The organism is Longimicrobium sp., from assembly GCA_036389795.1.
Classification (GTDB): domain Bacteria; phylum Gemmatimonadota; class Gemmatimonadetes; order Longimicrobiales; family Longimicrobiaceae; genus Longimicrobium.
Genome location: DASVWD010000206.1, coordinates 1 through 54,640 on the forward strand (window position 1 = coordinate 1; position 54,640 = coordinate 54,640).

The 54,640-nt window shown below is 72.5% G+C and carries 56 protein-coding genes; 19 read left to right on the plus strand and 37 right to left on the minus strand.

What is annotated here, in order from left to right; genetic code table 11:
- Window positions 1–167: 167 nt before the first annotated feature.
- On the minus strand, window positions 168–554 hold the full coding sequence (locus VF746_24450) for a hypothetical protein (GenBank protein ID HEX8695587.1): 387 nt from the start codon (window positions 552–554) through the stop codon (window positions 168–170).
- A gap of 273 nt (window positions 555–827) precedes the next feature.
- On the opposite strand from VF746_24450, the gene gcvP reads away from it, so the two are divergent.
- The 3 genes from gcvP (at window position 828) to VF746_24465 (ending at window position 5,001) form a co-directional block, all read left to right on the plus strand.
- Entirely contained in the window at window positions 828–3,701 is a 2,874-nt protein-coding gene (gene gcvP, locus VF746_24455) for an aminomethyl-transferring glycine dehydrogenase (protein ID HEX8695588.1), read from the plus strand.
- A gap of 405 nt (window positions 3,702–4,106) precedes the next feature.
- The gene (locus VF746_24460; protein ID HEX8695589.1) at window positions 4,107–4,532 is read left to right on the plus strand and encodes a type II TA system antitoxin MqsA family protein; all 426 of its coding nucleotides are present in this window, start codon (window positions 4,107–4,109) and stop codon (window positions 4,530–4,532) included.
- Between the two features lie 124 nt (window positions 4,533–4,656).
- Window positions 4,657–5,001: a hypothetical protein gene (locus VF746_24465; protein HEX8695590.1), complete on the plus strand. Its 345-nt coding sequence runs from the start codon at window positions 4,657–4,659 to the stop codon at window positions 4,999–5,001.
- A 77-nt stretch (window positions 5,002–5,078) separates the two neighbouring features.
- On the opposite strand, the gene VF746_24470 is transcribed toward VF746_24465, so the two are convergent.
- The 7 genes from VF746_24470 to VF746_24500 all read right to left on the minus strand — a co-directional run bounded on the left by VF746_24470 (window position 5,079) and on the right by VF746_24500 (window position 11,576).
- Window positions 5,079–5,357 (minus strand): hypothetical protein, encoded by a 279-nt coding sequence (locus tag VF746_24470; protein HEX8695591.1) that lies wholly within the window; start codon window positions 5,355–5,357, stop codon window positions 5,079–5,081.
- 25 nt (window positions 5,358–5,382) lie between these two features.
- Window positions 5,383–6,012 (minus strand): hypothetical protein, encoded by a 630-nt coding sequence (locus VF746_24475; protein ID HEX8695592.1) that lies wholly within the window; start codon window positions 6,010–6,012, stop codon window positions 5,383–5,385.
- Window positions 6,009–7,868: a polymer-forming cytoskeletal protein gene (locus VF746_24480; GenBank protein HEX8695593.1), complete on the minus strand. Its 1,860-nt coding sequence runs from the start codon at window positions 7,866–7,868 to the stop codon at window positions 6,009–6,011. Before VF746_24480 ends, VF746_24475 begins: the two co-directional genes overlap by 4 nt.
- Window positions 7,869–8,047: 179 nt before the next feature.
- Window positions 8,048–9,412 (minus strand): sigma-54 dependent transcriptional regulator, encoded by a 1,365-nt coding sequence (locus tag VF746_24485; GenBank protein ID HEX8695594.1) that lies wholly within the window; start codon window positions 9,410–9,412, stop codon window positions 8,048–8,050.
- Window positions 9,413–9,457: 45 nt separating this feature from the next.
- The gene (locus tag VF746_24490) at window positions 9,458–10,675 is read right to left on the minus strand and encodes a HAMP domain-containing sensor histidine kinase (GenBank protein ID HEX8695595.1); all 1,218 of its coding nucleotides are present in this window, start codon (window positions 10,673–10,675) and stop codon (window positions 9,458–9,460) included.
- A gap of 172 nt (window positions 10,676–10,847) precedes the next feature.
- On the minus strand, window positions 10,848–11,237 hold the full coding sequence (locus tag VF746_24495; GenBank protein HEX8695596.1) for a DUF2335 domain-containing protein: 390 nt from the start codon (window positions 11,235–11,237) through the stop codon (window positions 10,848–10,850).
- Between the two features lie 114 nt (window positions 11,238–11,351).
- On the minus strand, window positions 11,352–11,576 hold the full coding sequence (locus tag VF746_24500; protein ID HEX8695597.1) for a hypothetical protein: 225 nt from the start codon (window positions 11,574–11,576) through the stop codon (window positions 11,352–11,354).
- A gap of 115 nt (window positions 11,577–11,691) precedes the next feature.
- Here VF746_24500 and VF746_24505 point away from each other — a divergent pair, with 115 nt between their 5' ends.
- Window positions 11,692–12,384 carry a methyltransferase domain-containing protein gene (locus VF746_24505; protein HEX8695598.1) on the plus strand — a complete coding sequence of 231 codons (693 nt, stop codon included), beginning with the start codon at window positions 11,692–11,694 and terminating at the stop codon, window positions 12,382–12,384.
- 165 nt (window positions 12,385–12,549) lie between these two features.
- Here VF746_24505 and VF746_24510 read toward each other — a convergent pair whose 3' ends face one another.
- The 17 genes from VF746_24510 to VF746_24590 all read right to left on the minus strand — a co-directional run bounded on the left by VF746_24510 (window position 12,550) and on the right by VF746_24590 (window position 22,858).
- A complete protein-coding gene (locus tag VF746_24510) occupies window positions 12,550–13,920 on the minus strand; it encodes a S8 family serine peptidase (GenBank protein ID HEX8695599.1) in 1,371 nt (456 codons plus the stop codon).
- On the minus strand, window positions 13,917–15,194 hold the full coding sequence (locus tag VF746_24515; protein ID HEX8695600.1) for an HlyD family efflux transporter periplasmic adaptor subunit: 1,278 nt from the start codon (window positions 15,192–15,194) through the stop codon (window positions 13,917–13,919). Before VF746_24515 ends, VF746_24510 begins: the two co-directional genes overlap by 4 nt.
- Before the next feature lie 29 nt (window positions 15,195–15,223).
- Window positions 15,224–17,035 carry a peptidase domain-containing ABC transporter gene (locus tag VF746_24520; protein HEX8695601.1) on the minus strand — a complete coding sequence of 604 codons (1,812 nt, stop codon included), beginning with the start codon at window positions 17,033–17,035 and terminating at the stop codon, window positions 15,224–15,226.
- Between the two features lie 265 nt (window positions 17,036–17,300).
- Entirely contained in the window at window positions 17,301–17,483 is a 183-nt protein-coding gene (locus tag VF746_24525; GenBank protein HEX8695602.1) for a hypothetical protein, read from the minus strand.
- A gap of 126 nt (window positions 17,484–17,609) precedes the next feature.
- Window positions 17,610–17,747: a hypothetical protein gene (locus VF746_24530; protein ID HEX8695603.1), complete on the minus strand. Its 138-nt coding sequence runs from the start codon at window positions 17,745–17,747 to the stop codon at window positions 17,610–17,612.
- Window positions 17,748–17,879: 132 nt separating this feature from the next.
- Window positions 17,880–18,047 carry a hypothetical protein gene (locus tag VF746_24535; GenBank protein HEX8695604.1) on the minus strand — a complete coding sequence of 56 codons (168 nt, stop codon included), beginning with the start codon at window positions 18,045–18,047 and terminating at the stop codon, window positions 17,880–17,882.
- 70 nt (window positions 18,048–18,117) lie between these two features.
- On the minus strand, window positions 18,118–18,294 hold the full coding sequence (locus VF746_24540) for a hypothetical protein (GenBank protein HEX8695605.1): 177 nt from the start codon (window positions 18,292–18,294) through the stop codon (window positions 18,118–18,120).
- Between the two features lie 76 nt (window positions 18,295–18,370).
- Window positions 18,371–18,709 (minus strand): hypothetical protein, encoded by a 339-nt coding sequence (locus VF746_24545; protein HEX8695606.1) that lies wholly within the window; start codon window positions 18,707–18,709, stop codon window positions 18,371–18,373.
- 22 nt (window positions 18,710–18,731) lie between these two features.
- Complete coding sequence (locus VF746_24550; GenBank protein ID HEX8695607.1) at window positions 18,732–18,893, minus strand: hypothetical protein; 162 nt, start codon at window positions 18,891–18,893, stop codon at window positions 18,732–18,734.
- Window positions 18,894–18,949: 56 nt separating this feature from the next.
- Window positions 18,950–19,204 (minus strand): pinensin family lanthipeptide, encoded by a 255-nt coding sequence (locus tag VF746_24555; protein ID HEX8695608.1) that lies wholly within the window; start codon window positions 19,202–19,204, stop codon window positions 18,950–18,952.
- 24 nt (window positions 19,205–19,228) lie between these two features.
- Window positions 19,229–19,555 carry a hypothetical protein gene (locus tag VF746_24560; GenBank protein ID HEX8695609.1) on the minus strand — a complete coding sequence of 109 codons (327 nt, stop codon included), beginning with the start codon at window positions 19,553–19,555 and terminating at the stop codon, window positions 19,229–19,231.
- Between the two features lie 15 nt (window positions 19,556–19,570).
- Window positions 19,571–19,870, minus strand: coding sequence for a hypothetical protein (locus VF746_24565; protein HEX8695610.1), 300 nt, complete (start codon window positions 19,868–19,870; stop codon window positions 19,571–19,573).
- Between the two features lie 100 nt (window positions 19,871–19,970).
- Window positions 19,971–20,345, minus strand: a complete 375-nt coding sequence (locus VF746_24570; GenBank protein HEX8695611.1) for a hypothetical protein — start codon at window positions 20,343–20,345, stop codon at window positions 19,971–19,973.
- A gap of 118 nt (window positions 20,346–20,463) precedes the next feature.
- Window positions 20,464–20,862, minus strand: coding sequence for a hypothetical protein (locus VF746_24575; GenBank protein ID HEX8695612.1), 399 nt, complete (start codon window positions 20,860–20,862; stop codon window positions 20,464–20,466).
- Window positions 20,863–21,008: 146 nt separating this feature from the next.
- Entirely contained in the window at window positions 21,009–21,356 is a 348-nt protein-coding gene (locus tag VF746_24580) for a pinensin family lanthipeptide (GenBank protein ID HEX8695613.1), read from the minus strand.
- A gap of 164 nt (window positions 21,357–21,520) precedes the next feature.
- Entirely contained in the window at window positions 21,521–21,889 is a 369-nt protein-coding gene (locus VF746_24585) for a pinensin family lanthipeptide (GenBank protein ID HEX8695614.1), read from the minus strand.
- Window positions 21,890–22,693: 804 nt separating this feature from the next.
- Window positions 22,694–22,858: a hypothetical protein gene (locus tag VF746_24590; GenBank protein HEX8695615.1), complete on the minus strand. Its 165-nt coding sequence runs from the start codon at window positions 22,856–22,858 to the stop codon at window positions 22,694–22,696.
- 224 nt (window positions 22,859–23,082) lie between these two features.
- Between VF746_24590 and VF746_24595 the strand changes: the two genes are divergently transcribed.
- Window positions 23,083–23,469 carry a hypothetical protein gene (locus VF746_24595; protein ID HEX8695616.1) on the plus strand — a complete coding sequence of 129 codons (387 nt, stop codon included), beginning with the start codon at window positions 23,083–23,085 and terminating at the stop codon, window positions 23,467–23,469.
- 175 nt (window positions 23,470–23,644) lie between these two features.
- Here VF746_24595 and VF746_24600 read toward each other — a convergent pair whose 3' ends face one another.
- On the minus strand, window positions 23,645–25,345 hold the full coding sequence (locus VF746_24600; GenBank protein ID HEX8695617.1) for an alkaline phosphatase family protein: 1,701 nt from the start codon (window positions 25,343–25,345) through the stop codon (window positions 23,645–23,647).
- Between the two features lie 403 nt (window positions 25,346–25,748).
- On the opposite strand from VF746_24600, the gene VF746_24605 reads away from it, so the two are divergent.
- The 6 genes from VF746_24605 to VF746_24630 all read left to right on the plus strand — a co-directional run bounded on the left by VF746_24605 (window position 25,749) and on the right by VF746_24630 (window position 35,081).
- Window positions 25,749–27,041 carry a serine hydrolase domain-containing protein gene (locus VF746_24605; GenBank protein HEX8695618.1) on the plus strand — a complete coding sequence of 431 codons (1,293 nt, stop codon included), beginning with the start codon at window positions 25,749–25,751 and terminating at the stop codon, window positions 27,039–27,041.
- Window positions 27,042–27,561: 520 nt separating this feature from the next.
- Complete coding sequence (locus VF746_24610) at window positions 27,562–28,614, plus strand: hypothetical protein (GenBank protein HEX8695619.1); 1,053 nt, start codon at window positions 27,562–27,564, stop codon at window positions 28,612–28,614.
- Between the two features lie 142 nt (window positions 28,615–28,756).
- The gene (locus tag VF746_24615) at window positions 28,757–29,731 is read left to right on the plus strand and encodes an acetoacetate decarboxylase family protein (protein HEX8695620.1); all 975 of its coding nucleotides are present in this window, start codon (window positions 28,757–28,759) and stop codon (window positions 29,729–29,731) included.
- A complete protein-coding gene (locus tag VF746_24620; protein HEX8695621.1) occupies window positions 29,728–31,326 on the plus strand; it encodes a patatin-like phospholipase family protein in 1,599 nt (532 codons plus the stop codon). The genes VF746_24615 and VF746_24620 overlap by 4 nt, the downstream gene beginning before the upstream one ends.
- A 40-nt stretch (window positions 31,327–31,366) precedes the next feature.
- Window positions 31,367–33,253 (plus strand): hypothetical protein, encoded by a 1,887-nt coding sequence (locus VF746_24625; protein HEX8695622.1) that lies wholly within the window; start codon window positions 31,367–31,369, stop codon window positions 33,251–33,253.
- Between the two features lie 22 nt (window positions 33,254–33,275).
- Window positions 33,276–35,081 carry a GMC family oxidoreductase gene (locus tag VF746_24630; GenBank protein HEX8695623.1) on the plus strand — a complete coding sequence of 602 codons (1,806 nt, stop codon included), beginning with the start codon at window positions 33,276–33,278 and terminating at the stop codon, window positions 35,079–35,081.
- Between the two features lie 143 nt (window positions 35,082–35,224).
- Here the strand turns inward: VF746_24630 and VF746_24635 are convergent, their stop codons facing one another.
- The 7 genes from VF746_24635 to VF746_24665 all read right to left on the minus strand — a co-directional run bounded on the left by VF746_24635 (window position 35,225) and on the right by VF746_24665 (window position 44,260).
- The gene (locus VF746_24635; protein HEX8695624.1) at window positions 35,225–36,298 is read right to left on the minus strand and encodes a hypothetical protein; all 1,074 of its coding nucleotides are present in this window, start codon (window positions 36,296–36,298) and stop codon (window positions 35,225–35,227) included.
- Window positions 36,299–36,468: 170 nt separating this feature from the next.
- Window positions 36,469–37,275: a hydroxyethylthiazole kinase gene (gene thiM, locus VF746_24640; GenBank protein ID HEX8695625.1), complete on the minus strand. Its 807-nt coding sequence runs from the start codon at window positions 37,273–37,275 to the stop codon at window positions 36,469–36,471.
- A 258-nt stretch (window positions 37,276–37,533) separates the two neighbouring features.
- Window positions 37,534–38,139, minus strand: coding sequence for a pentapeptide repeat-containing protein (locus tag VF746_24645; GenBank protein ID HEX8695626.1), 606 nt, complete (start codon window positions 38,137–38,139; stop codon window positions 37,534–37,536).
- 85 nt (window positions 38,140–38,224) lie between these two features.
- Window positions 38,225–40,087, minus strand: coding sequence for an SEC-C domain-containing protein (locus VF746_24650; protein HEX8695627.1), 1,863 nt, complete (start codon window positions 40,085–40,087; stop codon window positions 38,225–38,227).
- Between the two features lie 102 nt (window positions 40,088–40,189).
- Window positions 40,190–41,299, minus strand: a complete 1,110-nt coding sequence (dnaN, locus tag VF746_24655; protein HEX8695628.1) for a DNA polymerase III subunit beta — start codon at window positions 41,297–41,299, stop codon at window positions 40,190–40,192.
- A 590-nt stretch (window positions 41,300–41,889) separates the two neighbouring features.
- On the minus strand, window positions 41,890–43,317 hold the full coding sequence (gene dnaA / locus VF746_24660) for a chromosomal replication initiator protein DnaA (protein ID HEX8695629.1): 1,428 nt from the start codon (window positions 43,315–43,317) through the stop codon (window positions 41,890–41,892).
- A 364-nt stretch (window positions 43,318–43,681) separates the two neighbouring features.
- The gene (locus VF746_24665) at window positions 43,682–44,260 is read right to left on the minus strand and encodes a PadR family transcriptional regulator (GenBank protein ID HEX8695630.1); all 579 of its coding nucleotides are present in this window, start codon (window positions 44,258–44,260) and stop codon (window positions 43,682–43,684) included.
- A 206-nt stretch (window positions 44,261–44,466) separates the two neighbouring features.
- Here VF746_24665 and VF746_24670 point away from each other — a divergent pair, with 206 nt between their 5' ends.
- The 6 genes from VF746_24670 (at window position 44,467) to mnmE (ending at window position 49,577) form a co-directional block, all read left to right on the plus strand.
- Window positions 44,467–44,946, plus strand: a complete 480-nt coding sequence (locus VF746_24670; GenBank protein ID HEX8695631.1) for a VOC family protein — start codon at window positions 44,467–44,469, stop codon at window positions 44,944–44,946.
- Window positions 44,947–45,439: 493 nt separating this feature from the next.
- Window positions 45,440–45,589 (plus strand): 50S ribosomal protein L34, encoded by a 150-nt coding sequence (gene rpmH / locus VF746_24675; protein ID HEX8695632.1) that lies wholly within the window; start codon window positions 45,440–45,442, stop codon window positions 45,587–45,589.
- Window positions 45,590–45,616: 27 nt separating this feature from the next.
- The gene (rnpA, locus tag VF746_24680) at window positions 45,617–46,003 is read left to right on the plus strand and encodes a ribonuclease P protein component (GenBank protein ID HEX8695633.1); all 387 of its coding nucleotides are present in this window, start codon (window positions 45,617–45,619) and stop codon (window positions 46,001–46,003) included.
- Window positions 45,985–46,197 (plus strand): membrane protein insertion efficiency factor YidD, encoded by a 213-nt coding sequence (gene yidD, locus VF746_24685; GenBank protein ID HEX8695634.1) that lies wholly within the window; start codon window positions 45,985–45,987, stop codon window positions 46,195–46,197. Before rnpA ends, yidD begins: the two co-directional genes overlap by 19 nt.
- A gap of 43 nt (window positions 46,198–46,240) precedes the next feature.
- Window positions 46,241–47,974: a membrane protein insertase YidC gene (yidC, locus tag VF746_24690; GenBank protein ID HEX8695635.1), complete on the plus strand. Its 1,734-nt coding sequence runs from the start codon at window positions 46,241–46,243 to the stop codon at window positions 47,972–47,974.
- A gap of 205 nt (window positions 47,975–48,179) precedes the next feature.
- The gene (gene mnmE / locus VF746_24695; GenBank protein ID HEX8695636.1) at window positions 48,180–49,577 is read left to right on the plus strand and encodes a tRNA uridine-5-carboxymethylaminomethyl(34) synthesis GTPase MnmE; all 1,398 of its coding nucleotides are present in this window, start codon (window positions 48,180–48,182) and stop codon (window positions 49,575–49,577) included.
- A 206-nt stretch (window positions 49,578–49,783) separates the two neighbouring features.
- On the opposite strand, the gene VF746_24700 is transcribed toward mnmE, so the two are convergent.
- Genes VF746_24700 through VF746_24715 form a run of 4 tightly spaced genes read right to left on the minus strand, consistent with a single transcriptional unit; the run spans window position 49,784 to window position 52,125 of the window.
- Window positions 49,784–50,056 (minus strand): acylphosphatase, encoded by a 273-nt coding sequence (locus VF746_24700; protein HEX8695637.1) that lies wholly within the window; start codon window positions 50,054–50,056, stop codon window positions 49,784–49,786.
- A gap of 4 nt (window positions 50,057–50,060) precedes the next feature.
- On the minus strand, window positions 50,061–50,843 hold the full coding sequence (locus VF746_24705; GenBank protein HEX8695638.1) for a hypothetical protein: 783 nt from the start codon (window positions 50,841–50,843) through the stop codon (window positions 50,061–50,063).
- The gene (locus VF746_24710) at window positions 50,798–51,268 is read right to left on the minus strand and encodes a phage holin family protein (protein ID HEX8695639.1); all 471 of its coding nucleotides are present in this window, start codon (window positions 51,266–51,268) and stop codon (window positions 50,798–50,800) included. Before VF746_24710 ends, VF746_24705 begins: the two co-directional genes overlap by 46 nt.
- Before the next feature lie 11 nt (window positions 51,269–51,279).
- The gene (locus VF746_24715; GenBank protein ID HEX8695640.1) at window positions 51,280–52,125 is read right to left on the minus strand and encodes a hypothetical protein; all 846 of its coding nucleotides are present in this window, start codon (window positions 52,123–52,125) and stop codon (window positions 51,280–51,282) included.
- Window positions 52,126–52,397: 272 nt separating this feature from the next.
- Between VF746_24715 and mnmG the strand changes: the two genes are divergently transcribed.
- Window positions 52,398–54,305, plus strand: a complete 1,908-nt coding sequence (mnmG, locus tag VF746_24720) for a tRNA uridine-5-carboxymethylaminomethyl(34) synthesis enzyme MnmG (protein HEX8695641.1) — start codon at window positions 52,398–52,400, stop codon at window positions 54,303–54,305.
- A gap of 219 nt (window positions 54,306–54,524) precedes the next feature.
- The coding region (locus tag VF746_24725; protein HEX8695642.1) for an AAA family ATPase at window positions 54,525–54,640 on the plus strand (116 nt) is incomplete at its 3' end.

A 54,640-nucleotide genomic window follows, 5' to 3' on the forward strand; every position in this document is an offset into this window, starting at 1 on the left:
TCGGCTCGACGGGTTCGCTACCCCGCTTCTTTCAGCGCTCCCCTCGCGGTCGGCGCCTTGCGGCTCGCTTCGGTCCCTACGACCAAGTTCCGGGAGGACTTTCACCTCCTGACCACTGTCCATGCTGGGCACACACGAGAGCGGGCGCCAGGCCGACCTGGCGCCCGCTATCCGTCTGCGTCCTCGTCCGCGTCTCCCGACGTCTCCAGGCGTCTCGCGAGCCACTCGGGGAGCGGAACTCCGTCGTCGCGCAGGACCGCGGCCCATTCGCCGAGCATCCGCATCCGTCCCTTCGCCTTCCGGTGCCTGGGAACGCGGGCGAGCGCCAGGTCGAGCATCGCGTCCATCGTGGCTTCCGAGACGTTGTGATACCAGGCTTCCAGCTTTTGCCGTGTCGCCTCCTGGGGCTCGCCTCCCCCCAGGAAGTAATCCAGCCCTCCGTGCGTGATCCCGATCTCGCCCGCCGCCGCGCGCAGCGAGCGGACCTCCGCCACGCGCCGCGCCGCCTCGCGGAGCTCCGGCACGGGGACGCGCGACGGCTCAGGCGTCGGCACGCGCCTCCGCCCCGCGCCGGTCCCGCCGGCGTATAAAACGTATAAAAGCTAAATGATTACACCGGGATAGATAGCCGGCTCCCCCGCGCCGCGCAAGGACGAGGCCTCACGACCCTTCGTGCACTTTTCCGGGAATCTGGACGGCGCGCCGCCGCGGCGGACGATTCCTTCGCGGCCCTTCGTCTCCCGGCCGCCCCGGTTTGCCATCCCTTGACCGACTATCTAGATTCCCGCCGGCTTCTCCCGAATCCCCCGAAAGCAGGACGTAACGCAGTGAATAGATCGGCACTTACGCACACCGACACCTTCGTCCGCCGGCACGTGGGGCCGGACGAGGCGGAGGTGCGGCGCATGCTCGACGTGCTGGGCTACGGCTCGCTCGACGAGCTGATCGACGCCACCGTCCCCGCCACCATCCGGCTGGACCGGCCGCTGGCGCTGGGCCCCGAGCGCAGCGAGTACGAGCTGCTGGCCGAGCTGCGCGAGATGGCCCGCAGGAACAAGGTGTTCCGCTCCTTCATCGGGATGGGCTACCACGACTGCATCGTGCCGCCCGTCGTCCAGCGCAACGTGCTGGAGAACCCCGGCTGGTACACGCAGTACACGCCCTACCAGGCCGAGATCGCCCAGGGCCGCCTGGAGGCGCTGCTCAACTTCCAGACGACGGTGATCGACCTCACCGCCCTGCCGATCGCCAACGCGTCGCTCCTGGACGAGGGGACCGCCGCGGCCGAGGCCATGGCGATGAGCTACCACGTGGCCGGCGGCGCCGAGCGCAACGCCTTCTTCGTGGCCGCCGACTGCCACCCGCAGACGATCGAGGTGGTGAAGACCCGCGCCCGCGCCCGCGGCATCGACGTGATCGTGGGCGACCCCGAGGTGTTCGACTTCTCCACCCCCGTCTTCGGCGTGCTGCTGCAGTACCCGGCCACCGACGGCGCGGTGGTGGACTACCGCGGCTTCGCGGCGCGCGCCCGCGAGGAGGGCGCCGTGGTCACCGCGGCGGCCGACCTGCTCTCTCTCTGCCTCCTCACCCCGCCGGGCGAGTGGGGGGCCGACATCGCGGTGGGGAACACGCAGCGCTTCGGGGTGCCGCTGGGCTTCGGGGGCCCGCACGCGGCGTACTTCGCCTGCCGCGACGAGTACCGGCGCCAGATCCCGGGGCGCATCATCGGCGTCTCCACCGACGCCAACGGCCAGCCGGCGCTGCGCATGGCGCTGCAGACGCGCGAGCAGCACATCCGCCGCGAGAAGGCCACCAGCAACATCTGCACGGCGCAGGTGCTGCTGGCGGTGATGGCCTCGATGTACGCCGTCTACCACGGGCCGCGGGGGCTGCGCGACATCGCCGCGCGCGTGCACCTCTTCGCGAAGATGCTGGCCGAGGGGGCGCGGCGGCTGGGGTACACGGTGGTCCACGAGGCGTTCTTCGACACCGTGCGCATCGACGTGGGCGACCGGGTGCAGAGCGTGGCGGCCGCCGCGCGCGAGCGGGGCTACAACCTGCGCGCGTTCGACGAGACGTCGGTGTGCGTGGCGCTGGACGAGACGGTGGGGGTGGAGGACCTGGACGCCGTGCTGGTGTCGCTCCACCGCGGCTCGCCGCTCCCCTTCGAGATCGCCGAGCTGGCCGACGCGGTGGACGCCGATCCGCCGGCGGCGTTCGCGCGCACCAGCGAGTACCTGGCGCACCCCGTCTTCAACACGCACCACTCCGAGACGGAGATGCTGCGCTACATCCGCCGGCTGGAGTCGCGCGACCTGTCGCTGGCGCACTCGATGATCCCGCTGGGCTCGTGCACCATGAAGCTGAACGCCACGGTGGAGATGTTCCCCGTGTCGTGGCCCGAGTTCAGCCGCATCCACCCCTTCGCCCCGCCCGAGCAGACGCGCGGCTACCAGGAGCTCTTCCGCCAGCTCGAGGCCGACCTGGCCGAGATCACCGGCTTCGCGGCCACCTCGCTGCAGCCCAACGCCGGCTCGCAGGGCGAGTACGCGGGGCTGCTCTGCATCCGCGACTACCACGAGGCCCGGGGCGAGGGGCACCGCGACGTGTGCCTGATCCCGCAGTCGGCGCACGGCACCAACCCCGCCAGCGCGGTGATGGCGGGGCTCAGGGTCGTCGTCGTCGGCACCGACGCCAACGGCAACATCGACGTGGCCGACCTGCGCCGGAAGGCCGACGAGCACGCCGACCGGCTGGCGGCCATCATGATCACCTACCCGTCCACGCACGGCGTCTTCGAGGAGGCGATCCGCGAGATCTGCGACGTGGTCCACGAGCGCGGCGGGCAGGTGTACCTGGACGGCGCCAACATGAACGCGCAGGTGGGCCTCTGCCGCCCCGGCGACTTCGGGGCGGACGTCTGCCACCTGAACCTGCACAAGACGTTCTGCATCCCCCACGGCGGCGGGGGCCCGGGGATGGGGCCGATCTGCGTGGCGGAGCACCTGGCGCCCTTCCTCCCCGGGCACCCGGTGGTGCCGGTGGGGCAGGGCGAGCACGGCGCGGTCTCGGCCGGCCCGTGGGGGAGCCCCAGCATCCTCCCCATCAGCTGGGTCTACATCAGGCTGATGGGCGCCGCGGGACTCACGCACGCCACCAGGGTGGCCATCCTGAACGCGAACTACGTGGCGAAGCGGCTGGAGGAGCACTACCCGGTGCTCTACCGGGGGTCGAACGGCACCGTGGCGCACGAGTGCATCGTGGACGTGCGCCAGCTCAAGGCGTCGGCGGGGATCGAGGTGGAGGACGTGGCCAAGCGGCTGATCGACTACGGCTTCCACGCGCCCACGGTGAGCTTCCCGGTGGCGGGGACGCTGATGATCGAGCCCACCGAGAGCGAGCCGCTCCCCGAGCTGGACCGCTTCTGCGAGGCGATGATCGCCATCCGCGAGGAGGTGCGCGAGATCGAGCTGGGGATCCTGGACCGGCACGACAACCCGCTCAAGAACGCGCCGCACACCATGGGCGCCGTGACGGCCGACGAGTGGAGCCACGCGTACGGCCGCGAGCGGGCGGCCTTCCCCGCCCCGTGGGTGCGCGAGCGCAAGTTCTGGCCGCACGTGGGCCGCGTGAATAACGCCGCCGGCGACCGCAACCTGATCTGCGCCTGCGTCCCCATCGAGGAGTACGCGAACGTGTGACGGCCGGCCGCTTCTCCACACGCAACGGGGCCGCCTCTCGCGAGGCGGCCCTTGCATTTGTCATCGGGAAAATCGGTTAGCCTCACGCAGAGTCATACCACGTTGCAGAGCATTGTTCTGATTCCGAACAGATCGAAATCACACAGAGACACAGAGGAACAGAGAACCGAAGGGCTTCGTTTTTCTCTGTGCCTCTGTGTCTCTGTGTCTCTGTGTCTCTGTGTGAGATTTTTCAGGACCTATACCCGAACGATCCTCTGCAAACTGGTATCAGCAGAGTCAGCAGAGGTGTTTCTCTGTTGACTCTGCGTGAGAAAAGTCTTTTTGCTGGCGTGACGGGAGAGCGGTGATTATGATGCATCGTCCACTTAGTCCACTTCACACGAGTCGGGCGAGGTACCGCAAATGAAGCTGGTGGAAGTGTGCTACCTGTGCGAAGGCGAAGCGCCGCTGGTAACAGAGCCGCGCAGGGCCTCGATCGCGGATCGCACGGTGACGATCGAGGACGAGTTCTACCGGTGCGGCACGTGCGGCGAGACGTTCTACACCGGCGACATGGGCGACGAGGCGCTGCGCCGCGCATCCGCCGCGGTTCGCCGGGAGGACGGGCTGCTCATGCCGGAGGAGATCCGGGAGATCCGCCGCAAGTACGGCCTGTCGCAGGCCGGGCTGGAGCGCCTGATCGGCGCGGGCGCCAAGACGGTGGTCCGCTGGGAGCGAGGCACCATCTTCCAGAACAAGACCGCCGACACCCTGCTGCGCGTGCTCCGCGACCATCCCGAGGTCGTCGCGGAGCTCGCCCGGGAGCGCGGGTGCCGGATCGCGGCGTGAGGCGCAGCGTGCGAAACGTCACATAGCGACTGGGACACGGCGTCGTTATTTTCCTGTCCGCCGGGCGTGGTCCGTTCATCTCCTCCCTCGGCCCTCCTCCCAGCCTCACGCGAGAACCTCTCCGATGGCCCTGATGTATTGCCGCGAGTGCGGCAAGCAGGTGAGCAGCGAAGCCTCGAACTGCCCGCACTGCGGTGTCCCGCGGCCCGTGCTCCCGGCGCCCGCCGAGTACCAGGCCCAGCCGGTCTACTACGCGCCGCCGAAGCGCCACGACCCGGCCGTCGCCGCGCTGCTCAGCTTCTTCCTCCCCGGCGTGGGGCAGATGTACAAGGGCGAGGTGGGGATCGGGATCGCCCTGCTGATCGGCACCATCATCGGCTACATGGCATGCATTGTCCCCGGCATCGTCCTGCACATCGTCGCCATCGTCCACGCGGCACAGGACCCGCTGGTGAGGCACGGCGGCTGATCATCGCGGAAAACGGAACCGCCGGGCCAGCACGAGGCACCCGGCGGTTGCCACTGATAGAGGATTTCTCGAATCGATCAATCTTCCCACGGATCGAGTAGCGGAATGCCGTTCAGCCAGACCCGGGCAGCCTCGATGTCGGCGGCGAATGCCTCCGCCTCCTCCGTGTCCAACCGCGGCAACGAATCGAAAAGCGCCGGCAACTCGCCGAACGTCACATCGCGAGAGACCGGCCGCAGCTCCGCGACCGGTTGCCCGCCTCTCGTCAGCACGATGCTCTCGCCGCTGTCCATCACCTGATTCACGTACGCGGTGAAATCACACGCAACCTCTTCAACGGGTACTTCCCTCGGCATCTCTTCAGCTCCATCAGAACTCTCTTCACCGCACCGTGAACGAGCGGCTGCGCACCTCGTAGCGCCTGGCGGGCAGGCCCAGCAGGCGCACGACGAAGCGGCGCAGGCCCCGCTCCACGGCGCGGCCCACCGGCTTCTCGCCCGCCACGGCGGGGCGCGCCTCGCCGCGCAGCCAGCGGCGCAGCTCCTCCAGGTCGGAGAGCGAGAGCGTCTCCACGTCCAGCCGCGCCAGGTAGTAGTACCTCCCTGTGCGCTCCGGCCGCACCGGGGGCTGGAACGCCTCCTCCAGCGCGGCCTCGGTGGCCGCCAGCGTGGGGTACGCGCGCTCGGTGCGCCCGTCCTCCAGCGTGTACCCCTCGCCCAGCGGCGAGCGCAGCATGGCGCGGGAGATCTCGCGCGCGTCCACCTGCTCGTCGATCACGTCCTTGCGCCACAGCTCCACCCGGAAGTGGAAGCGCAGCGGCAGCCCCGACCTGAGCGCCTCCTGCAGCGAGCGGTCGCGCAGCACCCCGTCCATGCGCACCACCGGGCGCCAGCGCTCGGCCGGGCCGCCCACCTCCAGGGTGAGCGGCCGCCGCTGCTGGGCCGGTGCGGGCCCCGCCAGCGCCGCCAGCAGCAGCAGCGCGAGCGGGGCCCGGAGCGCGCGCGGGGTCAAAAGCGCGGGTCGAGCCGGATGAAGAAGTTCACGCCCTCGCCCCCGCGGTCGACGTCGACCACGGGGACGGCCAGGTACACGCCGAGCCGGCCGAACAGGAGCCCGAAGCCGACGTCGGCCACCGTCTCGGTGTCCTCGAACTCGTCGTGGTGGGTCCAGCCGCGGCCCAGGTCGGCGAAGAGCACCCAGGCGAAGTCGGCGTCGAAGCGGCGCCAGTCGTCGTCGCCGCCGTCCCACTCGTCGTCGTCGCCCCAGTGGCCCACGTCCATGCGGAAGCTCAGGGTCCCGCGGTACTCCACCTGCCCCAGCACGAAGCCGTCGCAGCCGTACGCGGGGAAGAAGAGGGCGCTGTTCGGGTCGGCCGGCCGCGGGTCCACCCGCCGCTCGCGGGCGCCGCAGTCCTGCGAGAAGAGGCCGTAGCCGGGGAGCGACCCCTCGCCGCCCAGCGCGTGCTGCCGCTGCGGCGGGAGCGCGGCGCCGCCCAGCGCGCCGCCCGCCAGGAGCCGCAGGTTGAGCCGCGACGACGCGCTGATGCGGTTGTAGCGCCGCAGGTCGATCATCCCATGGGTGAAGAGGCCGTAGTCGCGCTGGATGAAGGGGATCTCCACGGGCTCGTCGCCGATCCCCGGCACGATCTCCACCCCCGTCAGCCCGCCCAGCTCGGCCTCGAGCGCGCGCTCCACCTCGGCGCGCACGAGCCACCCGTCGGAGGGGTCGCGCTCGTCGTTGCGGGTGTCGATGCGGGTGGTGAGCGCCAGCGAGTTGAGCGTGCCGCCGGCGGCGAGCGGCTGCAGGCGCCACGGGTCGTCGTTGTTGAAGAGCGACCAGGGGCTCCCCGCCTCCACCGGGCGGTGCTTCTCCAGCCTGAGCTCCAGGGTAGAGGAGAGCGGCGAGCCGGCCGGGTCCACCCGCGCGTAGACGCTGCCGCCCTCGCGGCGGTAGTGGTCGCGGTAGTCGCGGTGCAGGAAGAAGGTGGAGAGCGCGTTCTCCAGGTCGCTCAGGTGCCAGTCCTCGATCGGGTCGATCCGGCGGAAGAAGGTGCCGCCCAGGCGCGCCGCCCGGCGGCCGCCCAGGAACTGCTCGGCGCGCGCCTCGAACCCCCAGCGCTCGGGCCCCAGCTCCGGCCCCGTCTCGGTGCGGAAGATCCCCATGATCCGCAGCCGGAAGGGGTTGGAGCCGGCCGTCTCGAACACCGGCCCGAAGGTGATCGGCAGCCCCTCCACGCGGTTGTACGCGTTCCCCGTGGCCACGATGAAGTCGGCGCGCCCGCGGCGGCTGCGCCGCTCGATCGTCCACCCGTCGTCGTCGGCCTCCTCCCAGTCCCCCCCGCGGCGCGCCTCGTCCTCGCGCGCCTCCTCGTCGCGGCCGGCATTTCGCCCCGCGTCGCGACCGGCGTCCCGGCCGTCGGGGCGGTCGACGTCGGCGTAGATGCGCTCGCCGCGGCGCACGTAGTCCAGCCGCTCGGCGTAGGCCAGCAGCTCGCCACCCACGCGGGCGCGCTCGAACCCGGTGGCGGCGCCGCCCACCACGGTGACGTCGCCGGTGACCTCGGCGCCGTCCCGCAGCTCCAGGTCGCCGTTGATCACCACCACGTCGCCCCGCACGCGGCCGGCGACCACCAGCGAACCGTCCAGCACGGCCACGTCGCCCGTGACCGTGCTCCCCGCCGCAATGCGCGCGGGGCCGGTGAGGCGCACGGTGCCGGGATCGTTGTACAGGCCAACCACCCGCTCGGCGATCCCGGGCGGGAGCCGCCGGAGCGCCTCGGCGCGCGGGATGGTGTCCTGCGCCCGCGCGGCGGCGGGGAGGGCGGGAAGGAGAAGCGTGAGCAGGAGCGGGAGCGCGTGCCTGCGCATGGATACCTCCGGGTAGGGAAAGAACGTCCGCCAGCGGTTCGCGGGCCCGCCCTGGGGCAGGGGGCATGCCCGGCGCGGCGAAACGCGCATCATCTTATCGGCGAAAGACTTGGACGGGAAGGCGCCCGCGCCGGGCGCCGCCGCGCGTGTCGAAACGACGCGCGGGAGCGACGCAGGTGTCACCGCACGATGCCGAGGCGCCGCATCCGCCGGTAGAGGTTGGCGCGGTCGGTCCGCAGCCGGCGCGCGGCCTCGGCCATGCTCCCGTCCGCGGCGTCGAGGGCGCCGGTGAGCAGCTCTCTCTCGTAGTCGTCCAGCCGGTCGGCGAGGGTGCGCTCGTCGTCCTCGCGGTACGCGGCGGCCCGCCCCGCCGCCTGGCCGCCGCCGGGGAGGAGCGCGCGGATCTCGGCGGGGCCCACCTCGGCGCCGGCGTGCAGGATGGAGAGCCGCTCCAGGATGTTCGCCAGCTCGCGCACGTTCCCCGGCCACGAGTGGCGGGCCAGCGCGTCCAGCGCGGCGGGCGCGAGCCGCGGCGGGCGCAGCCCCGTGCGCCTGCGGCTGCGCTCGAGGAAGTGCTCCACCAGGAGGGGGATGTCTTCCTTCCGCTCCCGGAGCGGCGGCAGGTGCAGGGGGATCACGTGCAGGCGGAAGAACAGGTCCTCGCGGAAGCGCCCGGCGGCCGCCTCGGCGCGGAGGTCGCGGTGGGTGGCGGCCAGGATGCGCACGTCCACGGGGATCGGCTCGGAGCCGCCCACGCGCTCCACCTCGCCGGCCTCCAGCGCGCGCAGCAGCTTGGCCTGGGCCTCGGGACTGAGGTCGCCGATCTCGTCCAGGAAGAGCGTCCCCCCGCTGGCCAGCTCGAAGCGCCCCCGTCGCCGCTCGGTGGCCCCGGTGAAGGCGCCCTTCTCGTGGCCGAACAGCTCCGACTCCACCAGGTCGCGGGGGATGGCGGCGCAGTTGAGGCGCACGTACGGCCCTTGCGCGCGCTGCGACCGCCCGTGGATCAGGCTGGCGGCGATCTCCTTTCCCGTCCCCGACTCGCCGGTGATCAGCACGCGCGCGTCGGTGGGAGCCACGCGGGCGATCAGCTCGCGCACCTTCTGGACCGAGGGGGCGCGCCCCACCATCTCGTCGGCGCCGGCCAGCTCGGCGCGGAGCGCGCGGTTGACTTCGCGCGTCTTCCTCAGCTCCAGCGCGGAGCGCAGGGTGAGGAGGACGGCCTCGGGGGTGAGCGGCTTCTCGATGAAGTGGAAGGCGCCGAGCTGGGTGGCGTGCACGGCGTCGGAGAGGGTGGCGCGGCCGCTCATCATCACCACCGGCAGGTCGGGCGCCGCGTCCAGCAGCCTGGGCAGCGCGTCGAGCCCGCCGTCGTCGTCCATGTAGAGGTCCATCAGCACCGCGTCGGGCTCGTCGGCCAGCACCTCGGCCAGGGCGCCCCTGCCGCTCCCCGCCTCGCGCGTGCGGAACCCCTCGGCGCGCAGCAGGGCGCCCAGCATGCGGCGGATGTTGGGCTCGTCGTCGACGATCAGGATGGAGGCGGACATCGCGCGCGGGGCTCGGGGGAAGGGGCGCTTGCGAGGCGGCGCCTTCTACGCCCGGCCGGCCAGGGATGTTTCCGGGGTGACGGGAAGGAGCACGCGGAACTCGGCGCCGCCCTCGGGGCGGTTGCGCGCGGCGACGCGGCCGCCGTGCGCCTGCACCGTCTGGCGGACGAGGGCCAGGCCCAGCCCCGTCCCGCGCGACTTGGTGGTGAAGTCGGGCTCCCAGATGCGCTCCAGGTGCTCGGGCGCGATCCCCGGGCCGCTGTCGAGCACGCGCACCTCCACGAAGCCGTTCGCCGCGCGGGCCACCACGTCCACCGCGCCCCGGCCGCCCACCGCGTCGGCTGCGTTCAGCAGCAGGTTGGCGAAGACGCGCGCGAGGGCGTCGGGGTGGCCCTGCACCGTGGGGAGGTCGACCGGCACCCTGAGGCGAGGCTGCACCTCGGGCGGGAGATGGGTGCGCAGCAGGTACTCCAGCAGCTCGCGCAGGTCCACCTCGGCGGGCGGCCCCTCGGGGAGGCGGCCGAGCTGCGCGAACGAGCGCGCCAGCTCCTCCAGCCGCCCGCTCTCGGCCGCGATCACCTCCAGCGCCTCGCGCCCCGGCTCCGTGGCCGTCCCCGCGCGCTGGAGCGTGCGCACGGCCAGGCGCATGGGCGTGAGCGGGTTCTTCAGCTCGTGGGCGACGCTCCGCGCCATGGCCACCCAGGTGCGCGCGCGCTCGGCCTCCAGCTCCCGCGCCCGCGAGGCGTCCAGCTCGGCCTGCATCCCGCGGAAGGCGGCGCGCAGCACGCCGAACTCGCCCTGCTCGGCCTCGCCCGGCGCCGGCTCGGGGAGCGGCTCGCCGCGCGCCACCATCCCGGCCCACCCGGCCAGCTCGTCCACCGGCCGCGAGAGGCGCCGCCCCATCCGCCGCGCGGCCCGGTGCGCCAGGAGCGCCAGCACCCCGCCCAGCAGCAGCGTCAGCAGGGGGAGGAGGAGGAGCGCGCGGCGCAGCAGGTACTCCCAGCGCCGGGCGTGGGTGACGGAGTCGGAGAGCTCGTCGCGGTGCGCGCGCGCGGCCGCCGCCAGCGCGGGGTCGCCCGAGGCTTCGGCGCGCTCGATCAGGCGGCCGCCGCTCCGGGCCACCCGATCCCACGCCGCCACGGGGTCGGAGAGCGTGAAGGTGCGGGAGACGGCGTACGTGCCCACGCCCAGCAGCAGGAGCGTGGGGACGATGGAGAACAGCAGCAGGGCGCGCCGGAGCCGGCGCTCGAACGATCTGCGCACGTGCAGGGTGCGGAAGCCGCGGGGGTCGCCCGGGGCCGAACGGCCGGGCGAGCGAGGGTGGGAGAGGTCACCCTCGCGGATGGAAACTACCCTCCGGCGCTCCGAAGTGGCAAGAAGATACGGCGGAACGAAGGCGGAACGGATGAACGGACGACGGGGACCGGATCCTCGATCACGACGTCACGGGCGACGGCTCGTCTTCCTCCTTCGCGGCGGTGGCGTCGGCGGGCGGCCGGGTGCTCCGGCCCAGGTACGCCGCCACCAGTGCGACGAGGGCGGCGGTCAGCGCGGCCAGCCCGCCGATGTTCCTCCCCGCGTACAGGAGCAGGATCCCCCCGACCAGGGTGACCAGGACCACCAGGGTCCCGCTCGCGAGTCCGGCGTACGACAGCCGCAGCAGTCCGCTCTCGATGGAGCGCCGGTGCCGGGCCTCTCTTTCGGCGTTGCCGACGATCCGCTCGGCGAGCCCGGGGAGCACCACGTCGTACTCGCGGAGGAGGCGGGGATGGGGGAGCGGCCCGCTGAACGCTGCGGCGCGGACCTGGACCTGGGCCGGGAACAGCTCCTCCTGGCGCTCGACAGCCTCCGCCCGCGCCGGCTGGGCGAGCGGAGGCTGCTTGTGAGCGGACGTATCGGGGAGCCCGGCTGTTCCCTTCTCCTGACGGCGGTGTCGCCCCTACGACGCCTGCTCATCGGCGAGCCCCGCGGCACCGCCGAGCGCGCGCTCCCAGTCGCCGCGGATCGCCCTGGCGTCGGCGGCGAAGCCCCCGGAGAAGCGCCCCCGGTCGCGGGCGAACGCCCCGCCGAAGTCCAGGACGTGCGCGAAGCCGTAGAGGAGCGCGGACAGCCGCGCGGCCTCCGGCCGGGGCCTCCGGGCAGAACGGCGGGAGATCGGCATCATCGCAGGCAAACCGGGACAGGAGTGGACACACCGTACAGCTCCGGCCCAACGGTACGCGCTTCGCGGCTCCCTGTCAACGGGGAAGATTCGGATCAATGGCGAGGAGGCGGCGCGGATGGAGACGGAGCGGGGGACGGAGGGCGCGCTGGAGCGCGAGCTGCGCGCGGAGGTCGAGGTGCGCGAGGAGCGGTTCGAGCACGGCGGCTTCGCGGCCGACGTGCTCCTTCCCCGCGCGCCCGACCTGCTGATCGACCCCGCCGAGTTCGAGGCGGACGAGCGGCTCCCTTACTGGGCCGAGCTGTGGCCCTCGGCGCGCGGCCTCGCCCGGCACCTGCTGGACCACCCGCCCGCCGGGGAGCCGATTATCGAGCTGGGGTGCGGCGTCGCCCTCCCGTCGCTGGCGCTCCGGTGGCTGGGGCGCGACCCCCTGGCCACCGACTACTACGCCGACGCGCTGCGCTTCGCCCGCGCCAACGCCGAGCGCAACGGCGTGGCCCCCTTGAGCACCGCGCTCTTCGACTGGCGGCAGGCGCCGCCGGGGCGCTTCGGGCTGGTGCTCGCGGCGGACGTGCTCTACGAGCTGCGCAACGGCCTGGCGCTGGTGGAGCTGCTGCCGCGGCTGGTCGCCCCCGGCGGGCGCGTGCTGCTGGCCGACCCGGGGCGCATCCACGCCGGCGAGTTCCACAGCCGCATGCACCTGGCCGGCTGGCGCGTCCGCGAGGTCGACGCCCGCGTGGAGACGAGCGACCCGGCGACGGGCGCCACGAGCACGGTGCGTATCTTCGAAATCGGGCTGCGGCAGGATTGAGCGCCGGGACCACGAGGCGGTCATACCACCTCGCGGACGCCGGTCCCGAAAAGCCTCACACGGAGAAACAGAGGAACAGAGAACCGAAGTCCTCCGTTCCTCTGTTTCTCCGCGTGATCCCGATCTGTTTGGAATCAGAAGAATGCTCGACGGCGTGGGATCATATCACTTCGCCGGCGCGGGCCCGCGCGGCTGGTTCTGCCTGGCGAACTCCCACAGCGCGCGGTCCAGGTCGCGCATCGACACCCCGGCGCGCGACGCCAGCTGGCGACAGGTGAGCGTGTACCTCCACCAGAGCGGGAAGCTGCAGGCCGGCGGCGTGTCGAAGCCGAGGGACCAGAGCGCCCGGAAGTCGAAGATCGGGTACCGGTCGCGGGCGCCGAAGTGGAGGAGCACGGACGCGGTCGCCCACTCCACGCCCTCCAGCAGCCGCAGGATCCCGATCCGGAGCCGCTCGTCGCGGGCGGCGAACGCCAGCCGGGTGGTCTCCTCGACGTACGACTCGGCGTTCGTCTCGCAGCGCTTCTTCGAGCGCGGGCTCTTCCAGTGCGTGAGCACGAGGAAGTCCGGCCTGGTCACGAAGCCCGCACCCCGGATCCGCGGCGCGATCTCCGCCTCGATCCGCCGCTCGATCTCGCGCTCCCGCGGGCTGCTGCGCTCCAGGTAGCCCTCGGCGAGCCGCGGCACCTGGTCGAGGGAGAAGCCCGCCCGCGGCACGAGCAGATCCTGGGACGACACGTCCGCGGGGATCACGCTCAGGGCGTGCTTCCGCAGCAGCTCGCGGACCTGCTCCAGCGTGGCCCCCGGGTACCGCTCCAGGAAGAGCGCCACGATCCCGGCGATGTTCGGCGCGGCGAAGCTGGTGCCGTGCTTCACCACCTGCTCGCCGCGCAGCCACACCACGGGCTGCTCCACCCCCCAGGCCTGGCACTCCATCGCCTCGTCAGGGAGGTAGCGGTACTCGTAGGGGCTCTCGAAGCGCTCGGCCGAGACGCCGATCACGTTCTCGAAGATCGCCGGGTAGCTCCAGGAGCGCGAGTTGTGGCCGGCGGCCACCACGACGATCCCCTGGCGCCGGGCGCGCTCGCACGCGGCGTACAGCGGGTGCAGCGTCCCCTCGAGCGTGGTGCCCAGGCTCAGGTTGATGACCTGCACCCCCTGCTCGATGGCCCAGAGGATGCCGGCCTGCAGCGTCCCCGGCGAGGTCTCCAGGTCGCCGCCGAACACGCGCACCGGGTGCACCCGCGCGTCGGGGGCGATGCGCAGGATCTGGTTGATGCAGGCGGTGCCGTGGCCCACGCGGTCGTGGTCGTCGTCGGTCCGCAGCATCGCCAGGTCGTCGGCGGGGTCCACCAGGCCCACGCCAGGGAGCACGCGCGGGTCGGGACAGGTGCGGTCCCACCCGCTGTCGATCACCGCGATGCGGATCCCCTTCCCCGTCGCGCCGCCCAGCTCGTCGCGCACCCACGCCGGCGGCTCGAACGGGGCCGGGGGTGCGGGCGCCTCCGCCGGCGCCTCCACGCTCGTATCCGTCAACTCTCCAGCTTCTCGGTCAGGTAGTTCCAAAGCAGCGTGAGGATGCGCCCGCTCCTGGTGATGATGTGGCCGCGCACCGAGTAGCCGCGGCGGAACTTCTCCAGCCCCATCCGCTCGATCTCGGCCTCGTTGAGCGCGGCGATCACCCGGTACGTCCCCGGCCCCGCCGCGGGCGCCGCCTGGGCCGCGGCCGCGCCCCCCGAGCCGCCCTGCCCCTGCGCGCTCGCCGGCTCGGGCGAGACGTACACCACCCGGCCGCCCAGCATCTCGCGCTCGGCCTGGTTGAAGGCCTGGACCTCCACCTTCACCGAGTCGCCCACCTCGATCTTGTGCACGTCGCGCTCGCTGACGGTGAGCTGCACCCGCCAGTCGTGCAGGTTGGCCACCTCCAGGATCTGGTCGCCCTCGCGCACGAACGCGCCCGGGAGCCGCTCGATGCGCTCGGTGAGCACCACCCCGTCGATCGGCGAGGTGAGCACCAGGCGCCCCATCCGCTCGCGCGCCGCGGCGATCTGCGCGGAGAGCTGGTCCATCTGCGCGCCCAGCTTGGCCCGGTCGAAGCTGGTGAGGTCCTGCAGGGCGGCCTCGGAGCCGGAGAGGCGCATCTCGGCCTCGGCGGCGCGCACCTCGCCCACCGCCTGGTCCAGGGCCACGTGGCTCCCGGGGCGGTAGAACTGCAGGAGCGAGTCGAGGTTGGTGCCCAGGTCGTACTCCACCATCCGCTGCCTGAGCGTGGCCCGCGCGGTGGAGAGCCGGGCCGCCGACTGCTCGCCGCGCTGCGAGAGCCGGCGCCGCTCCAGCGGGTCGGCGCTGGCCGAGCGGCGCCGGTCGATGTCGGTGGAGCGGTACTGCGCCTCGAGCTGCGCCAGCGAGGCGGCCAGCTGCAGCGTGTCGAGCCGCGCCAGCACCTGCCCCGCCGCCACGGTGTCGCCGGTCTGCACCAGCACCTCGCGCACCGGCCCCGACTCCATGGCGCGCACGGGGTAGATCTTCACCGGCTCCAGCACGCCGGTGGACTTCACGGTCACGTCCATGCTCACCAGCGACGCCACCAGGAGCCCCGCCGCGACCAGCCCGAACAGGGTGGACAGGGTGAGCCCCACGGCGCGCTTGACGAAGCGGGCGCCCGGCTGCCCCTCGTCCCCGATGTGGGGGAGGCGCAGCGGGATGACGTTCTTGTCGGCCTTCTCGGCGGCGGCAGCCATGAAAGTGCCCAGGTTCCAGTGCCCAGTGCCCAGGAGAGCCAGCGCGGAGGTGCCGTCGTTCCTGGGCACCGGGCACTGCGCACTGGGCACTGCCGTTGTCAGTTCTGCGGGATCGCGCGCAAGGGGCGGCGGCTGTCGTCGACGACGACGCCGCCCTGCAGCTGGCGGTAGACCTCGTTGTCCTTCATCAGCTCGGCGTGGGTGCCCACGCCCACCACGCGGCCCGCCTCGATCACGCAGATCTGGTCGGCCAGCGCGGCGGTCTGCACGCGGTGGGTCACGAAGAGCACCGTCTTGTTCTCCAGCCGCGTGAACAGGTCGCGCAGGATCTCCGTCTCGGTCTGCATGTCGATGTTGGAGGTGGCCTCGTCCAGCAGGAGCACCGGCGCGTCGCGGATCAGCGCCCGGGCGATGGCCATCCGCTGGCGCTGCCCGCCCGAGAGGGTGGCGCCCCACTCGGCCACGCTGGTCTGGTACCCCTCGGGGAGGTCGCGGACCAGCGAGTCGAGCCGGCAGAGCCGCACCGCGTCCTCCACCCGCGCCAGCGAGGGCTCGGGAGCGCCCAGCGTCAGGTTCTCCCAGATGGTGCCCTGCATCAGGCTGAACTCCTGCCACACCACCGACACCTGGCGGCGCAGGTCGGCCAGCGGCATGGCGGTGACCGGCATCCCGTCCACGAACACCTGCCCCGAGTCGGGCTCCTCCATGCGCGTCACCAGCCTCAGCAGGCTGCTCTTCCCGGCGCCGCTCGGGCCCACCACCGCGGTGATGGCGCCCCGGGGGAAGTGCAGGTTCACGTCGTGCAGCACCCGCTTCTCGGCCGAGTAGCCGAAGCAGACGTCCCTCAGCCGGATGTCGCCCTCGATCGGGTGCGCGATCGGGGCGGGGGGCGCGTAGGAGATGGCGGGGTCCTGCTCGACGGGGCTGTCCAGGTACTCGAACATGCGCCCCAGGTTCACCGCCGTCTGCTGGAAGTCGGAGAAGAGCCCGGTGATCGACTGCAGCGGGTTGTACAGGTACCCCATGTAGGCGGTGAAGGCGATGTAGTCGCCCAGGCTCATCTCGCCGCCGATGATGAGCGTCCACCCGTACCAGGTGAAGAGCGCCGTGCCCCCCGAGCGGATGACGGCGTTCAGGGTGCCGAACACCTGGCCGTAGCCGCCCGCCTTGAGCTGCACCTGCAGCGCGTTCTGGATCTGCCCGCTCACCCGGCTGTAGATGTGGTGCTCCATCGCCATCGCCTTGAGCGTGCGGATGTGCGAGAGCACCTCCACCTGGTAGGCGCCCAGGTCGGCGTAGGCCTCGGCGCTCTTCTTCCAGAAGCGCCTGAGCACCCGCGCCGACAGCGTGGTGAGCGCCACCGTGAGCGGGATGGTGATGAGCGCCACGATCGCCAGCTTCCACTGCAGCAGGAAGAGGAAGGGCGGCACGATGAACAGGTAGACGCCGTTGACGAAGAGGGTCTCGAAGACGCGCGAGACGCTGTTCAGCGAGTTCCTCACGTCGCCGAAGCGGCTCATGATCTCGCCCACCCGGTGCTCGTCGAAGAAGCGCACCTTCAGGTGCTGCAGGTGGTTGAAGAAGAGGAGGCTGGTGGCGTTGGCCAGGTGGCTGGTGGTGAAGGTGGTGAAATAGCCGCGGATGGCCCCCATGACGGCCTGCGCGATGGAGACCGACAGGATCCCCAGCACCAGCACGTGCATCAGCGTGAGGTTGCGCGAGGGGTACACCTCGTCGATCAGCAGCTTGGAGAGGTAGGGGGTCACCATCCCGAAGACGCCCAGCACCAGCCCCAGGGCCATCCCCTTGAGCAGCGGCGTCCAGTACGGGCGGATCACCCGCAGCAGCCGCAGGAACTGCTGGAAGGCCTCTCTGAGCGGCGGGATGTCCGCCGGCTGAGTGGGGGGCATCGCTTCAGGTCTCCAGAGCCAGGCCGCCGCGGACGTGCGGCGGCGGGGACGAGGCCGGGGCGGGCACGGTCCCGCGGACGCTTCCCGCGCGCGGGTCCCCGTTTCCGGCCAGGACGTTAAAGATAACCCGTTCTTCGCTTTCCCGCACCTGGCGGCCGTGCTCCGGACCGCGACGGCGACGATGCGCCGGCCCGCGCCCCGGCGGGCGCGGGCCGGGCGGTGCAGTCCCCCCTGCTCCCGTGCCGATCCGGGTCCGGACCGCGCGTCAGGCGCAGTCGGCCGGGCAGGCGGTGTAAACGCAGCTCCGGTAGCAGGTGCAGGCGGCGTAGAGCGTGTAGTTCGTGGGGGCCAGGTCGTGCGCGCGGACGGTCCCCCCGGGCTCCACGCCGTCCGCGGCGGCGAACGACTCCACCGCCAGCTCGTCGAAGTCCAGCTTCAGCTTCTCCATGACGGTCCTCCGGTGCGGGGACGGGAGGCGCCGGGAGGGGGCGTCCCCCGCCCGGCCGGCCCGAGGGTCTCGCGCGGAGAACGCGGAGGGCCTCGCTTCTCCCTCCGCGCTTCCGCGCCGGGGCGCTCAGCAGGTCTGGTAGCAGGTCATGCAGTTGCCGGTGATGCGCAGCGTATGGCTCATGTCCTCGACCACGACCTCGGCGGGCGCCGCGTCGAAGGATTCCACCCGCAGCGAGTCCAGGTCCAGCGTCAGCTTGCTCATGGTCTCCTCCCATCGAAGGGGGGTGAAGGGAGGGCGGCGGCGCCCTCCCCGAACCGGGCCGCGCGACGGGCGGTCGTCCCACCCGGCCCCCCGCCACCTGTGCCGGCCCGGCGGCGAAGTGGGAGCGGCGGATCAGCAGGTGACGTCGGCCGTCTCGGGACAGCACCCCGTCCGCCGGCACGAATGGCCGTGGTCGATCGTGTTCTGGTGGGCGAGCACGGTGCCCCCGGCCGCCTCCACGGCGTCGATGGCGAACGACTCCACCGCCAGCTCGTCGAGATCCAGCTTCAGCTTCTCCATGGCGTCCTCCGCTGCGGGGGGAAAAGGAGCGCCGGGCGAGGCGCGTCCCTCGCCCGGCGCGGCCGCCCTCTCAGGCGCAGGTGCAGGTGACCTGGAAGGTGTCCGGGCAGCACGGCGTGCGCTGGCACGAGTGCCCGTGGTTGATCGTGTTCTGGTGGGCGAGCACGGTCCCCTCGCCGGCGTCCGCCCGTTCCGTGGCGAACGACTCCACCGCCAGCTCGTCGAGGTCCAGCCTCAGCTTCTCCATGGGTCCCTCCGGTGGGAAAGTGGTGGTTCGCCCGCGCGGGCCCGCCGCGCGGGAAGTGGGGCCGGGTCCGGCGCCGTCAGTACCCGTAGGCCACGTCCTCGGCGGCGCAGCCGGCGCCCGGCGAGGTGCAGTCGACCTGGCAGGTGCGCAGGCAGTTGGTGGCGCAGGTGATCTCCTGGCAGAGCGTGCACGAGTCGCACGAACCCTGGCAGCTGGCGGCGCAGGTCTGCCAGCAGGTGTCCTGGAGCTCGCACGTCCGGCAGCTCGCGTCGCAGGTCGGGCAGCGGCTGCAGTCGATCTCGTCCGCGGGCACGGCCTCGGCGTGGCCGCGCACCGTCCCCGCGCCGCCTGCCGCGGGCGCGGTGTCGAACGACTCCACCGCGAGCGCCTCCAGCTCCAGCCTCAGCTTGGGCATGGCGTCCTCCGTGGCCCGGTGGTCAGCAGCGGCTGGTGTCGCAGAGCCGGGTGGGGCAGGCGTCGATCGCCGAGCACAGGGGCGTCCTCAGCAGCAGGCGTTCCGGCTCGGCGCCGTCCGGCTCGTCCGCGGTCTCGAACGAGGCGACCTCCAGCTGCTCGAGCGCCAGCTTCAGCTTCTTCATCGCGTCCTCCGGTAGAGAGGCGCCCCGGCCGTGCTCCGGCCGGGGCGCGTTGCGGGTCAGGCGATGCAGCAGATCGGGACGCCGGTGGGGCAGACGGTCGGCGAGGCCGTGCACTCCTCGCAGGTGTCGGGCTGGCACGAGCCGTAGCCGCTGAGCGGGCAGCCGTCGCCCTCGCAGGTGAGGTCGCAGGTCTGCTGCTGCCGCGTGGGGCGGGCGTGCCCGTGCACGGTCCCGGCCTCCCGCGGCGCCGCGGCGGCGGTCTCGAAGCTCTCCACCCGCAGCGCGTCCAGCTTCAGCCTCAGCTTGCGCATGGAATTCCTCCTCCGTGGGGGCCGTCAGCCGATCGCGCAGCAGACCGGGAAGCCGGTGGGGCAGACCGTGTAGTTCTTCGTGCAGTTGCTCTCGCAGGTGTGCACGCACGAGCCGTAGCAGCTGATCTCGCACGTCCCCCAGCAGCTGTCTTCGTTGGTGTCGCACCCCGGGGTGCAGCACGTCTCGCCCCCCTCGCACGTCCCCCAGCAGGTCTCCCAGTCGGTTTCGGCCACGGGCTCGCCCGCCGCCGCGTCGTAGTGGCCGCGCACGGTGCCGGCGCGCCGCGGCATGAGCGTGGTGTCGAACGACTCCACCTCCAGGGCGTTCAGGTCGAGCTTGAGCTTGGGCATGGCGTCCTCCCTCGGTCAGGCGTACGCGCAGCAGTTCGGGACACCGGTGGGGCAGATCGTCCAGTTGCGCGTGCAGTTGCTCTCGCAGGTGTGCACGCACGAGCCGTAGCAGCTGATCGGGCAGGTGTCGTAGCAGGTGCCGTTGCAGCTCCGGTACTCGCTGGGCGGGGTGGTGATCGCCTCCTCTTCCCCGATCTCGCCGTTCCAGGCGTCCGGGTCGCCGTGCCCGCGCACGGTCCCGGGCTCGGCGGGGAGCGACGACGTGTCGAACGACTCCACCTCCAGCGCCTCGAGGCTCAGCTTCAGCTTCCGCATGGCGTCCTCCCGTCTCGCGTCTGCCGCCGGCCGGGCGGCGCGGCTGCTCCCGGCGTGCGGAGGCGGCGCGGGGAAGGCTCTCCCGCGCCGCCCGCGCGCGTCACTTCGGGTAGCAGTACTCGGGCTGCTCGGTGGTGCAGCCGCCGCAGGTGTAGAACAGGCAGGTGTCGCACGACCCGTAGCCGCACGTGTCGCCGCAGGTGCGCCCGCAGGTGTCGGGGCAGGTGTGGCAGCTGCCCTCGCAGCTCCCGCCGCAGCTCACCGGGTCGCCGGCGCAGGTCCAGGGGCAGCTCCGGGCGCAGGCGGAGTCCCACGAGCACCCGCCCGCGCAGGTGTCCGCCTCCACGGTGTCGGCGGCCACCGTATCGGCGGCTATGGCGTTGCCCCGCACGGTGCCGCGCCGCGCCTCTTCGGCCGCCGTGGTGTCGAACGACTCCACGCGCAGCCCGTCGACGTCCAGCCTGAGCTTCCGCATCGCCGCCTCCGGATCAGGGGTCCAGGCCGCGCGTCCGCGGCCGCCTCGCACTTCGCACCCCGCACTTCGCACCTCGCACTTCACCGACCGGGGACCGCGCCCGGGGGGCGGCGGCGGGTCAGAGACAGGCGTAGTACGGGCCGGTGTTGCAGTACTTGAGGCAGGTGTCGCACGTGTAGTCGCAGGTGTACTCGCCGCAGGTGCCGTAGCAGCTGGCGTCGCCGCAGGTGTACTGGCCCGCGCACGAGTTGCAGGTGCCGTTGCAGCTCGCCTGGCAGGTGTTCTCGCCGCACGTGCCGTTCATGCAGCTGGCGTCGCAGCTGCCGAAGCAGCTGTCGAAGTCGGTGCATCCGCCGCAGTCGCTCTCGAAGCAGGAGCCGTAGTCGGTGCCGCAGTACCGGTAGTACGTCTCGGGGGCCATGTTGCCCTGCACGGTGCCGCGCGCGCGCTTCTCGCCGCCCGTGGTGTCGAACGATTCCACCTGCAGCGCGTCGAGGTCGAGCCGGATCTTGCTCATGGGTGTCTCCGTCGGGTCGGGTGGGTTGCGGGGGCGCGGTCCCCGGTCGTGACTGGCCGATGCGTCGTCGAGCCGTCCCCGGCGCCGCGTGCGCGCCGGGGACGGCCTCCTTCGGCGTGCGTGGCAATCCCCGGAGGTCGGGTGCTTCACATGCAGTACATCCGGGTGCAGGGGTAGAAGGTGCAGTCCCAGGCACACTCGGTGAAATCGCAGCTCTCCCAGCAGGTGTCGACGCACGACGCCTGGCCGTCGCAGGTGTTGCAGGTGGCCGGACACGTGTTCCGGCAGGTGGCCGGACAGGTGTTGGCGCAGGTGTCCGGGCACGTGTTGAAGCACGTGTCGCAGGTCCCCTCGCACGAGGCGCAGGTGTCTTCCGTGCAGTTGCACCCGAGCGTGCCGGTGATGTAGCCGCGGACCGTGCCGCGCTCCGGCTCGCCCGCCACCGTCTCGAACGACTCCACCTGGAGCTCCTCGAGGTTCAGCTTCATCTTCATGAGCACCTCCATGCAGATGTGCCGATCCGGGCTCGTCGCCCGCCGCAGCCTCTTCCTGCCGATCCCCGGCGGACCGGGCCCGTCCACGCGCGCCGGGGACCGCTCCCTTCGGCGTGGGATGGCGCGCCCGGGCCGGGTGCCGGGCGCGCGGATGGGTCAGCGGCTCAGTACGGCTGCGGGTAGTACGGGCCGCACAGCTTGATCGGGTACGAGCAGTCGTACCCGCAGTCGGTGTAGTAGCAGCTCCCGCCGCAGGTGTCGTCGCAGGTGTACTGGCCCGCGCACGTCTGGCAGGTGGCCGGACAGGTGTTCTGGCAGGTGGCCGGACAGGTGGCGGCGCAGGTGTAGACGCACGAGTCCACGCACGAGTCGCAGCTCTGCTCGCACGTGTCGCAGGTGTACTCGCCGTTGTAGGTGCAGTCGTAGCAGCGCGTGCCGGTGATGTGGCCGTGGACGGTGCCGCGCTCCTGCTCGCCGGAAACGGTCTCGAACGACTCGACCTGGAGCTCGTCCAGGTTCAGCTTCATCTTCATGCGGGTCTCCCTTGGGTTGGGCGGTCTGCCAGGCGCGGTCCCCGGCCGTCTCCCGCTCTGCTGCACCCCCGCCGGCCGCGCGGCCGGCGGAGACGAGAAAGCCGCGCACCCCCGGACGAGGGATGCGCGGCTCGAATGGCTAGGACGCTGGGCGGGGTCCCGCAGATACACGCCGCCCGGCACGCGCGGCTGCGACAGCACGCGGCGGGCACGCGGACCTGGGCGCTGCGAGGCGGGACCATGCCGATTCGACTCCACGGGTCGGGGCGCGGCGTCCGGCCCCGGCCGCTGGCTGCGGCGGGTCCGGCTCGCGCCTCCTGTGAACGGCTCACCCGGCGGGCGGCGCCGGGGCGCACGCTCCGCATCGGGCATCAACGGCCACAACTGCTCTGCGGGCGGCTGCTCGAGAGCGAGCCACGCGACAGTTCCGCGTGTCGGGGGAGACTGACCCTCTCCTGGGAGTCGGGCCCGGACCTGCCGGGCGCCTGGGAGAGGGAGCGCCAATTTTACGCCACCGAGCGAAAAAAGGAAAGACTCTTGTTGATTGTCACGATGCGGACTGGAACGTTTCCGCGCTCACCCTGTTCCCTTTCCTGAAACGGCGCGCTGGAGCGAGGATTGTCGACAGTATGCAGGAGGTTGTCGGGCCGGAGCGGCGCCGCCTGGCAAACAGATGGAGTGCGTTCACCCTGGCCGAGAAGGAACGGGGCCGCCGTTGCGCAACGGCGGCCCCGACCTTTAGCGGACGCTTCGACCACAGAGGAATGTCCGGCCCGGCGCTCTCCGCCGACGGGCCGGGCCCCCTCACCGCTTGCGGTACTTCTCGCGCAGGTGGTCGATCCAGTACGGCACGTCGACGCCGTGCTCCACGTGCAGGCGCTCCAGCTCGTCCAGCAGGCGGCGGAGCGTGCGCTCCCGCTCTCCCTCGGGGAGGCCGGCCACCAGGTTGCGCAGCGCGGTCTCCTGCACTTCACCCTCTCGGTCGCGCCGTGACATCGTCCCCTCGCTCGGCGTCGTCGCGTCCACCTCGGCCACCTTGCCGGTGTAAGAAGTGTACGAAATGAACGCGCCGCGCGACAGGTGCGCGGGAGACCTTGTCGCCGGGACGGGACGGCCCTAATCTACCGAGTGTAACGCCGCGGAACTTGCACAGTTTGGACGCCCGGCGGGGGTCCGGCCCGGCGCGGAGGCGCATGCCTTCGCCCGGTAGCGGCATTCCCGTCGGAGCCATCCGGGAGGCGGCGCGGCTGGCGGTCGAGGCCACGTCGCTGCGCTCGGTGGCGCGCGCCGTCCGGCTGAGCCCCATGGGGCTGAAGAACTTCCTGGAGGGGCGCGAGCCGTACTCGGCCACCCGCCGCAAGCTGAACGCGTGGTTCGTGGAGCACGCCGCCGGGCGGCCCGAGTACGCCGAGTCCGCCGCCCGCGCCTCGCTGGCCGTGCTCACCGAGGGGATCCCGGCCGCCGGCCGCGACGCCGTCGCCGCGCGCATCCTGCAGGTGGTCCGCGAGGGCCACGGGCGCAGCGGCACCCCGCCTCCCGCCTGGCTCGACGCCCTGAGCACCGGCGAGGAGACGCCGTGATGCCGCTCCAGCGGGATGCCTGAAGACACCCGCTGGAACCACGGGAAGCCTCGCCCACCCTCCGCGCACTCCGCGGGCTCGGTGCGGCGAGGCTTCGGTTCAACCGCCAGCCCGGCCCACCCGGTGCCTGGTTTCGTCGCGCGGGGCACCACCGCGCGGGGTGAGGCCGGCCCGCTTACCTGCGATCCGTCTCTGTCGTCTCCTTCCCCAGCAGCGCCAGCACCAGGCGGACCACGTCAAGCTGCGAGGGGTGCTCGCCCACGGCGCGGCGGACGACGCCCCGCAGCTGGCGGCCGTCGCCGCCGGGGCGGGCCACCACCAGGGGGATGCGGCTGTCCTGGTCGCTGGGGCTGCCGTGCCAGGAGTGCTGGGCGGGGGAGAAGTAGTAGCGCCGCTCCAGCGGCAGCTCCATCCCCGCCCGGGCCAGCAGCAGCACGTCGCCAGCGTGGTGGCCCCAGGGGCCCGCCGCCAGCCCGCGCAGCCGCTCCTCCAGCCGCAGCAGGTCGGGGCGGGGGTGCGCGGCCAGGTACTCGCCCACCGGCACCAGCCGCCGCCCGTCCCACACCTGGAACGGCAGCGCCTCGGCCCCCGGCGGGCGCGGCTCCCGCGCGAACACCAGGTCCAGCGCGCCGCGCAGCGCGGGCACCCCCGCCCCGGTGCGGCCCGCCGCGTCGAAGGCGCGCGCCACCGGCAGCACGTCCTCGACGAGCCGCGGCGGGCGGCGCCAGTCGCAGCGGTCCCCCGGGCGCGGGCAGGTGGAGCGGTCGGCCAGGTACACGTAGGCGATGGCGCCCTGGTACGCCAGCACCGCCTGGTGGTCGCCGCCCTCCACCTCCAGCTCGAACGGGCGCACGCGGAAGCCGGCCCGCCGGAGCACCTCCGCCGGCTCGTCGCCGCCGTCGGTGCCCAGCGAGTGGGCGTCGTCGTACGGCACCGGGGTGTGCCCGTGGTCGGCCACGAAGAGCACGTAGGTGCCCTCCAGCGCCCCCTTGCGCCGGTACGCCGCGAGCACCCGGCCCACCGCGCGGTCCACCACCTCCTCCACGTACGCCCGCTCGTCGGAGAGCGGCCGGGGCGCCACGTGCGTCCACAGGTCCACCCCGGGGAAGTAGACCACCTGCAGGTCCGCCGGGCCGCGCCGCGCGATCGTCTCCAGCAGGCTCTCGACGGCGCTCTCGTCGAGCTCCGCGTACAGCTCCCGCTCCGCCGCGCCCTCGGCGGCGCCCCGGGCCGCCCCGGCGAGCACCTCGCCCAGCGCGCCGGGGTCCGGCACCGTCACCAGCGAGGCGCCGCGCTGCAGCGCCGCCAGCGACACGTAGCTGCGCACGCCGGCGCGCTCGTACAGCGTGGGCGCGTGCGTCACCGCGCCCATGAGCTGGTCGCTGTAGACGCGCATGGCGTCGCCGAACCCCGAGGCCGACACGGGCGCGGGGGCGTAGAAGCGGTCCTCCTCGCGCGCGAACCACTCGTTCCCCGGCACCCCCGTGCGCGCGGGCGGCTCGCCGGTGAAGAGCGAGGTCCACGCCGCGTAGGTGGTGGAGGGGAGGATGCTGAGCACGCCCGGGACGGCGTAGGCGTGGCGGTAGACGCCGGGCTCGCCGGTGGGCGGGCCCAGGAGCCCGGCGATGTGGGGCGCCCGCCCGCCGCGGACCACCGCCTCGAGCTCGTCGGCGCCCACGCCGTCCAGCGCGAACACCAGCACCCGGGGCGCCCCGCGCGCCGGGGGGAGCGGGTCGGCCAGGAGCTTCTCGCCCCCCTCGGCCACCAGCTCGGCCACCTCCTCGGGCGGGTTCCCCGTGAGCGCCAGCACCGCCGCGCCGGCCCCCAGCGCCAGGACCAGCAGCAGCGCCGCCAGCAGCTTCCACCGTTTCCGCATCGTCGTTCCGGGTTGGAAGGCGCCGGAGAGGACTCGCGTGACCGGCGGCGCCCCATCGCAAGTCGTCCGCCAGCCGCAGTCATCCGAAAGCCTCACACGGAGTCAACGGAGTTAACGGAGGAGCCCCTGCAGTTCTCTGTCGACTCCGTTAACTCCGTGTGAGACATTCAGTTAAGAATTTCGTACCGGATGAACTCCCCCCTTTTTAATCCCTTCCTAACCGGATTTCGAACGCTCGTACGAAACCTCTGCTCCCTGAAGGTGTAGCACTCTCGCAACTCCCATTGACAGAACGAGTTACACCGCCGGAACCCCGTTCCGGCGCTCTCGACAACCGGGAACTTACCCGGCCGCGCGGCGCCTTCGCGCGCCCGCACGGCCGGGGAACAGGATACGGAAGACGATGGGACCGAAGCGACACCACGATCCCAGGACGGTGCTGATCGCCGCGGCGGCCGCGCTGATCTCCTTCTCCGGCGCGCTCTTCGGGAGCGCGGCGCCGGAGGTGGCCGCGCCCGCGGCGCAGGCGACGGTGCGGGCCCTGTCGCCCGTGCACGTGTCGCTGCGCCGGGCGGCGTCGGTGGAGCGCGAGGCGTCGGCCCGCACCGCGCTGGCCCCGGGGCCGCTGGAGACGGCCGAGGCGGCGGTGCGCGCGCAGGTGGCCGCGGGCGCCTTCCCCGGCGCGGCGCTCGCCATCGGGCGCGAGGACAACAGCGTGGTGGAGAAGGGGATCGGCAGGCTGGCGTGGGGGCGCGGGATGCCGGCGGTGGACCCCGCGCGCACCGTCTACGACCTGGCCTCGCTCACCAAGGTGGTGGCCACCACCACGGCGGTGATGCTGCTGTACGAGGACGGGAAGATCGACCTGGACGCGCCGGTGTCGAAGTACCTCCCCGAGTTCGGCGGCGGCGGGCAGCGGGGCGAGGTGACCGTCCGCCACCTGCTCACGCACACCTCCGGGCTCCCCGCGGGCGCCGAGGCGTGGGGCGCGCGCGACGCGGCGCTCGAGCGCGTGGTCCGCACCCCGCTGGTGCGCGCGCCGGGCGAGGCGGTGGAGTACTCGGACGTGGGCTTCATCGTGCTGTGGGAGGCGGCCGGGCGCGCCGCGCGCGAGCCGCTCTTCCGGCTGCTGGACCGGCGCGTATACGGCCCGCTCAAGATGCGCTCCACCACCTACGTCCCGGGGCGGAACTGCGTCACCTGCGCGCCCACCTGGGTGGACGGCGGCGCGGCGGTGCGCGGCGTGGTGCACGACCCCACCGCCCGCAAGCTGGGCGGGATCGCCGGCAACGCCGGGCTCTTCTCCACCGCCCACGACCTGGGCCGCTTCGCCGCCATGCTGGCCCACGGCGGAGAGCTGGACGGGGTGCGGGTGCTGAAGGAGGAGACGATCGCCCGGTTCACCCGTCCCCAGCCGGGCGCCGGCAAGCGCGCGCTGGGGTGGGACACGCCGGGCCCGGTCGGCGCGGGCGGGGCGGGACTCAGGATCTCGAAGCGCGCCTTCGGGCACACCGGCTTCACCGGCACCTCGCTGTGGATCGACCCCGAGCGGGGGACCTGGACGGTGCTCCTGGCCAACCGCACCTACGAGCCGCAGGCGCCCAACCGCATCATGTCGCTGCGCCGCAAGGTCAACGACCAGGTGGCCACCGCCGCCGACGTGATCGACGACTCGCTGGCCGCGCTCGCCGACTGACGGCAGGTCCGGGTCGACACGACCCCCAGAGCCTCACACGGAGTCAACGGAGTTAACGGAGAACTGCAAGGGGGTTCTCTGTTGACTCCGTTGACTCCGTGTGAGAATCAAATCAGTTCGGAAGTCCAAGCGAAAGAGCGGCTCTCCCGGGAGCCGCCTCTTTTGTCGTTCTCCCCAGTGAGATGGGCCAGGAAAGGGGATCCACCCGCGGTCTGGGGTGGCGATCAGGACGGCACCGGGCGGGGCGGGCCTGTCTCGACTGGGGCGCCCGTGCCCCACAACGACACCCTTGCGCCATCAAACGTTTCTCTTCAATTTGTTGTTCCTCTTCGACTTGGATTCTGAGACAACACCCGTCGAACATCGGAATGCTTCTTGAGGCGGAGGAGGCCATCTCCTTCGCCGTGAGGGACTTCCACCGTCCCCTCACCCCGCCGTGCAATCCCCCGCGGCGTCCGAGCCTTCCCAGTCATCCCGTGCGCACCCGCGTGCGCTCCAGGCCAGCCCGGAGATTCCCCCCATGCCCACCCTGGCACCCGCAGGCCGCACCACCGACCGCATCGTCCCCTTCGTCGCCGACGACGGGAGGGAGCTGAACCTGATTCACGTGGAGGGCGAGCGCACGCCCACCAGGGGCCCCGTCGTCCTGGTGCACGGCGCGGGGGTGCGCGCCAACATCTTCCGCGCCCCCGTCAAGCACACCGTGGTGGACCTGCTGCTCGACGCGGGCTACGACGTGTGGATGGAGAACTGGCGCGCCAGCATCGACTTCCCCGCCAATCGCTGGACGCTGGACCAGGCCGCCCTCTTCGACCACCCGGCCGCCGTGCGCAAGGTGGTGGAGGAGACGGGCGCCGACGAGTTGAAGGCGATCATCCACTGCCAGGGCTCCACCAGCTTCATGATGTCGGCCGTGGCGGGGCTGGTGCCGCAGGTGAAGACCATCGTCTCCAACGCCGTGTCGCTGCACCCGATCGTGCCGCTCGGCGCGCGGGTCAAGCACAGGGTGGCGGTGCCGGTGATCGCCCGGCTCACGCCCTACATCGACGCGCAGTGGGGGCTCAGGCCGCCCTCGGCGCTGGCGAAGACGCTCAACGCCGTGGTGAAGCTCACCCACCACGAGTGCGACAACATCGTGTGCAGGTGGTCGAGCTTCGTGTGGGGGCTGGGCTTCCCCACCCTGTGGCGGCACGAGAACCTGAACGACGAGACGCACGAGTGGCTCTCGCACGAGTTCGGCGCGGGGCCGCTGGAGTTCTTCCGCCAGATCGGGCGCTGCCTGAAGGCCGGCCACCTGGTGAGCTACGACCACGCCGACCGCCTCCCCGCCGACTTCACCGCGCAGCCTCCGAAGACCGACGCGCGCTTCTCCTTCTTCGCCGGCGAGGAGAACCGCTGCTTCCTCTACACCAGCCAGGTGAAGACGCACGCGTGGTTCGAGGGGCACCGCCCCGGCGGCTACCACACGCTGCACGTGATCCCGAAGTACGCGCACCTGGACGTGTTCATGGGGAAGGACGCCTGGAAGGACGTGCTCCCCCTGATGGTCGAGGAGCTCGACCGCCCCGGCTGACCCCGCGCCGGCAGAACGAACATCCGCGCAGGGACGCCCGCCCCCACGGGCTCATCGCTCAGGACCACCACCCGCTCCATCCCTCGATCGCCTTCCGCCCAGCCGGAAGCCGATCTCACCTCATCCCCCGCAGGAGGCCCCCATGGCCATACCCCGCCGGATCAAGCGCCTGGCCGGCCGCCACGCGCTGGTCGACGGCATCCCGTTCCAGCTTCCCGTGGCGTCGAAGGCGAGCCCGGCGCTCATGGCCGCGTTCCCGATCGACGCCGAGAAGGCGCAGGCGCTCATCCCCGGCAACGAGATCCAGGTGCTCCGCTGGGGCCGGCGGGCGTTCCTGCTGGTGACCGTGATCGACTACCGCCACACCAACATCGGCAAGTACGTCGAGTACAGCGTGGGGATCGCCTGCACGCACGGCCGCCGCCGCGTCCCCCTCCCGCTGGCCATGCTCCTAGCCAAGACCTTCGGCACCGGGCAGTACGTCTACGACCTCCCCGTCTCCTCCCTGGTCTCCGTCAAGGGCGGCAAGGGGATCTGGGGGATGCCCAAGCACCAGGCCAACCTGGACTTCGTGGTCGGCGACGAGTGGGTGAGCTCGCGCTACGACCTGGACGGGAAGATGGTGATGAAGGTGGAGGTCAAGCGGAAGAAGGCGTGGCTCCCGCTGAAGGCCGGCGCCGTCAACTGGTGCAGCTTCCGCGGGCTGCTGATGAAGTCCTCCATCTACTTCGCCGGCAAGCTGGGCTTCTCGCTGCTCAAGAAGGACGACGCGCGCATCACCCTGGGCGACCATCCCCGCGCCGGGGCGCTGCGCGGGCTCGACATCGGCGCGCCGCTCTTCTCGGGCTTCTTCCCCGAGACGCACGGCGTGCTGGACGACCACTTCGAGTGCTGGTTCGAGAGCTTCGAGACGCCGCCCGCCGCCGCGCCGGAGGGGATGGAGAGCGTGCTCTGGCTCCCCCGCAGCGAGGACTGGCTCCCGCCCCCCGGCGCGCCCGAGGCCGACCGGCAGCAGCACGAGCAGGAGCGCATCTTCGTCGGCTTCACGCAGGTGGTCTCGCGGGCGCAGGCCGAGTCGGCCGCCGTCGCGGCGGGCGAGGCGGAGGGTGGCTCGTGAGCGCGGACCGCATCCCCGTCCCCGCGCTGGTGGGCGAGGCCGCCCCGCACGTCCCCTGGGGCGCGCCGCCCGAGGGGTACGCCGGGCCCCGCCGCTCGCTCATCCTCTCCGGCGGCGGCATCCGCGTCTGCTACCAGGCGGGCGTGGTGCGCGCGCTGGCCGAGGAGGGGCTGGTCTTCGGCCACATGGACGCCACCAGCGGCGGCGCCATGAACCTGGCGATGCTGCTGTCCGGCGTGAGCCCCGCGGAGATGTGCGAGCGCTGGGCGACGCTCAAGATGATGGACACGGTGTCGCTGCTGCCGCTGGAGGACTACCTGCGCCAGAGCACCGCCGTGGCGATGGGCGGCTCCGACGCGCTGCGGCGCCGCGCCTTCCCGCACCTGGGGATCGACCCGGCCCGCGTGCGCGCCGCGCGGGGGCTCACGGGCACCTTCAACGTGCTCGACTACGCGCGCAAGACCGTGGAGGTGGTGGAGCACACGGCGCTCGACACCGACTGGCTGGTCGCCTCGATGTCGCTCCCCGGGCTGCTGCCGCCGGTGCGGATCGGCGGGCGGCTCTACCTGGACACCGCGTTCACCCAGGACGCCAACCCGCTGGAGGCCGTCCGCCGCGGCGCCGACGAGCTGTGGCTGGTGTGGTGCCTGGGCGACACCGACCGGTACCTGGGCGGGCCGCTCCACCTGTACGTGCAGATGCTGGAGATGGCGGCCAACGGCGCGCTGGTGAAGGACTTCGCGGCGATCGCCGAGCTGAACGGGCGCGTCTCCTCCGGCGAAGCCGTCGCCGGGCGGACGCGGCCGGCCGTGCTGCACCTGATCCGCCCCGAGCACCCGCTCCCGCTGGACTCCGACCTGTACCTGGGCCGCGTCACCCCCGCCCGGCTGGTGGAGCAGGGCTACGCCGACGCCCGCCGCTACCTGTCCCGGCGCACCGAGGCCGGGCTCCCCTTCGCTCCGGAGACGCTCATGCAGACCACCGCCCCCCCCACGGGTCCGGGGATCACCTTCGACGAGGTGATGAAGGGCCCCTTCGCGCTGGGCGCCGCCGACCCCGACGCCGGGCGCCAGCAGGGGAAGACCGACGGCCACGAGCTGGCGCTGCACGCCACCGTGAGCGTGGACGACGTGGAGCGCTTCCTGGCCGACCCCGAGCACACCGGCTCGCTCATGGGCTCGGTCGACTTCACCCCCTGGGGGAACGGGCTCCCCGGCACGGGTCCCGGCATCTTCAACCTCTTCTCGCCGGGCGGCGACCCGAAGACCAAGTACATGGTCTACGAGCTCCCCTTCTCGCACGCCGGCGAGCCGTACTACCTGGCGGGGAAGAAGGTCGTGCGCGACGACCCCGGCTTCGACCTGTGGAAGGACACCACCACCCTCTACACCGTGCTCCACAAGGGGGCGGACAAGACGGGCCCGGTGGTGGGCGCCGGCGTGCTGACGCTGGGCGTGGCCGACTTCGCCAAGGTGATCGGGGCGATCCGGGTGACCGGGGCCGACGGCGCGGGCGAGAAGGCGGCCACGCTGGCGAAGTTCGGCCGCTTCTTCGCCGGCGAGCTGTGGGACAGCTACGTGAAGGTGGCGCTGTGACGCGGGCGCCCGGACATCCTACGACCCGAGAGGTGGAGTGATGAGCGAGACGACCGGCACCGCCGCCCCGCCCGCGCCCGCGCACCACGGGCGCTACGAGAACGGCGGGCCCGCCACCGAGGCCGAGCTGCGCTTCGAGCGCAAGCGCATGGTGCAGTGGCTGGACCCGCAGCAGCTCTGCGGCACCGCCGTGCGCGCGGTGCTGGGCGCCGTCTTCGGCGCCTACGCCGACCAGCGCGAGATGCAGGCGGCGCTGCACGAGCCCAGGGAGCACGACTACTCCGACGCCGACGAGCTCTGGCTCGACTACACGGCCGACCTGGGCGACGGCTTCCGCTCGGGCTACACCATCGCCTGGCTCCTGGCGCAGGGGAAGCTCGCGCTGGAGAGCCCCGACGGGTCCGTCGGCCCCGAGACCCCGCGCGGGCGCCTCCTGATGATGGGCGGCGACCAGGTGTACCCCACCGCCTCGAAGCAGGAGTACGGCGACCGGACGGAGGGGCCCTACGAGGCCGCGCTCCCCTGCCACCCCGAGGGGACGCACCCGCACCTGTACGCCATCCCCGGCAACCACGACTGGTACGACGGGCTCACCGCCTTCACCCGGCTCTTCACGCAGGGGCGCTGGATCGGCGGGTGGCAGACGCAGCAGGCGCGCAGCTACTGGGCGCTCAAGCTGCCGCACGGCTGGTGGGTGCTGGGCACCGACATCCAGCTGCAGGCCGACATCGACCAGCCGCAGCTGGACTACTTCCAGAAGGAGGTCGCCCCGCGCTTCCAGAAGGGCGACCGGGTGATCCTGCTGACGGCCGAGCCCGCCTGGGTGCACACCCCCGAGGAGCCCGACTGCTTCGACGCGCTGGCGTTCTTCGAGCGCACGGTGATCCGGGAGCACGGCGCCGAGCTGGCGCTCACGCTCACCGGCGACCTGCACCACTACGCCCGCTACTCCGACCAGGCCGACGGCCGGCACAAGATCACGGCCGGCGGCGGCGGCGCGTACCTGTACGGCACGCACCGGCTGCCCGAGGAGGTGGAGCTCAAGGAGCGCCACGGCAAGAGCGAGGTGAAGGCCGCCTGGAGGCGCCGCGCGGTGTTCCCCAGCCTCAAGGAGTCGCTGCGGCTCAGGGCGATGGCCCCGCTGGCGCCGCTGGCCAACCCCGGGTTCGCCGTGTTCCTGTCGTGCTTCTACGCCTTCTACGCCTGGCTGCTGCAGAGCGCCACCCTCAAGTCGGGGAAGGGGCTGATGTCGCAGATCACCAGCCTGGACTGGGGCGACTTCGCCGCGGTGTGGTCGGTGTTCTTCCGCACCCTGCAGGACTCGCCCCTGCTGGCCATCCTCACCGTGCTGGTGGTCTACGCCTGGTGGAAGTTCTGCACCCCCGACGCGGGGCTGCCCAAGGCGCTCAAGGGCCTGGGGATCCTGCACGGGGCGCTGCACATCGTGCTGGCCGTGACGCTCATGTGGGCGTTCACCTGGTTCAACGCGGTCCAGCTGGGGCTCCCGGTGGACCACCACCTGGGCCAGGCGGCGCTCTTCTTCGGCGAGATGCTGGTGGTGGGCGGAGTGCTGGGGAGCCTGCTGGTGGGCTGCTTCCTCCTGCCGGGGGTGAACTTCAACGAGGCGTTCTCGGCGCAGCACCGCACCGGGTGGAAGAACTTCCTGCGGCTGCACATCGACCGGGACGGCACGCTCACCGTCTACCCCGTGGGGGTCCGCAGGGCGGCCGACTGGGAGTTCGTGCCGCGCGCCCCGGCGGGGCAGCCGTTCTTCCGCCCGAAGGACGGCCAGGCCCCCGCCGCCCGGCTCATCGAGCCCCCGATCCGGATCGCCGCGCCGCACCCGCGGATCGCGCTCACCCCCGAGGTGTCCGTGGTGTCTGAGGCCGACCTGGCCGCCGGCGCCGGCGCGGACGCCCACGACTGAACGGAAGAAGGAGAAACGAGAGATGTCCACCGACCACTTCGACGTCGTCATCGTCGGCTCCGGCTTCGGCGGGAGCGTGATGGCGTACCGCCTGGCCGAGGCCGGGGTGCGGGTCTGCGTGCTGGAGCGCGGCAAGCCCTTCCCCCCCGGCTCGTTCCCCCGCGACCCGGCGGGAATGAAGCAGAACTTCTGGGACCCGAGCGCGGGCCTCTACGGGATGTTCAACGTCTGGAGCTTCCGCCACATCGACTCGCTGGTGTCGGCGGGCCTCGGCGGCGGCTCGCTCATCTACGCCAACGTGCTGCTGCGCAAGGACGAGAAGTGGTTCGTGCGCGAGCAGCCCGGCAAGCCCGGGTGGGAGTACTGGATGGTCACCCGCCAGGACCTGGACCCGCACTACGACCAGGTGGAGCGGATGATGAACGCCCAGCGCTACCCGCTGGGGTACGAGCCGTACGCGTCGACGCCCAAGACGCTGGCCATGCGCGAGGCGGCCGAAGCGCTCCGGGCGCGGGGCGAGACGGTCTCCTGGGACCTGGTGGACCTGGCGGTCACCTTCCACAACGACGGCGAGGAGCCGATCCCCGGCGAGCCGATCGTGGAGGCGCACCGCAACCTGCACAACCGTACGCGCTACACCTGCCGCCTCTGCGGCGAGTGCGACGCGGGGTGCAACTACGGGAGCAAGAACACCCTCGACTACACCTACCTCTCCGAGGCGAAGCGGCTGGGGGCGGAGATCCGCACCCTCTCCGACGTGCGGGCGTTCTTCCCCAACGGCCGCGGCGGCTACACGGTGCGCTACGACGAGCTCACCATCGGCGAGCCGCGCGGGCCCGACACGCCCAGGCGCACGCTGGACTGCGACCGGCTGGTGATCGCGGCGGGGACGCTGGGCTCGACGCACCTGCTGCTGAACAACCGGGCGTTCTTCCCCAGGCTCAGCCCCGCGCTCGGCACCCACTTCTGCGGCAACGGCGACCTGCTGGGCTTCGCGCTGAACGCCCACCGCACGGTCGGCGGGAAGAAGGTGCCGCGGACGCTCGACCCCAGCTTCGGGCCGGTGATCACCGGCGCCATCCGCATGGGCGACGCGCTCGACGGGCCGCCGAACACCGGGCGCGGCTTCTACCTGGAGGACGCCGGCTACCCGTCGTTCCTCAACTGGATCCTGGAGACGGCCAACCGCGCGGGGCTGCTGGCGCGCGGGGTCGGCTTCGCCTGGGACCGGCTCAAGAGCCGCTTCGGGATCGACCCCGACACCGACCTGGGCGACGAGCTCTCCGGCATGCTGGGGCCGTGCACGCTCTCTTCCACCTCGCTCCCGCTGCTGGGGATGGGGCGCGACGTCCCCGACGGGCGGCTCTTCCTGGACGAGGAGTGCCTGCAGAGCGACTGGAAGATCAAGGAGTCCGACCCGTACTTCGAGCGGCTGCGGGAGACGATGGAGAAGGTGGCCGGGGAGTGGGGCGCCGCCTTCCTCGACAACCCGATCTGGCACCTGGGCAAGCGGGTGATCAGCGTGCACCCGCTGGGCGGCTGCCCGATGGGGCGCAACGAGCAGGAAGGCGTGGTGGACGCCTGGGGCGAGGTCTACAACTACCCGGGCCTGTACGTGGCCGACGGGGCGGTGATGCCCGGCCCCACGGGCGCCAACCCGTCGCTCACCATCGGGGCCATGTCGAACCGCTTCGCCGACCGGATGATCGAGCAGTACTACACGGCCAAGGTGGCCGTGCCCAAGGTGGTGGCCGAGACGGGCGTGATCGCCGAGGCCCCCTCCGTCGAGGCCGGCTCCGTGGACGACGGCGGCGCGCCGCTGGTCTAGCGTCGACCGCGCTGTAGAGGATTCGAGACGCGAAGAGGCGGCCTCCCGGGCCGCCTCTTCGCGTTGGGTGCATGGGTGTCGGGGCGAATGAATTCGCTGCAACAACCACACGAAGTCCGCCTTCGCGGACTCGCCCCGTGGTGCTATCGCGCCGCCGGCAGCACGCCGACGTCGACGTTCGCGCGCACCTGGCGGTTCGCGGAGCCGCCGACGGAATAGACGCGGCCGCCGATCACGGGGGTGACGTGCACGTGGCCGCGCGCCGCCGGCAGCCCGGGCGCGACAGCCTCCCACGCGCCCAGTCGGCCGTCCTCGCGGAACGGCGCGCGCCAGACGGCGTCGACGAAGCGGCTGTTGTCCTCCACCCCGCCCAGCACGTACAGGAAGCCGCCGTGCACCAGCGCCGAGTGCGTGCCGTACGCGTGCGGCATGATGGAGGCGAGCTCCCACTCGCCGAGCGTGCCGTCCTCCCTGATCGCGGCGCGGCGCACGTCGTTCAGCAGCGCCGGGCCCGCCGCGGGGTTCCCGTCCAGCCCGGCCACCACGTAGAGGTAGCCGCCGTGCACCAGCGAGGCATGGTGCGAGCGCGGGCGCGGCAGCGGGGTCAGCTCCGTCCACGCCGAGAGCCGCCCGCCCTCCACGCGCGCCATGTAGACGCTCGCCTCGGAGCCCGTCGCCCCCTGGCCGCCGGTGACGTAGACGGCGCTGCCGTGCGCGGCGGCCGCGTGGTGGAAGCGGGCGGCGGGGAGCGGCGGCGCGGGCGCCCAGGCCTCCAGTGTGCCGCCCTGCGCGATGCGCGCGGTGAAGACGTCGGCCGTCTTGCTGCGGTCGGGGAGCTGGCCGGAGACGAGCACCGCCAGCCCGTCCACGGCCACCGCGGCCGCCCCGGCGCGCGGCCCCGGCAGGTCGGGCCCGCGCGTCCACCCCTCCAGCCCCCCGTCCACCCGCACCCGCGCCGACCACACGTCCGCGAACACGGTGCGGTAGTCCGTGCCCCCGGCGACGAAGACGCGGTCGTCGGTGGCGAACACCGCGTGGTGGTCGCGCCCCTGCTCCAGCGCCGGTCCCTGCGACCAGGCGATCGGCGCCGGCGGCGCGGCCGGGGCCGGGGCCTGCGCGATGGCGAGAGCCGGAGAGGTGGAGAAGCCGAAAACCGCGGCCGCGCGGGCCATCCGGCGCAGCCCGCGCGCGCTCCTCGATCCTGCGTGGTGTGGCATGGGAGACCGTCCGTCGAAGGTGGGACGTCGAGATTACTGCTCGCGGAACGATGCGCGCGGAAGGAGACGTCCGCCAAGCGGCGGGGGGTGAACGGAGCGGATGGTGGTGCGAGACGCCGCAATGCGAAGACGGCCGCTCCGGCGGAAAGCACGACCCGCGGGCGCTCCGGTCACCCCGCGGGGACCTCGGTGATCGCGAGCTCGCGCGGGGAGGCCGGGTCGAGCGCGTAGAGGGCGTCCAGCAGGCGCACGCGGAACGAGCCGGGGCCCACCGCCGGGCGCGCCGCCTCCTCGCCGCAGAGGCCGAAGAGCGCCAGCGCCGCCGCCGCCGACCCGGGCGAGCGCTCCACCGCCAGGAACGCCGCGCAGACGGCGCTCAGCGCGCACCCCAGCGCGGTGACGCGCGTGAGCATCGGGTGGCCGTGGCGCACGGCCAGCACCCCGCTGCCGTCGGTCACGTAGTCCACCTCGCCGGTGACGGCCACGATGCACCCCAGCTCGCCCGCCAGGTCCCGCGCCGCCTCGCGCGCCTCGTCGGCCGTCTGGGTGGAGTCGACGCCGCGGGTGCGGCCGGCGGCGCCCGCCAGCGCCAGGATCTCCGAGGCGTTGCCGCGCACGGCGGCCGGCGAGCGCCGCGCCAGGTCGCGCGCGGTCTCGGTCCGGTACGCGGTGGCGCCGGCGCCCACGGGGTCCAGCACCCACGGCTTCCCGAGCTCCACGGCGCGGTCGGCGGCCAGGTGCATGGACTCGACCCACGCCGGCGAGAGCGTGCCGATGTTGATCAGGAGCGCCGAGGCGATGCCGACGAACTCCTCCACCTCCTCGGCCGCGTGCACCATCGCCGGCGCCGCCCCCAGCGCCAGCAGCGTGTTGGCGGTGACGTCCATCGCCACATAGTTGGTGATGCAGTGCACCAGCGGCGACTGCCGGCGCAGGTCGGCCAGGAGGCGCCAGGGGCGGGCGGGATCGTCGGTCATCGCGCGAACTCGCGGCTCTGCGGTGGATCGGCTGCAGTTTTCGGCAAGATGGGGCGTGCGGACGCGGAGGGAAACCTCGAGCGGGAAGATCTTACGCGGCGAGCGGTGTCATTCTGAGGCCCGGCCACACCGAAACCCGCATTCGCGCGAACGACCGCAGGGCCGAAGAATCTTCTCACCCCGGCAGGTGGGTTGGGCGCGGCAGCGGCACCGATGCCGGCCCGGCACGATCCCCTGATCGCCTGTCGTCAGCCCGGATCAGCTCACCACCGCGCCGAAGGCCTGGGCGAGCAGAATGGCGTGGGCGATGTCGATCCGCGCCCCGCGCAGGTTGGCCGTGCGCAGGTCCACGCGCGCGAGCTCCGCCCCGCGCAGGTCCGCGCCGGCGAGCACCGCCTTGTCGAGGCTGGCGCCGGTCAGGTCGGCATGGCGGAGGTCCGCGTCGCCCAGGTCGGCGTCGTAGAAGTCGGTTTCCACCAGCTTCACGCGCGAGAAGCCGGCACCCCGGAGCGTCTGCCCGCGCAGGTTGGCGAACGACCAGTCGCCGCCGTCGATCTCCAGCCCGCTCAGGTCCGCCTTCACGAAGCTGGCGCCGAGCAGCCTGCACCCGGCGAAGCGCGCGGAGAACAGCGACGCCCCGTCGAAGCTGCTGTTGGAGAAGTCGGAGCGGTCGTGCTCCGAGGCGTTCAGCCGGGCGTCGCGGAAGTCGCACGTGTCGAAGCGGCAGTCCTCCGTCCGCGCCTCCACCAGCCGCGCGCGGCGGAAGCTGCACCGGACGAACACGCACCCGACGAAGCGGAAGTCGTCGAAGTCCTCGCCGTCGAAGCGCTCGTCGGCCACCTCCCGGTCTTTCCACTCTCGCATCGGTTCGGCACCAGGTCCACGGCCGAGGAATAGATACCACCCACGGACAGGATAACCCGCCGGACCCGAAGGTGAAACGCCCGCTTCACCTGCCCACGAACGGAGGGCGGTAGGCGCGCACCACGTCCGCCGGCGTGCGGCCGGCGTGGGCCGGGTGCGGAGTGTTCTCCCATTCGCGCTGGCGGCCCACCAGCACCTGCTCCAGCGCGTCCGGGTCCACTACCCCGCGGCGCACCGCCTCGTCGTACCAGAGCAGCCACCGGCGCTCCAGCTCGCGCTCCAGCAGCGCCACGTCCATGTCCATGAAGGCGGGCCAGCCGCTCGCTACGCCAGGGATGCTCCGGTCGTGCAGCATGCGGCGCGCGTCGAGGTAGGGGTAGAGCTCCTCGTGCAGCTCATCCAGCAGGTCGTCTAGCGGCTTCTTCTCCTCGTCGGCCACCTGCGCGACCTCCTCCAGCTCCTCCAGCGCCCGCGCGGCGAACGGGTAGCGGATCCCCTCCTGCTCCTCCAGGAAGCGGAAGATGCGCGCGAGCGAGCCGGGAAGCTCGTGCGCCGCCGCCTTCGTCGCGTTCGCCTTGCGGGGATAGAAGTCGTAGAGGAACACGCGCAGGTCGAACTCGGTCACCGCCCCGGCCGGGAGCGCGTGGAACTCCAGGAACTCCATCCAGTGGCGCGCGTTGCGGAGGTCCGCCTCCAGCGCAGGCTTCGAGAGTGCCTGGTCCCGCAGCCACGCCTCCATCCGCCGCAGGCGCTCCCCTTCGGTCCGCTCCACCTCCTCGTGGTCGTCCCACCCCCGGAGCGCACCCTCGGGGTCGGCGCCCGGCCCCTCGGCGCAGATCGGCTCGGCCCGCTCCGGGAGGTCCCAGGGAGGGCCGTGATCACATTCGTCGTCCCCCTCGAGTTCCAGCACCGACACGCGCACGCCCGTCTCGGGTTCCGGGTCCTCCTTCCGGGCCAGGAGGGTGAGCGCGCGCAGCGCGAGCGTGGCGATGCGCACGTGCTCTGCGGCAAACCGCCCCCCGGGGAGGTGGAGCCCGATGATCACCGGGTACGCGTTCGGGCGCGCGATCTCCCACCCCGCGGCGGTCACCTCGCGCTGCATGGTGCGGGGAAGGTTGCCGCGCGGCTCGAAGCTCACCGAGAGCGCCATCCCCCGCATCCCGGCGAAGTGCTCCTCGGGACCCTGCCGCTCCGCGAACAGCGCCAGCAGGTCGCCGGGGTCGGAGTAGAGCGCCACCCCCTGCTCGATCCCGGCGTCCCCCATCACGCTCGCCGCCCACTCCCCGCCGCCGGGAAGCGCCAGCGAGAACAGCTCGTCGTTGGGGAGGGCGCGCCAGGGGGCCACGCGGTGGAACGCCGCCGCCGCCGCGTGGAAGGCGGCCAGCTCCGCGGGCGAGGCGCCGGTCTCGCGCCAGCTCTCCAGGAAGGCCGTGTAGGCGCCCGGCCCGCCCGCGCCCAGGTGCGCGACCGCCTCCGCCAGCAGCGCGTCGAGCTGCGGTAGCGGCGCGGCGGCGGGGAAGACGCCGCGCCGCCCCAGCTCGGCGCCCAGCGCCTCGGCCACCTCGGGGTCGCGCACGTGCACCCGCGCGGGGAGCGCGCCGGCCGCGCTCCCCGCCGCCGTCACCGCGCGGGCGATCTCGCGGGCGCACTCCGCCGCGGTGGTGGGCCGCTGCGCCAGCACCTCGGCGTGCACCACCACCTCGCCGGTCGCCACCAGCAGCAGGGCGGGCGCGGCGGCGTCGACCCGCCGCATCCCCAGCGGCGCCACGTCCGCCTCCCAGAACTCCGCCCCGCTCGCCGCCTCCCGCCACTCGCCCGCATCTTCCGGGGCGGCGTCCTCGCCCAGGAGCCGGAAGGCGCGTTCGGCGATCCGCTCCGCGTTCATGCAGCACGCCTTGTACTTCCGCCCCGAGCCGCAGGGGCACGGATCGTTGCGCCCGACCGTCATCTTTGTTCTCCCGGTGGCGAGTTGTGGCCGCACGAAAAGCGGATCGGGGGGAGACCGTTTGGCCTCCCCCCGATCCGCCGCGTCGTCATTCTCTTCCGTTCCTCAGCTCAGCAGCCGGAGCGGCATCACCAGGCAGAGGTAGTCGGGGGTGTCCTCGTTGCCCAGCGGCATCATGGTGGCGGCGCGCTCGGGCGCCTTGAAGCTCATCCGCACCTCGTCGGTGGGCATGTAGCGCAAGAGCTCCAGCAGGTACTGCGCGTTGAAGCCGATCTCCAGCGGGTCGCCCTCGTACTCCACCGGCAGCTCCTCGTTGGCCGCGCCCAGGTCCGGGCTCTCCACGCTGAACTTCACCATCGGCCCGCCCAGCGACATGCGGATGCGGTGCGTCTGGTCGCTGGCCACGATCGCCATGCGGCGCACCGCCGCGGTGAGCTGCCCCTTCTCGGCAACCAGGTTCTTGTCGTTGTCCTTGGGGATGACCTGCTCGTAGTTCGGGTACGGGCCCTCGATGAGGCGCGTGTACACCTGCACGTCGGGACTCCTGAAGCCCAGGTGGTTCTCCGAGCGCGCCACCTCCACCGGCGTGTCGCCCGTGAACAGGCGCTGCACCTGTGCCAGCGCCTTGGGGTGCACGATCAGGTCGGCCGAGGGCACCTGCGCCGAGGCCTCCACCGGCAGCGTCATCTTGGCCAGGCGGTGGCCGTTGGTGGCCACCATGCGCATCTCGCCCTCGCGCAGCTGCCAGAGCACCCCGTTCAGGATCGGCCGCGTCTCCTCGGTGCTGGCCGCGAAGGAGACGTGCGTGATGAGCCGCACCAGGTCGGCCCCGGTGAGCCGCCAGCTCTCCGCGAACTCCACCCTGGGGAAGGCGGGGAACTCGTCGCGCGGCAGCCCGTTCAGCTTGAAGCGGCTCCGCCCGCTGTTCAGGAAGATGGAGTCGCCCTGCGTGGAGACCTCCACCACCCCGGGGAGCTCGCGCGCGATCTCCTGCAGCTTCTTCGCCGGCGCGGTGATGGAGCCCGCCTCGGCCACCTCGGCCGGGACGCGCACCGTGACGGCCGTGTCCAGGTCGGTGCCGCTCATCCGCACCGCGCCCTCCTCGGCCTCGATCAGGATGTTCGAGAGCACGGGGAGCGTGGTGCGGGTCGGGATGCTCCCGGCGACCGCGCCGAGCCCCTGCTGGAGGTTCTCACGCGTGATGGTGAATCTCATGGCCGGTCCACGTTCCTGGGGAGGTGGGCTTTTCCACCGGGAATCTTCTCTACCCCTGGGTAGATCTTCAAATCAGTAGTAGTAGTAGAGGGTGTGGAAGTGTGGACTACCCTCTCCCGCGCCCTCCATCTCCTTCCCCCGCAGCCACCTGCGCCCTCGTTGACGGTGTGGACTCGCCTGTGGGAAACCCGCCGTCTCTCCACGCCGTCCACATCCCCACAGCCGCCGCCGGTTTCCCACATCTTTCCCACACCCGTTCCACACCGCTCTCCACAACCCGTTGTGGCAGGGAAGACGCACGTGCGCAAATACGGCGTCCGGGGGGCGCCTGTCAAGGGAGCGCGTGGAAAAACCGGGGTAAAATACCGTCGAGAATCCCGGGCTGGCCGGCAGGCGGCCATTTCCGGCTTGCGCGACCCGGATCCAGGGTCGTCCGACCCGTTCTCCGAACCGCCCGGGCTCACGCGGGAGAACCAGAGAACCCGGCGGCGAGAGACGAAGCTCTCTGCTTCTCCGTGCCCCTGCGTGAGGCCATTCGGTTGTCGAGGTGAGGATCGCGCGGGATGCCCGGGCGGCCGGCCGACGGCCTTTCAGCGGAGCGAGCGGCGGATCTCCTCCACGCGCTTCCGGAACGCGTCGTCGCCCGCCATGTCCTCCTCCACCTTGCCGATGGAGTGGATCACCGTGGAGTGGTCGCGCCCGCCGAAGAGCCGGCCGATCTCCACCAGCGGCAGGTCGAAGAGATCGCGGGTGAGGTACATCGCCACCTGGCGCGGGACGGTGAGGTCCTTGGTGCGCTTCTTCGACTGCAGCGCCTCGGCCGTGGTCCCCCACGCCTCGGCCACCTTTTCGCGCACCCGCTCGGGGCTGGGCCCCTCGAAGCCGCCGGGGCCCGAACCCGCCGGCCGTACCACCCCGCCCAGCGCCTCCTGCGCCAGCCCCAGGTCGATCGGGCGGCCGGTGAGCGAGGAGTAGGCGAGCAGCTTGATCACCGCCCCCTCCAGCTCGCGCACCGAGCTGGTGCGGTTGCGGGCGATGAAGGTGAGCACGTCGTCCGCGTCCTGGATGGTGAGCCGGTCCTCCTCCACCTTGCGGCGCAGGATGGCCATGCGCGTCTCGAAGTCGGGCGGCTTGATGTCGGTGACCAGCCCCCACTCGAAGCGCGACACCAGCCGGTCCTCCAGCCCCGTGTCCTTGGGCGGGCGGTCGCTGGTGAGCACGATCTGGCGCTGGGCGTCGTGCAGCGCGTTGAAGGTGTGGAAGAACTCCTCCTGCGTGCGCTCCTTGCCCTCCAGGAACTGGATGTCGTCCACCAGCAGCAGGTCGATCTGGCGGTACTGGCGGCGGAACTCCGCCATCGAGCCTTCCTGGATGGCGCTCACCAGCTCGTTGGTGAAGCGCTCGCTGGAGATGTACATCACCCGCTTGCCCCCGTCGCGCTCCAGCATGTGGTGCCCGATGGCGTGCATCAGGTGCGTCTTCCCCAGCCCCACCCCGCCGTAGATGAAGAGCGGGTTGTAGTGCTTCGCCGGCGCCTCGGCCACCGCGTGCGCGGCGGCGCTCGAGAGCTGGTTGTTGTTGCCGACCACGAAGCGGTCGAAGGTGTAGCGCGGGTTGAGCGGCACCGACCCGCGCACTCCTCCCGCCTGCGCTGCGGCGGCGGCCGCCGCGGGGGCGGCGGTGGCGGCGTGTACGACCGGGGGGGCGACGGACACGGGCGGGGGCGCGAGCTCGGGCGGGGGAGGAGGGGCGGCGGCCGGCTTGCCGTTCGCCTGGAACTGCACCGAGAGGGTGAAGCGCCTCCCGAAGAGCCGCTCGCCGATCCCGGTGAGCAGCTCCGCGTACTTGTCCTCCACCCAGTCCACCGCGAACGGGTTGGGGGTGGAGACCACCAGGAGGTCCTGGGAGATGGCGACGGCCTCGGTGGGGGCCAGCCACGTCCGGAACGCCTGCTCGGGAAGGGCGGCGCGCGCGCCTTCCAGAACGCGTGTCCAGACTTCGCCCGCGGTGAGCTCCATGAACCTCGGCGGTGGGGACGGCGGACCCTCGAAACGGTAACGGCGCAACCTAGAAACCGTCTGTGGAAAAGTCAAGGAAACGGCGTAGTTGCTGGATTTGGCTCGACTTGCGGCCGTTTTGGACGCGCACCGGCCCCGACGGATCGCGGTGTCGAACGTCCGTCAAAGCGCACGCCGTGACGCCCCCGCAAATCACCGGAGTGGACGCCCCTGGACGGAGCGGTCCGCCCCTCCGGACCCCGTGGGACGGGGAGCGAGAGAGAAGCAGCGCGACCTGATTTTAGAAGCAGATCTGTGTGGCTGGTCCCGGCTGCTACCACTGGGAAGCGGACCGGGGCGTATAAGATGTATGATGAGCCGCCGCTCATCCAGTCCCCAGCTCCGCGTCCACTTCGTCCAGCCACGCCAGCTCCGTCTCGAACTGGCGGATGGTGAGGCGCACCATGAGCCTGGGGGCGGCGAGGTGGCCGGGCTCCGCCTCCAGGTCGGCCAGCGTGGCCCGCTCCTTCGCCAGCTCGCGCTCCAGGAAGGCGCGCCGGCGGGCCACTTGCTCGCGCACCACCCCGGGGCGGGCGTGCCCGCAGAGCGCCAGCCAGGTGACGAACGCCGGCGGCGGGCGCTGGGTCGCCCAGTCCGCGCGCTCCAGCGCCCCGGCCAGCGCCTCGGTCCCCTTCGCAGTCGGCTGGTAGACGCGGCGCTCGGGCCCGGCCGCGGGCTCCGCCGCCTCGCCGGCCTCCTCCACGTACCCTTCCGCGGCCAGCTTCTTCAGCGAGTAGTAGACCTGCGGGCGCGAGATCCCGGCCCAGTCCCGCGCCTCGCGCCACTCCAGCTCCGCGTTCAGCGCGTACCCGTGCATCGGCCGCTCCGAGAGCAGCGCCAGCACCACCAGGTCCGGCACCGTCAGCCCGCGCTCCGTCATCCGCTTCTCCACGATCAGACCCACGAAATGTCATTCCGAGCGGCGCCGCATTGCCGAAGCCGTCGTCCCGGCGAAGCCCGGCGGCGCCCGAGGAATCTACTCACCCTGCCCGGTGGCCAGTCTCGGCGCATCGATCCCACCCTTTTCCCACACAGACTCTTGACACCCAGCTAGTCTAATTTAGATTAGTACCCGCCGTCCAGTCTTTCACCGCAACGGGGAGACGGACCATGCCGAAGCTGCTCGCCGTTCTGCTGCTGCTCGCCGCGCCCGCGGCCGCCGCGGTGCGCCCGAACCCAACCGTCCCGGAGGAGGGTCCAGCCATGACCATGAAGAAGCTCACCCCCGTGCTGGTGGTCGACCGCGTGGAGCCGTGCGCCGAGTTCTGGACCGGGCGCCTGGGCTTCCGCCGCACCGCCGAGGTGCCGCACGACGGCGCGCTCGGCTTCGTGATCCTGGAGAAGGACGGCGTGGAGATCATGTACCAGAGCCGCGCCAGCGTGGCCGCCGACCTCCCCGCGCTGGCCGAGGGCGCGCACCGCACCGTGCTCTTCCTGGAGGTGGGCGACCTGGACGCCGTCGAGCGCGCCGTGCAGGGCGTGGAGGTGGTGAGCCCGCGCCGCACCACCTTCTACGGCATGCACGAGATCGCCGTCCGCGAGCCCGGCGGCAACGTCGTGGTCTTCGCCCAGCAGGCCTCGGGGTCGTAAGAGCGACGACTGCGGTTTTGGGCGTGTCCCTCCGCTGCGCTCCGGGCCGGGCTGCGCGCGCGGTAGGGCACGATACGACTGTGCCCAACCGCGCCGGGCCACCGCCGCCACGAAACCCCTGTGGCGGCGGCGTCCCGGCCCTCCGGGCGCGCATCCCTCACGCAACTGCGGGGAACAGCCCAACACCGACCGGACCCGTAAAGTCCACCCTCTCCCGAAGTTGGGAGAGGGTTGCCGCTCTAAGGCGGCGGGTGAGGGCCCCCGCGGCCGCGCCGACGCCCGTCGTACCGAGATTACCCTCGCCCCACCCGTCACGGGCGCGGCGAGGAAGTCCCTCTCCCGCGCGGCGGGTGAGGAACAGGCGCGCCAGGCGCCAGGGAGGGGGCTCGCCGGAGGGGGCTCCGAGCGGTTGACGCAAGTGCGCATCCTGGCTATATTCCTCGTCTTTGCCGCACCCTGACCACAACGAGAGCAGAGCCCCGAGGGGGGATCGATGAAGCCCAGTTTCCGTCCGCGCAACCGCAAGCGGATCAACAAGCACGGGTTCCGCGCCCGCATGGCCACCAAGGGTGGCCGCAAGGTCCTCAACGCCCGCCGGCGCAAGGGCCGCCACCAGCTCGCGGTGAAGATCGCGGGCAAGTAAGCCGGGCGAGGGGACCCGCCGCACGCCGTGGACGCCGGGGGCGAAAGCCAGGGCTCCTTCGCGCTCCCGCGCGAGGCGCGCATCACGGCGTCCGGCGAGATCCGGGACCTGTTCCGACGGGGGAAGAGGAGGAAGACGCGTCACCTCGACGCGTTCGTCTCCCCTTCCCCCGCGGCGTTTCCCCGGCTGGGCGTGGTGGTGCCCAAGCACAAGCGCACCATCGTCGAGCGCAACCGCCTCAAGCGGCGCCTGCGCGAGGTCGGGCGCACGCAGATGCTGCCGGCGCTCAGAAACCGCGGCGCCGCGCTCGACGTACTCCTCCGCGCCCGGCCCGAGGCGTACACCGCCCCGTTCGCCGAGCTGCGGGGCCAGCTCGCGGAGCTCGTGGAGGAGCTGTGCTCGCGCGCGTCCTGACCGGAGCCATCCGCTTCTACCAGAAGGGGATCTCGCCGCTCAGGCCGCCCGTGTGCCGCTTCTACCCGAGCTGCTCGCAGTACGGGCTGGAGGCCATCGAGAAGTACGGCGCCGCCAGGGGGAGCTGGCTCACCCTGCGCCGGCTGCTGCGCTGCCACCCGCTCTGCAAGGGCGGCTACGACCCGGTCCCCTGAGCGGGGCGGGTGGATCCGGATCCGACGACACTTCGGAAGATAGATGGAGAAGCGACTCCTCCTGGCCTTCGCCCTGACGGCGATCCTGCTGGTGGTGTGGAACTACCTGGCGCCGCCCGCCCCCCAGCCGCCCGCGCGGCCCCGCGCCGACAGCGTGGCCGCCGCCCCCGCGGCGGCGCCGTCAGCCGCGCCCGCCGCCGCGGTCCCGGCCGCTCCGCGGGCGCCCGCGCGCACCGTCACCGTCCGCTCGCCGCTCTACGAGTACGACTTCTCCACGCGCGGCGCCGCGCTGGTGGCCGCCGAGCTGCTGAAGTACCGCTCGTACGTGCAGCCGCGGAGCAACGTGCAGCTCATCCCGAAGGGCGCTACCGACGTGCTCGGCCAGCGCGTGGTGGCCGCCGGCCGCACCCTGGACCTGCGCGCGGCCGACTTCCAGCCCAGCGCCCCCCGCATCGACCTGCGCGAGGGCGACCGGCCACAGGAGCTGCGCTTCACCTACGCGCCCGGCGGCACCCCGGTGGCCGAGATCGTCTACACCTTCCGGCCCGACGACTACCTGGTGGACGTCCGCGGCCGCTTCTTCGGGCTCGGCGGCGCGGGGACGCTGTACACCGAGCTGGGCCCCGGCCTGGCGCCGCACGACGCGCGCGAGCACGCCCAGGAGCGCGAGCTCTCGCTGGTGGCGTGGAACCGCGAGCGCGTCGAGCGGCTCCCGCTGCGCCGGGTGCAGGCGGCCGACACCATCCCCGGGCCGCTCGCCTGGGCGGGGGTGCGGGACCGCTACTTCTTCCTGGCGCTCATCAACCCCACCGGCCGCCAGTTCACGCGGCTGATGGCCCGGAACGTCCCCGACGAGCCCTACACGGTGCGGGGCGAGCGCCTGGTCTCGCCGCGGGCGCTCGGCACCACCGTGCTCCCGCTGGGGCCCGACGGCACCTTCGCCTTCCAGGCGTACCTGGGGCCGCTGGAGCACGGGCGCCTGGCCGCCGCCGGCCACGAGCTGGAGGAGGTGAACCCGTACGGCTACCGCTGGCTGCGCCCGGTGATCCGGCCGATCGCCGCGGGGGTGCTGTGGGTGCTGCGCGAGCTGCACGACTCGCTGGGGCTGGCGTACGGGTGGGTGCTGATCCTCTTCGGCGTGATGGTGCGCCTGGTCACCTGGCCGCTGAACGCCAAGGCCGGCCGCGCGCAGATGCGCAACATGGCCGTGCAGCCGCAGCTGCAGGCGCGCATGAAGGAGATCCAGACGCGCTACGCCGAAGACCCGCGGAAGCAGCAGCAGGAGATGATGAAGATGTACCAGGAGCTGGGGGTGAGCCCCTTCTCCATGATGTCGGGGTGCCTGCCGCTCTTGATCCCCATGCCGGTGCTGATCACGCTCTTCTTCGTCTTCCAGGGCGCCGTGGAGTTCCGCGGGGCGCGCTTCGCCTGGCTGCCGGACCTGTCGCTGCAGGACCCGCTGTTCCTGCTGCCGGCCTTCCTGGTGGCCTCCATGTTCGCGCTGCAGTGGATCACCAGCAAGATGAGCGGGATCGAGCAGAACGCGCAGACGAAGACGATGATGTACACGATGCCCCTGATGATGGGCTTCTTCTTCTGGTTCATGCCGTCGGGGCTCAACCTGTACTACGCCACCACCAACCTGGCCTCCATCCCCCAGCAGGTGCTGCTGGCCCGCGAGCGCCGCGCGGCCATGGAAGCGCAGAAGGCGAAGGAGTCCGCCCAAGCCAGGCGCCCCGCCGGCCGCCCCGCGAGCCGCGAAAAGCCCCGCCGCTGATCCCGGTCCGGACCGATCGACACGACGCCCGCCCCTCACGACGAGAGGCGGGCGTTCGCGTCTCATCCCATTCTGGGAAAACGACAAAGCCTCACGCAGAGTCAGCAGAGTCAGCAGAGTCAGCAGAGAAACACCTCTGCTCCCCCTGCGCGAGAAAGATCTCCCGCGGTTGCCCCCCGCCCTCCCCTCCCCCATTCTCCCCCGCATGCCCGCGCCTCCCCTTACCGCCGACACTATCGCCGCCATCGCCACGCCGCCCGGCCGCGGCGCCGTCGCCCTGCTGCGCGTCTCCGGCCCCGGCGCGCTCGGCGTGCTCCGCGGCGTCGCGCCCTCGCTCGACGGCGCGCCGGCGCCGCGCCGCCAGCGGCTGCTCGCGCTCCGGCACCCGGAGACGGGTGAGCGGCTGGACCGGGGGCTGGTCGCCTTCTTCCCCGCCCCGGCCAGCTACACCGGCGAGGACACGGTCGAGATCACCACCCACGGCGGCGTGCTCACCCCGCAGCTCGTGCTCGACGCGCTCCTGGCCGCCGGCGCCCGCGCGGCCGAGCCGGGCGAGTTCACCCGCCGCGCGTACCTGAACGGCAAGCTCGACCTCCTCCAGGCCGAGGCCGTGCTCGACCTGATCGACGGGCGCTCGCGCGCGCTGCACCGGGCGGCCGTGCACCAGATGGAGCGCGGCCTCTCGCGCCGGGTCGAGGAGCTGCGCGCGGCTATCGTCGGCACCGAGGCGCTCGTCGCCTACTCCATCGACTTCCCCGAAGAAGACGAGCCGCCCGTTCCCCCCGCGCGCGCGCGCGCCTCCGCCGCCGACGTGCTCGGCCGCCTGGACGCGCTCCTGGCCACCGCGCCCGAGGGCGAGCTGCTCCGTGAGGGAGCGCTCACCGTCCTCGCCGGGCGGCCGAACTCGGGGAAGTCGTCGCTCTTCAACGCGCTGCTGGGGGTGGAGCGCGCCATCGTCACCGACGTCCCCGGCACCACCCGTGACGCGCTGGAGGCCTCGGTCACCCTCGACGGCTACCCCTTCCGCCTGGTGGACACCGCCGGCCTGCGCGAGACCGCCGACCGCGTGGAGACGATCGGCATCGAGGTGGCCCGCCGCTACCTGGCCGCCGCCGACATCGTGCTCTTCTGCGTCGAGGCCGGCCGGTCGGTCGAAAGCGACGAGCGCGAGTTCCTGGTCGGGCTCGACCCCGCGCGCGCGGTGGTGGTGCGGACCAAGTCCGACCTGATGGGGGACAGGGGACAGGGGACAGGGGACAGCGGGAACGATCTGCCCGGTGGTGTTCGCGAGGTGAGCGTCGCCGCCACGGAGGGGAGGGGGATCCCGGAGTTGCGGGACGCGCTGCTCGGGATCGCGTTCGGCGGCATCCTGGGGGAGCCGGGGGAGGCGCCGCTCGTCACCCGCGGCCGGCACGCGCGCGCGCTGCGCTCCGCCCGCGGCGAGGTGGCCGCCTTCCTGGAGGCGATGGACGACGCCGTGCCGATGGAGCTCGCCGCCACCCACCTGCGCGCCGCCGCCGGCGCGCTCGAGGACCTGATCGGCGCCGTCACCGTCGACGACGTGCTCGACCGGGTCTTCGGCGACTTCTGCGTCGGGAAGTAGTGCCCAGGGCCCAGTGCCCAGTGCCCAGGAACCACACACCGGGTTTCCTGGGCACTTGGGACTGGGCACTGCCTTCAAAACCCCGGTCGAAATCGCGCTACAAACGATTTTGGGGTGGGGGGCGCACCACGCACCCTCTCCCTGCCTCGTTTTTACGGCAGGCGCGAAATGGCGAAGCCGTTTTTCTTCGGGTGAGCTTCGGAAAATCAGCGGATGATGTCGAACCCGGCCGCCGCGGGGGAAAGCGACGCGGGGATCCGGTCGACCGCCGCCACCCGCGCGTGGGGCGGCCCCTCCTGGAGGAGCCGCTCCAGCTCCGCGAGCGCGGCGTCGGATCCCCGCGCCTGGACCTCCACCGAACCGTCGTCCGCGTTCCGCACCGTCCCCACCAGCCCCAGGCGCGAGGCCTGGGAGCGGGCCCACCAGCGGAATCCCACCCCCTGCACCCGCCCCCGCACGCGGAACCCGGCGTCGGTCATCCCGTCAGAGGTTCTCCTGGTGGCTCGGCGGCCGGTGCGTGCCGCCGCTCCCCGCCGACGCCATGCCGCCGCCGCTGCGCCCCGCGGTCGCGGCCGGCCGGGCGCCGCCGCCGCCGCTGCTCCCGCTGCTGCTGCTGCCGCCGCGGGCCGGGCCGCCCAGGCCGGGGATGTTCTGCATCACCTCGTTCACCACGCTGTCCTCGGCGCCCAGGTTGCGCAGGAAGTTGCGCGCCCCCTGCGCCAGCCCGGCGGTCACGCCGGCCATCAGCGCGTTGCGCAGCTCGCTGCGAGCCCGCGACGCCTTCCCCTCGCGCAGCTGCCCCTCGCCGCCGCGACGGCTGCCGCCGCCCGCCAGCAGGAAGCCGACGGCGAAGGCGATCCCCAGCGCCGGGAGGGGGTTCTCGCGCATCTTGTCCAGCATCCCCCGGTCCTCCAGCGCGGTGGTGGCCCGGTCGGCCAGGCCGCTCACCCGCGTGCGCGCCTGCGAGGCGAGCTCGCCGGCCCGGCTGCCCACGTCGCCCGCCACCGAGCGGGCCCGGCTCCCCAGGTCGCCCGCGCGCTCGGCCACCGTGCCGGCCACGTCCTTCACCCGGCTGGTGGCCTTCTCGCGCAGCCCGGCCGGCTCGTGCTCGGCCGAGAAGGCGATCCCCGCGTGCACCTCGGCGCCGCCCGGCGCGTCGCCCATCGCCAGCGAGCGGGTGGTGCCGGCCTCCAGCCCCTCGTGGTCGCGGCCCGTTCCGCTCAGGCCAGGTCCCGACGGACCGACTTCATCTCGCTCTGCAGCCATTGCTTGTCCTCCTTGAGGGTCTCGAGCGTCTGTTCGGGCGCCAGGCTCTCCTGCTTCAGGTTGCCGAGCGCCTTCTTCGCCAGGATCCCGCCGACGATCAGGAAGAGCGCGCCCACGATCAGCGCGCCCAGCCAGTACTCGTCGAGCGCGTCGCCCACCAGCATCACCAGGAAGGCGACCAGCACCAGCACGCCCAGCAGGGCCAGGACGCCGCCCACCGCCACCATGGCGGCGTTGCGCCCGGCCGTCTTCACGTTCTCGCGGATCTCCGCCTTGGCGAGGGCGACTTCCTGGCGGACCAGCGTCGCGCTGTCCTGCGCCAGTTGCCGGATGAGGTCGCCGAGCGCGGGCTCGCCCCCGGGGACTCGCCCGTCATCGGCCCTCGCCACCGGCGCGGGCGCCGTGGTCTGAACTCGGTCCGCCATCGATGCCTCCCTTAGCGAAGGACCTTGCCGACCACGAACCCGGCGGCCACCGCCAGGAGCACCGTCCCCACCGGCTGCTGGCTCACCACGCGCCCCAGCTCGCGCTGCAGCGAGTTCATGTCGTTGTCGCGGAGGAAGCGCGCCACCGCCTCCAGCGAGTCGGCCGCGCTCGACGCCAGGTTGCCGGCCTTCGCCCCGAGCCCCTTCTGCGGGACGCGGTCGGCCAGCTCGTCGATCTTCTGCGCGGCGGTCTCCAGCTGGTCGGCCGCCTGGTCGAGCATCTGGTCCGCGCGGCCCTGCAGCTCGCCGAGCGTGTCCTCCAGCCCGCCGCCCTGGCCGCCCAGCCGGCTGGCCGTGGCCGTCCCGGTCCCCGTGCCGCCGAACTCGGAGGCGCCGGACGCCCCCGCGCCGCCGCCGAGCCCGCCGCTCAGGCCGCCTGTCGATCCGCCCAGGCTGGTGCCGCCGCCGAGCCCGCCGCCGGTCGACCCGCCCAGGTTCGTGCCGCCGCCGAGCCCGCCGCCGGAGCTGCCGCCGAGCCCGCTGGAGCCCGTCGAGCCTCCCAGGCCGGTGCTCCCGCCGGCGGAGCCGAGGCCGCCCGTGGAGCCGCCGGTCGACCCGAAGCCGCCCGTGCTCCCCGCGCCGGTGCCTCCCAGCCCGCTCCCGCCGCTCGTTCCGCCCAGGCCGCCGCTGCCGCCCGTGCTCGCGTCGAGGCCGCTGCCTCCGGTGGAACCGCTCGCGCCACCCAGCCCCGCGCCGCCCGTGCCCGTGGAGCCGAGGCCGCCGGCGCCGCCCGTGGTGCGGCCGCTCTCGCCCGTCCCGCCGCCGGTCCCTCCGGCGCCGAAGTTAGGGTCTGACATAGACGTTCTCCTCCCTTTTCCGGTTCCCATCCGTGGGACGGGGCGGGGGTGCAACGTATGTGCCAGGGTCCTGGGCAGAGAGTGCGTAAGTGCGTGAGTGCGCAGGTGCGTGAGCGCAGGCGCGCTCTTTCGATCCCGTCCAGATGTTCCACGTGGAACACTCCTCCACAGGCGAGGTAATGAGAGCCCGTTTTCCTGACGCTATTATCCATGTACCTGAATCCGCGCGGATCAGCGGCGGATCATCCCTGGGCGAGTGGCCGGAAGCACGCATGGACAACCGGTTCGACGTGATCGTGGTGGGCGGCGGGCACGCCGGGGTGGAGGCAGCCGCGGCGTCGGCGCGCATCGGGGCGCGCACGCTGCTGGTCACCGCCAGCCTGGAGGCCATCGGCCAGATGAGCTGCAACCCCGCCATCGGGGGGGTGGCGAAGGGTACCGTGGTGCGCGAGGTGGACGCGCTGGGCGGCGTGATGGCGCTGGCCACCGACCGCGCGCGGATCCAGTTCCGCATGCTGAACCGCTCCAAGGGCCCCGCCGTCTGGGCCCCGCGCGCCCAGTGCGACCGCGGCCTGTACCCCCGCGCCGCCCGCGCGCTGCTGGAGCGGCACCGGGACCTTGAGTTCTTCCAGGGGATGGTCGGCTCGCTCGTGCTGGAGGGTTCGCGCGTGGCCGGGGTGCGCACGGAGAGCGGCTTCGAGTTCCGCGCCCGCGCCGTGGTGCTCACCGCGGGCACCTTCCTGCGCGGCAAGATCCACGTCGGCAGGTCTCCGGGCGTGCCGGCCGGCCGCGCGGGCGACCCGCCGTCGGTGCGCCTGGCCGAGCAGATGGAGGCGCTGGGGCTGGAGGTGGCGCGCTTCAAGACCGGCACCCCGCCCCGCATCGACGGCCGCTCGGTCGACTTCTCGAAGACGGAGGTGCAGCCCGGCGAGAGTCCCGAGTACCGCCTCTCCGCCTGGGAGCGGGCCCCGCTCCTCCCGCAGCGGCCGTGCTGGATCACCTGGACGGGCGAGCCGCTGCGCGAGATCGTCCGGCATCACCTCGGAGATTCCGCGCTGTACGGCGGCGAGATCTCCGGGCGGGGGCCGCGCTACTGCCCCTCGATCGAGGACAAGATCGTCAAGTTCCCCGACGCGCCGCGCCACCAGGTGTTCCTGGAGCCGGAGGGGCTGGAGACCACGGAGCTGTACGTGAACGGCCTCTCCACCTCGCTCCCGGCGGAGGTGCAGCTCCGCATGCTGCGGAGCATCCCGGGGCTGGAGCGGGCGCGGATGACCAGGGTGGGGTACGCCATCGAGTACGACTACTACCCGCCCCACCAGCTCCGCTCCACGCTGGAGCTGAAGGCGCTGGACGGGCTCTTCCTGGCCGGCCAGGTGAACGGGACCACGGGGTACGAGGAGGCCGCCGGGCAGGGGATCGTGGCCGGCGCGAACGCCGCCTTCGCGGCGCTGGAGCGCGAGCCGCTGGTGTTGGAGCGCGACCGGGCGTTCGTCGGCGTGCTGGTGGACGACCTGGTGACGCGGGGGACGGACGAGCCGTACCGCCTCTTCACCTCGCGCGCCGAGTTCCGGCTGGTGCTGCGTCAGGACAACGCCCTGCAGCGGCTGGGCCCGCTGGCCGCGGCGCGCGGGCTGCTCACCCCCGCGCAGCGCGAGGCGCTGCAGCGGCGGCTGGAGCTGGCGGAGCGGCTGGAGGGGTGGCTGCGCGGCACCAACGCCGCCCCCGCGCAGGTGGGCGCGCTGCTGGAGCGGGCCGGCTCGCAGCCGATCCGCGAGCCCGTGCGCCTGGCCCAGCTCCTCAAGCGCCCGGGCGTCACCGCGGCGGCGCTGCTGGAAGCCGTGGGAGGCGGGCCGCTCGCCGGGGACGGAAGCGAGGAGGAGCGCGCGGCCGCCACGGAGGCGCTGGTGACGGTGGAGATGGAGCTCAAGTACGACGGCTACCTGGCGCGCGAGCGCGAGCGCGCCGAGGCGCTGCAGCGGCAGGCCGACTTCGCGCTTCCGGCGGACCTTCCCTACCCCGAGCTGGCCTCGCTCTCTTTCGAGGCGCGGCAGAAGCTGGAGCGGGTGCGCCCCGCCACCCTGGCCCAGGCTGGCCGCATCCCCGGCGTGAGCCCGAGCGACCTGCAGAACTTGGTGATGGAGGTGCGGAAGCGGAGGGCGATAACTGCCAGTGCGTGAGTGCGTGAGTGCGGAAGTGCGTTACGACCGAGGTGGATGGAGGTGTCTGCGCGGGCCGGGACGGCTCCTGGATTCCAGCGCACTCACGCACTTCCGCACTCACGCACTCGCCGTTGAAATGTTCCACGTGGAACACTTCCGTACCACGTTTCTGGACGAAGCCGGGACGGCCGGTTAGATTCCCCTGTCCCCACCCCCACCCAGGCTCAGAGGACGGGCGTGTCGCGCATCATCGCCATCGCGAACCAGAAGGGCGGCGTCGGCAAGACCACCACGGCCATCAACCTGGGGGCGTGCCTGGCCGTCGCCGAGAAGAAGACGCTCGTCGTGGACAC

Bases quoted from the DNA above. Each gene is read 5' to 3' on its own strand.
- VF746_24500 (HEX8695597.1), bottom strand. From the start codon at position 11,576: ATGATGCCGATCTCCCGCCGTTCTGCCCGGAGGCCCCGGCCGGAGGCC.
- VF746_24580 (HEX8695613.1), bottom strand. From the start codon at position 21,356: ATGAAGATGAAGCTGAACCTCGAGGAGCTCCAGGTGGAGTCGTTCGAG.
- VF746_24560 (HEX8695609.1), bottom strand. From the start codon at position 19,555: ATGCCCAAGCTCAAGCTCGACCTGAACGCCCTGGAGGTGGAGTCGTTC.
- VF746_24460 (HEX8695589.1), top strand. From the start codon at position 4,107: ATGAAGCTGGTGGAAGTGTGCTACCTGTGCGAAGGCGAAGCGCCGCTG.
- VF746_24595 (HEX8695616.1), top strand. From the start codon at position 23,083: ATGCCTTCGCCCGGTAGCGGCATTCCCGTCGGAGCCATCCGGGAGGCG.
- mnmE (HEX8695636.1), top strand. From the start codon at position 48,180: ATGCCCGCGCCTCCCCTTACCGCCGACACTATCGCCGCCATCGCCACG.
- VF746_24470 (HEX8695591.1), bottom strand. From the start codon at position 5,357: ATGCCGAGGGAAGTACCCGTTGAAGAGGTTGCGTGTGATTTCACCGCG.
- VF746_24610 (HEX8695619.1), top strand. From the start codon at position 27,562: ATGCCCACCCTGGCACCCGCAGGCCGCACCACCGACCGCATCGTCCCC.
- VF746_24485 (HEX8695594.1), bottom strand. From the start codon at position 9,412: ATGTCCGCCTCCATCCTGATCGTCGACGACGAGCCCAACATCCGCCGC.
- VF746_24705 (HEX8695638.1), bottom strand. From the start codon at position 50,843: ATGGCTGCAGAGCGAGATGAAGTCGGTCCGTCGGGACCTGGCCTGAGC.
- VF746_24625 (HEX8695622.1), top strand. From the start codon at position 31,367: ATGAGCGAGACGACCGGCACCGCCGCCCCGCCCGCGCCCGCGCACCAC.
- VF746_24670 (HEX8695631.1), top strand. From the start codon at position 44,467: ATGCCGAAGCTGCTCGCCGTTCTGCTGCTGCTCGCCGCGCCCGCGGCC.
- VF746_24605 (HEX8695618.1), top strand. From the start codon at position 25,749: ATGGGACCGAAGCGACACCACGATCCCAGGACGGTGCTGATCGCCGCG.
- VF746_24550 (HEX8695607.1), bottom strand. From the start codon at position 18,893: ATGAAGAAGCTGAAGCTGGCGCTCGAGCAGCTGGAGGTCGCCTCGTTC.
- VF746_24600 (HEX8695617.1), bottom strand. From the start codon at position 25,345: ATGCGGAAACGGTGGAAGCTGCTGGCGGCGCTGCTGCTGGTCCTGGCG.
- VF746_24505 (HEX8695598.1), top strand. From the start codon at position 11,692: ATGGAGACGGAGCGGGGGACGGAGGGCGCGCTGGAGCGCGAGCTGCGC.
- dnaA (HEX8695629.1), bottom strand. From the start codon at position 43,317: ATGGAGCTCACCGCGGGCGAAGTCTGGACACGCGTTCTGGAAGGCGCG.
- VF746_24615 (HEX8695620.1), top strand. From the start codon at position 28,757: ATGGCCATACCCCGCCGGATCAAGCGCCTGGCCGGCCGCCACGCGCTG.
- VF746_24565 (HEX8695610.1), bottom strand. From the start codon at position 19,870: ATGCGGAAGCTGAAGCTGAGCCTCGAGGCGCTGGAGGTGGAGTCGTTC.
- VF746_24700 (HEX8695637.1), bottom strand. From the start codon at position 50,056: ATGACCGACGCCGGGTTCCGCGTGCGGGGGCGGGTGCAGGGGGTGGGA.
- VF746_24530 (HEX8695603.1), bottom strand. From the start codon at position 17,747: ATGAGCAAGCTGACGCTGGACCTGGACTCGCTGCGGGTGGAATCCTTC.
- yidC (HEX8695635.1), top strand. From the start codon at position 46,241: ATGGAGAAGCGACTCCTCCTGGCCTTCGCCCTGACGGCGATCCTGCTG.
- VF746_24555 (HEX8695608.1), bottom strand. From the start codon at position 19,204: ATGCGCAAGCTGAGGCTGAAGCTGGACGCGCTGCGGGTGGAGAGCTTC.
- rpmH (HEX8695632.1), top strand. From the start codon at position 45,440: ATGAAGCCCAGTTTCCGTCCGCGCAACCGCAAGCGGATCAACAAGCAC.
- VF746_24465 (HEX8695590.1), top strand. From the start codon at position 4,657: ATGGCCCTGATGTATTGCCGCGAGTGCGGCAAGCAGGTGAGCAGCGAA.
- dnaN (HEX8695628.1), bottom strand. From the start codon at position 41,299: ATGAGATTCACCATCACGCGTGAGAACCTCCAGCAGGGGCTCGGCGCG.
- VF746_24635 (HEX8695624.1), bottom strand. From the start codon at position 36,298: ATGCCACACCACGCAGGATCGAGGAGCGCGCGCGGGCTGCGCCGGATG.
- VF746_24575 (HEX8695612.1), bottom strand. From the start codon at position 20,862: ATGAGCAAGATCCGGCTCGACCTCGACGCGCTGCAGGTGGAATCGTTC.
- VF746_24520 (HEX8695601.1), bottom strand. From the start codon at position 17,035: ATGCCCCCCACTCAGCCGGCGGACATCCCGCCGCTCAGAGAGGCCTTC.
- mnmG (HEX8695641.1), top strand. From the start codon at position 52,398: ATGGACAACCGGTTCGACGTGATCGTGGTGGGCGGCGGGCACGCCGGG.
- VF746_24545 (HEX8695606.1), bottom strand. From the start codon at position 18,709: ATGCCCAAGCTGAGGCTGGAGCTGGAGGCGCTCGCGGTGGAGTCGTTC.
- VF746_24540 (HEX8695605.1), bottom strand. From the start codon at position 18,294: ATGGAGAAGCTGAGGCTGGACCTCGACGAGCTGGCGGTGGAGTCGTTC.
- VF746_24645 (HEX8695626.1), bottom strand. From the start codon at position 38,139: ATGCGAGAGTGGAAAGACCGGGAGGTGGCCGACGAGCGCTTCGACGGC.
- VF746_24710 (HEX8695639.1), bottom strand. From the start codon at position 51,268: ATGGCGGACCGAGTTCAGACCACGGCGCCCGCGCCGGTGGCGAGGGCC.
- thiM (HEX8695625.1), bottom strand. From the start codon at position 37,275: ATGACCGACGATCCCGCCCGCCCCTGGCGCCTCCTGGCCGACCTGCGC.
- VF746_24480 (HEX8695593.1), bottom strand. From the start codon at position 7,868: ATGCGCAGGCACGCGCTCCCGCTCCTGCTCACGCTTCTCCTTCCCGCC.
- VF746_24535 (HEX8695604.1), bottom strand. From the start codon at position 18,047: ATGGAGAAGCTGAAGCTGGATCTCGACGAGCTGGCGGTGGAGTCGTTC.
- VF746_24570 (HEX8695611.1), bottom strand. From the start codon at position 20,345: ATGCGGAAGCTCAGGCTGGACGTCGACGGGCTGCGCGTGGAGTCGTTC.
- VF746_24715 (HEX8695640.1), bottom strand. From the start codon at position 52,125: ATGTCAGACCCTAACTTCGGCGCCGGAGGGACCGGCGGCGGGACGGGC.
- VF746_24525 (HEX8695602.1), bottom strand. From the start codon at position 17,483: ATGGAGAAGCTGAAGCTGGACTTCGACGAGCTGGCGGTGGAGTCGTTC.
- VF746_24585 (HEX8695614.1), bottom strand. From the start codon at position 21,889: ATGAAGATGAAGCTGAACCTGGACGAGCTCCAGGTCGAGTCGTTCGAG.
- VF746_24630 (HEX8695623.1), top strand. From the start codon at position 33,276: ATGTCCACCGACCACTTCGACGTCGTCATCGTCGGCTCCGGCTTCGGC.
- VF746_24650 (HEX8695627.1), bottom strand. From the start codon at position 40,087: ATGACGGTCGGGCGCAACGATCCGTGCCCCTGCGGCTCGGGGCGGAAG.